This window comes from Amycolatopsis sp. NPDC049252 (assembly GCF_043197175.1).
Lineage (GTDB): Bacteria > Actinomycetota > Actinomycetes > Mycobacteriales > Pseudonocardiaceae > Amycolatopsis.
Genome location: NZ_JBICSQ010000031.1, coordinates 1 through 55797, shown reverse-complemented (window position 1 = coordinate 55797; position 55797 = coordinate 1). Strand labels below are relative to the sequence as shown.

Here is a 55797-nt window from a genome sequence, read left to right as displayed (position 1 = left end):
CGTCCCAGTGCCGCATCGGAAACGCCGACACCGACATCAGGAACCCGCACAGCAGGCCGTACGGGTAGATCGCGCGAGACCCATCACCCGGCAGGGATTCCCTAGTCCGCAAGTCGCAGGCACGAAGTGCCCCGTTACGGAGTCGCCCCGTCGGCAGCGTTCATCGCCGACGCAGGCGCGAACGTCTGACCAGCAACGCCGCGGCGACCACGGTCACCACCGGGGCCGCGCCGGCGACCACCAGCGCCGTGATCACCGGGAGCCCCGCCGACGGTGCCGGGCTCCCGGGCGGCACCGGCGGCGGAGTGAACCGCAGGTGAGAGTCCATGTGGTGCCACCGCGTCACCTCCAGGTAGATGATCCGCCAGCTCCCGGCCCACAACACCACGGCCGCGGCCAGCCCCGCCCACCGCAGGCGTCCGGTGTTCACCGGCCACCACGGGCAAGGATCGCCGTGCGCAACTCCCCCGGCGAAACCCCGAGCGCGGCGAGGATCGGCGGCACCAGCCCGCCGTCGGCCGCGAGCACCGCGGCGCCCACGTGGTGCTCGGCGACCTGCCTCGCCCCACCACGCTCCGCGTCCTCGACCGCGGTGTCCAGGCACAACCGGGCCCGGCCGGTGACCGGCAAGTGCCCCGGCAGGCGAACCGGCCGGCGGCGCCGGGTCCGCGGCCGGAGCGCCGGCGCGGGCTCGAAGTTGGCCTCGACGGCGTCCCGCACGGCCTGCAGGTCGATGCCGATCGCGGCGAGCGCTTCGGCGTCGAGACCGTCGAAGACCTTGCGCGGCCCGTACAGCAGCCGCTCCGTCTGCGCCCCGACGCGATCGGCCGTCACACCGTGTTCCCGCACCACCTCACCCACCGGCGTCGGCGAATGCGCGATCGCGTACAGCAGGTGCTCACAGCCGATCCCGGGGTGCCCCAGCGCGCGGGCGCGGTCCTGCGCGGTGCGCACCAGCGCGCGGGCACCGTCGTCGAAATGCGGATTCCTCATGCCTGCCCCCGAGTCCGGCGGCCGTGCTTGCGGTGGACCGTCTGCTTCGTGACCCCCAGCCGGCCCGCGATCTCCTGCCAGGACCACCCCGCGTGACGGGCCCGGTCCACCTGCAAAGTCTCCAATTCCTCCGTCAGCGCCCGCAACGCCGCCACGGCGCGCAGGCCGACATCGGGGTCGGTGCTCGCCGCGCTCTCCGCGATCTGCATTCTCGTATCCATGGCGTCAGCATAAGCTGACACGCTGCCCGGCGTCAACATAAGCTGACGCGCAGCGGTCAGGCGGCAGGCTCGGCCGTGGGGAAGCTCAGGCGTCCGTCGCGGACTTCGGTGATCCGGTCGACCGCGGTGAGGTGGCTGCGGTCGTGGGTGACCAGCACGGTGGCGGTCGCCTGCCGGTGGGTGAGCCGGGTGATCAGGTCGATGATCGCGGCGCCCCGGTCGTGGTCCAGCGCGCTGGTGGGCTCGTCGACCAGCAGGACACCCGGGGTGTTCATCAACGCGCGAGCGACGTTGACGCGCTGGCGCTGGCCACCGGAGAGCTGGTGGGGACGCCGCCCCGCCAGGTCGCCCAGCCCGACGGCGGCCAGCAGGTCCGCGGCCCGTGCGCGGGCCTTCGCCGGTGACCGGCCGTCGAGCCTCGCCAGTACCTCTAGCTGCTCGGCGGCAGTGAGCGAAGGCAGCAGGTTCGGCTGCTGGAAGACGATGCCGACCTTGCGGCGGCGCAGCTCGGCCAGCTCGCTGCGGGACAGCCCGGCGGTGGCGACGCCGTCGACGACGACCGTGCCGGTGTCCGGGATGATCAGCGTGGCCGCGACCGCGAGGAGGCTGGACTTGCCGGAGCCGGACGGCCCGAGCACGGCGGTCACGGTGCCGGCGGGCACGTGCAGGCTGACCCGGTCGAGCGCGGTCAGCCGGGCGTCGCCGTCGGGGTAGGTCAGGGTGACGTCGGACAGGTCGAGGCTCATCGGGCACTCCCCAGGGCGGTCAGCGGGTCGACGGAGGTGATGCGGCGGACGGCGAGGACGGCGCCGAGCGCGCCCAGCGCGATCAGCACGGCCGCGGGGACCAGCACCGTGGCCGGGTCGAGCCGGAACGGAACGGCGGAACCGGCGAGGACGGCGCCCAGGCCCACCGCGAGGCCGGTACCGATCAGCGTGCCGCCGGCCAGGAGGACGACAGCCTGGCCGAGAGCGTCCTTCACGAGCGTGGCCGTGCCGGCGCCGAGGGCCTTGAGGATCGCGACGTCCCCGCTGCGCTGGATGGTCCACACGGTGAAGAACGCTCCGACGACGAGGGCGGAGATGACGAACAGGAAGCCGCGCATCAGCTGCAGCGAACCGTTTTCGGAGGTGTAGGAGCCGATCGCGGACAGCGAGTCGCCGGTCGCCACCGTTCTTGTGCCCGCTGCGCGATCGGCGGCTGCGGTGTCCACAGTGCCCTCATCGGACGACGTGGTCAGCGCGAGGACGGTCGCGTCGCCGGCGGGCGGCGCCAGCGTCCGCCAGGTCCCGAGGCTCGTCCAGATCACCGGCAGGTGGCTGAAGGAGGCGTCACCCCGCACCGCGGCCACGGCCAGCTCGTGACCGCCGAGGGTGACGTGGTCGCCGGGGCGCAGGCCGAGGTCGTCGGCCGCCGGCCCGGACAGCACCACCGAGCGGTCGCCGAGCTTTCCGCTGTCCGGCGCGAGACCGGAGCCGGGCTCGACGCCGAAGGCGGAAACCCCGGCGCTCTTGCCGCCGGCGGTGGCCTTGACCGTCGTAATACCCAGGGGTTCGGCCGCGGCGACGCCCGGGGTGCGAGCCCATTGCCGCTGTTGCCCGGCGGTGACGGCCGAATCGGCGTACGAGAGCTTCTCCCCGCCACCGCCGAACACGATCTTGTCGGCGGGCAGCCCGGTGATCGCCGAAACGTTCTGCCGGCCCAGGCCGGCGGTGAGGCCGGACAGCAAGCCGACCAGCAGGGTGATCAGCACGACCACGGTCCCCATCAAGGCGAAGCGCCCCTTGGCGAACTTCAGGTCCCTCCAGGCGACGAACACAGGAGACTGTCCTTTCACGACGGAAGCGGTGTGCTGCCACCGTCTCCTCCCGGGCCGTTCCGCGGCATCGCGCGCAAGGCGGCAGTTCACGAGCCGAACGGCGCCACGCCGGTTGTACCTTTCGACAGAGGCGGCCCGGCGGCGGCTCGCTTAGGCTGGGCGGACCGTGCACACCACCACTCCGCCGCCGACCCCGACGACCCGGGCCCTCGCCTGGTGCCTGCACCTGCTGATCGTCGGCCTGCTCGCGCTGACCGCCGTCCGGGCGGTGACGGGTGAGCGGGCCTCCGCCGGGGCGACCGTCGCCGCCGCGTCGGCGTGCGCTCTGGTGTACGCGATCGGCCCGCTGCTGCCGGTGATCCGCCGCTCCCGCTGGGCGGCGGCCGGCTGGCTGGCCGCGGTCGGCGCCGCCTGGCTGGTGCTGCTGGTCTTCTCCGCCGACGGGGTCTGGGTCGCCTTTCCGCTGTACTTCCTCCAGCTCCACCTGCTCCCCCGCGCCGCGGGACTCGCCGCCGTGACCGCCACCGCGGTGGCGGCGATCACCGCGTTCGCCGTCCACCAGGGCGGCTTCGCCCCGGCCGCGGTGCTCGGCCCGGCCCTCGGCGCCGCCGTGGCCGTGGCCGTCGTCCGGGGGTACCAGGCCCTGTACCGCGAGAGCGATCGACGTCGTGCGCTGATCGCCGAGCTCACGGCGACCCGCGCCGACCTCGCCGAGGCACAGCACGCGGCCGGCGTACTGGCCGAGCGGGAGCGGCTGGCCCGCGAGATCCACGACACCCTGGCCCAGGGGCTCTCCAGCATCCAGCTGCTGCTGCGCGCCGCCGAACGGGCCCTGCCCGGCGCCCCGGAGAACGCCGCCCGGTACGTCGTCCAGGCTCGCCAGGCCACGGTGGACAACCTCGCCGAAGCGCGCCGGTTCGTCGCCGCGCTCGTCCCGCCCGCGCTGGACGGCACCACCCTCGGCGGCGCGCTGGAACGGCTGTGCGCCACCACTTCCGCGCGGCACCCGATCACGGCGCGCTGCCACCTCGGCGGCGTCGCGGTCCCGCTGCCGACCGCGCACGACGTCGCCCTGTTGCGGGTGGCCCAGTCCGCGCTCGCGAACGCCGTCCAGCACGCGCGCGCCGGCTCCGTCGACGTCACCCTCGGCTACGGCCGCGACGACGTCACCCTCGAAGTCGCCGACGACGGCGCGGGTTTCGACCCCGGTGACGCTCCCGAAAGCGGCGGCTTCGGCTTGGCGGCGATGCGTGCCCGGATGGCCGCGCTCGGCGGCGAGTTCACCGTCGAATCCGGTCCCGGCCACGGCACCACCCTCGTCGCCCGCCTTCCCGTCCCCCACCCCGATTCCCCGGCGCCCCGATGACCGGCCCGCCCATCCGGCTCCTGCTGGCCGACGACCACCCCGTCGTCCGGGCCGGGCTGCGGGCCGTGCTGGAGACCGAGCCCGGCATGGTCGTGGTGGCCGAGGCCGCCACCGCCGAAGCCGCGGTCGCCCGGGCCGCCGCCGGCGACATCGACGTCGTGCTGATGGACCTGCAGTTCGGCACGAGCATGGGCGGCGCCGAAGCCACCGCCGCGATCACCGCCCGGCCGGGCGCGCCGCGGGTCGTGGTCGTCACCACCTACGACTCCGACGCCGACACACTGCCCGCCATCGAAGCCGGCGCCACCGGCTACCTCCTCAAGGACGCCCCGCCGGACGAGCTGGCCGCCGCCGTCCGCACCGCGGCCGCCGGACGCACCACCCTGGCCCCGGCGGTCGCCGAACGGCTGATGACCCGGCTCCGCGTCCCCGGCACCGCGCTGACCCGGCGCGAGACCGAGGTCCTCGCCCTGGTCGCCGACGGCCTGTCCAACCAGGCCGTCGCCGCCCGCCTCCACCTCACCGAAGGCACCGTCAAGTCCCATCTGGCCCGCATCTACACCAAGCTCGCCGTCGACTCGCGCACGGCGGCCGTGGCCACCGCCGTGGCCCTGGGCATCCTCCGCCGCTGAGCCGCGCGAGCCGGCTCCGGTCAATCCACTGGTACGGACCGGCTGCGCGCTCCGGCCGGTCCTCACTCCCCCTTCGCGCGGCGGCGGGGGGCCGCCGAGCGGGGCGGGGTCGAGCGCATGTGGTCGCGCACCGGGGCCAGGAGGCCGGCGAGGGCCTCGACGTTCTCGCGGGAGAGCGGCTCGAAGAGCAGGCCGCCGACCACCTCGATGTGCCCGGGCAGCACGTCGGCGAGGCGGGCGCGCCCGGCGTCGGTGATGGTGACCGTGATGCTCCGCTCGTCGTCCGGCGACGGGGCGCGCACCACCAGGCCCGCTTTCTCGAGCAGGCCCGCCTGGTAGGTCAGGCCGCTGCGGCTGTAGACGACGCCGTCGGCCAGGTCGGTCATGCGGTGGCTGCCCGTCGGCGAGTCCCCGAGCCGGGCCAGCAGCTGGAACTGCACGTAGCTGAGGTCGCCGGCTTCGCGCAGCTGCTGCTCGACCGCGTGCCGGAGCAGGCTGGTCACCTCGATGAGGTCGAAGTAGACGCCGAGCTGCACGGGGTCGAGTGACAGGGGTGCGTCGGGCATGACCGCAGCCTACTGCTTTGAATTCGAAGGGGTTCCGTGAACGCGGCCACCCGCTGGGGCACACTGGCGCCATGTCCCTGTCCGACCTGGGCGCCGCGGTCCGCTGGCTGCGCGAACACACCGAGCCCGCCGCCGCCGGGCTGCCGGCCGGCGGGCTGCGGCCCACCGGGCGGCGGGTCCGCGGCCTGCGCCGCGAGGAGCTCGCCGAGCTGGCCGGGGTGTCCGCGGACTACATCCGGCGGCTGGAGCAGGGACGGCGGCACCCGTCGGCGGGTGTGGTGACCGCCATCGCCCGCGCGTTGCGGGTCGGCCGCGCGGACTACGAGCGGCTCTGCGCGCTCGCCGGGTACGCCGCGGTCGACGGGCAGGTGCCACGGGAAGCCGGGACGGCGGCGATGCGGCTCCTGGAGCGCTTCGACGGCACCCCGGCGTTCCTGACCGACGCGGCGTGGAACGTCGTCGCCGTCAACGGTGCCTGGCTGGCGCTGGGCGGCGGCGGGGCGGTGGCCGGGTCCGCCCGGGACTGGAACGTCGCGTGGCGCACGTTCCGCGACGCGCGCGCGGAGATCGGCCGGACCGAGGAGCACACGGCCGGCTTCCAGGCCGCGCTCGCCGCCCGGCTGCGTGACACGCACCTGCGCTACCCGGCCGACGAGGCGCTCGCCGGGCTCGTCGACGAGCTGCGCAGCACCAGCCGTCCGTTCGACACCCTGTGGCGCACCCCGAAAACGGTGTCCGCCTACGAGAACCGGGCCGTGTTCCGGCATCCGGACGGCGACGACATCACGCTCGACGGCAGCCTGCTCGACGTTCCCGGTGACGGCCTGATGGCGGTGGTCCTCACCGCGGCGCCGGGCTCGGCCGACGCGGCGCGGCTCGCGGAGGTCGTCCGCACGTCGGGCGCGCCGTCCGTGGTGAAGGTGGGCCAAACCGGCCCAGGCTGATCGAGCCCGGTGCCACGACCCTGAGGTCCGTGTGGATCAAGGGAACCCCCGGTGACCGGTGTCACTTGCTTCGAATTCGAAGTAGAGGTAGCTTGGTCAGCAGTTGCTTCGAATTCGAAGCAAGTCGATCTCAGCAAAGGTGAGACTCCGATGAAGGCAGTGCGTTTCCACGAGTACGGCGCCCCCGACGTCCTGCGCTACGAGGACGTGGACCAGCCGGCTCCCGGCGCCGGGCAGGTCCGGATCCGCGTCGCCGCGACGTCGTTCAACTCCGTCGACGGCAACATCCGCGGCGGCTTCATGCAGGGCCCCATCCCGGTGGAGCTGCCCCACACCCCCGGCATCGACGTCGCCGGCACGGTCGACGCGCTCGGCGAGGGCGTGACCGGCGTCCAGGCCGGCGACGAGGTCGTCGGCTTCCTGCCGATGGACGGCGACGGCGCCGCCGCGGAGTACGTCCTCGCGCCGGCCGGGATCCTCACGCCCGCACCGAAGGACGTCCCGCTGGCCGACGCGGCCGCGCTGCCGGTGGTGGGGCTGACCGCGTGGCAGGCGCTGTTCGACCACGGCGCGCTGAAGTCCGGGCAGCGCGTGCTGATCAACGGCGCGGGTGGCGCGGTCGGGGGTTACGCCGTGCAGCTGGCCAAGGGGGCCGGGGCGTACGTCATCGCCACGGCGAGCCCGCGCAGCGGCGACGCGGTCAAGTCGGCCGGCGCCGACGAGGTCGTGGACCACACCACCACCGGCGTGACCGCGGCGGTGACCGAACCGGTCGACGTCGTGCTCAACCTCGCGCCGGTCGACCCGGCGGAGCTGGCCGCGCTCGTCACGCTGGTCCGGCCGGGCGGGGTCGTGGTGAACACGACGGTGTGGATGCCCGCGCCGTCCGACGAGGAACGCGGCATCCGCGGCGTCGACCTGTTCGTCCGCAGCGACGCCGATCAGCTGGCGAAGCTGGTGGCGCTGGTGGACCGCGGTGAGCTGCGCGTGGACGTCGCCGAGCGGGTCCCGCTGCCCGAGCTCCCGGCGCTGCACGCCCGAGCCGCCGAGGGCGCGGTGCACGGCAAGGTGGTCGTCGTCCCGGTCACGGACTGACGCAGCGCCGCGGGTCCGGCGGGCCGTTCCCCCGGCGCGGGACGGCCGCTGTTCCGCCTGGCCCGGAGCCGCGTTCGGCTAGGGTGGCCGCGTGAATCCGCAGTCCGCGGTGGCCCGCGCGCACCTCCGGGGTACCGGTGGGCGGCCCGCGGTGCTGGTCGAGCTGGTCCTGCTGCTGCTCTGGTTCCTGCTCTTCGCGCGGCTCGACGCCGCGGTGGGCAAGGACTTCGCGGCCGCCAACGCGCACGCGCTGGCGCTCCAGGCCGCCGAACACGCGGTGCACCTCGACGTCGAGCGGAGCGCGAACGCCTGGCTGGCCGGGAATCCGGTGCTCGCGCACCTCGCGGTGTACCTGTACCGGCTGTACTACGTGGTGGTCGCCGGCGTGCTGCTGTGGGTGTTCGTCCGGCACCCCGGCGGCTACCGCCGGGTCCGCCGGACGATGGTCGCGATGATGGCACTGGTCCTGCCGGTCTACTGGGCGGTGCCGATGTCACCACCGCGGTTCGCCCTGCCCGGCACCGTCGACGTCGTGGCCCGGTACGACATCCTGGGACAGGCCGGCCGGGAGAGCTGGACGCACCCCAGCCACTGGACGGCCATGCCCAGCATGCACGTGGGCTGGTCGCTGTGGTGCGCGTACGCCGTGTGGTCCGCGCTCCGGGGCACGCGGCCGCGCCTGGCCTTGGTGGCGTGGCTGTTCCCGCTGCTCATGACGGCGGACGTGCTCGCCACCGCGAACCACTACGTTTTCGACGTCGCGGGCAGCGTCACGCTGCTGGCCGTCGCCCTCGGCGCCGCGTCGCTGTGGGGCCGGCTCGCCGGCTCCGGCACGATCGGTCAGGACACCGCGGCCGCCGTGCGGTAGAACTCCGCCGTCGTTACGGTTTCCGGCACGCCGAGCTCGGCGGCGACCGCGGTGATCGCCGCGGCGCCGATGCTGAGGTCGGGCTGACCGCCGGTGGTGAAACACGGTGCGATGAAGGAGTTGTAGTGGGCGCGCGCCTCCTCCGCGGTGTGGCCGCCGAGGAACGCACCGATGTGCCGCACGGTCGTCTCGGGATCCTCGTGGATCACGCGCAGGGCCCGCCGGTGGGCACGGACGACGGCCTGGACCGCCGGGTCGTCCGGCGAGAGGTGCGCCGGGTCGACGGCCACGCCCACGGTGGGGATCCGGAAGTGGTCGCCCACCCAGGCCAGGACGCGCCAGCCGTGTTCGGCGGCGACCGCCTCCGGGGCCATGGTGCTGCCGACGAAGGCCGCGTCGATCGTGCCGTCGCCCAGGTGGCGCAGGTCCATGCCGTAGTCGCCGGGCCGCCGCACGACGCACTGGACGTCCCGGTCGGGATCGAGGCCGGCCCGGCGGAGCACGATGCGCGCGAAGCACCCGGGCGCGGTGTGCGGGGCGTGCACCGCCAGCCGCTTGCCGGCCAGGTCCGCCAGGGACGTGCCGGACCGGGCGAGGAACCAGAACAACGGGCCGTCGGTGTTGACGGTGAGCGCGACCCAGGGGATCCCGTCGGTCAGCCGGGACAGGAGCGCGCGGCCGAGCCCGATGGTGGCGCCGCGGCGCAGCCGCTCGGTGTCCCAGTCGCAGCCGTCGCGCAGCGCGACGTGCACGTTCTCCTGGGCGTAGAAGTCTTCCTGGTCGGCGATGTAGGCGACCAGTTCCTCGTGCAGGCCCCGGCCGACGTAGGCCAGATCGATCGTGTGCATGACGTCCTTCCTCAGTACATCCCTCAGTACATCGCCATGCCGCCGTTGACCGCGGCGGTGGTGCCGGTCATGAAGCCGTTGTCTTCACCGGCGAAGAACGCGATCGCGGTGGCGACGTCGGCCGGGACGGCCAGCCGGCCCAGCGGAGTGGCGGCCACCTGCCGCGCCTTCTGCTCGTCGTCGAGCACCTGCGAGATCCGGGTTTCGGCCACCGGCCCGGGTTCGACGACGTTGACGGTGACGCCCCGCGGTCCCAGCTCCTGCGCGAGGTAGCGGGCGAACTGGGCGAGCGCGGCCTTGGCCGTGCCCAGGGCGATCATGCCCGCGCGCGGCTGCCGGCTCAGGCCGGTGCCGAGGTAGATCAGCCGGCCCCAGCCGCGTTCGGTCATGGCGGGCAGCACGGCCTTGGTGACCACGAACGCGGCGCGCAGCTCGTCGTCGAGCTTGCCGCCCAGCTCGTCCCAGGTCATGTCCTGGAACGGTTTGATCGCGTACGGCGTGAGCGCGTTGTGCACCAGCACGTCCACGCCACCGCCCCAGGTTTCCCGGACGCGCTCGAGCAGCGCGTCGACCGCTGCCGCATCGCGCACGTCGGCCTGGACGGCGATGGCTTCACCGCCCGCCGCCACGATTTCGGCGACGACCTCCTCGGCCGCGCCGGCACTGCGCAGGTAGTTGACCACCACCCGCAGGCCCCGTTCGGCCAGCAGGCGCGCGGTGGCCGCGCCGATCCCGCTGCTGGACCCGGTCACCAGTGCGATCCTTGCCCCGGTCATGACGTGACCTCACTTTCGTCACTTTCGTCGCCGGGGCGGCGGATCGCCCCGTGGAGGACGGTGTCGACGGTCGTGCGCAGCAGCTCGGCCGCGGTGCAGCCGAGTTCGCGCGGGAGCGGCGAGTTCAGCAGCCGCTCCACCGCGCCGCGGGTGATCGCACCGAGCAGCGCGGGCGGCGCGGAGAGCAGCCCCCGGCGGTGCCCGTCTTCGAACAGGGCGTCCAGCCGCTGGTAGACGACGGTGTCGATGCGCTGTTCCACGTGCCGGCGCAGGACGGCGTCACCACGCCCGGTCGCGAGCTGGGCGGCGCCGATCCGCTCGAGTTCGGCTCCCGCGGCGACCAGGAACCGCCGCACCTGCTCACCGAACGGCTGGTCGCGGGCCTCGTCGGCCGCCGCGGCCAGGGTGCGCTCGATCGCCCCGAACTGCCGGTCGAGCACGGCGGTCAGCAGGCTGTGCCGGTCGGGGAAGTGCCGGTAGATCGTCTTCTTGGCCATTCCCAGGTCACGAGCGAGATCGTCCATGTTCACCCGCCCCGGGCCGAGGAACAGCCGGCAGGCGGCGCCGAGGATCAGCTCGGCCCGCCGTTCCTCGGAAACCGGGGAAACTGTTTCCGTTTCCATAGTTTCCACGGTGCCCCGGTGATCGCCCGCTGTCAAGGCGGAAGGCAGGCAAGTGGTGGCGGACACCTTCGCCGCGGCCGACGTCCCCGCCACGCTGCCCGAGCTCCACGACCGGTCACTTCCCGTGGGGATCGGTGCCGTTGAGCGTCGCGACGACCTGGTCGTAGTCGCCGCGGGCCTCGCCGTAGCGCAGGAACTTGACCCGCTCCACCTGGATCTCCTTCACCTCCGGCTGCGTCTCCACGATGCCCAGCACCTCGGCGACGAACTCGCCGAGCGGCATGGCCTGGTCGTTCTCGGCCTGACCGGGCATCAGGTCCGTCTGCACCGACGGCGGGACCAGCTCCACGACCCGCACCGAGGTGTCGGCCAGCTGCAGCCGCAGCGACTCGCTGAGCATGTGGATCGCCGCCTTCGACGCGTTGTAGCTCGGGGTCACCTTCAGCGGGGAGAACGCCAGGCCCGACGAGACGGTCATGATCGTGGCGTCCGGCCGGGTCCGCAGGTGCTCGACGAACGCGGCGATCAGCCGGATCGGGCCGAGCACGTTGGTCGTCACGACGTTTTCGGCCGACTCCAGGAACGTGCCGGGCCGGTGCCAGTCCTCGGCGCGCATGACCCCGGCCATGGTCACGAGCACGTTCAGCTCGGGGTAGCGGGCGAGCACCTCCTTCGCGGCGGCCTGGATGCTCGCGGCGTCCGTGGTGTCGATCCGCACCGTGCCGATGCCGGGGTGCTCGGCGGCGACCTGCTCCAGCAGCTCGGTGCGCCGCCCGCCGACGACCACGGTGTTGCCCCGGTCCTTCAGGGCGACGGCCAGGGCGAGGCCGATGCCGCTGGTCGCGCCGGGGATGAAGACGGTGTTTCCGGTGATGTCCATGCCCCGAGTTTCGCCGGCCCCGGCGGCCACGGGCAGAGACCGCTCATCGGGGGATCGGCGATCCCTGGTTGCGGCCGCGCCGGACGCGATACTGGGTGGATGGATCGAGCGGAACTGGCGGCCTTCCTGCGACGGCGGCGGGAGGAGCTGCGGCCGGAGGACGTCGGGCTCCGGCCGGGCGCGCGCCGCCGGACGGCCGGGCTGCGGCGGGAGGAGGTCGCGTCGCTGGCGGCGATGTCGACGGACTACTACACGCGCCTGGAGCAGCAGCGCGGCCCGCAGCCGAGCGAGCAGATGCTGGCCGCGCTGGCCCGCGCCCTGCGGTTGAGCAACGACGAGCGCGACTACCTGTTCGTCGTGGCCGGCCGCACGGCCCCCTCCCCCGTGGCGACCGCCGCGCACGTGGCCCCGGCGCTGCTGCGGGTGCTGGACCGGCTGTCGGACACCCCCGCGCTCATCATCTCCAACCTGGGCGAGGTCCTCGTGCGCAACCGGCTCGCCGAGGCGCTCTACGGCGGTGACGCCGAGCACACCGGGCTCGCGCGCAGCGAGATCTACCGCTGGTTCACCGACCCCCGGGAGCGCCTGATCTACCCGGAGCACGACCGCGACCGGCAGAGCCGGGCCCTGGTCGCGAACCTGCGCGCCGCGCACGGCGCGATGGGCCCGCGGTCCCGGGCGGGCGAGCTGGTGCGGGCGCTGACCCGCGAGAGCGCGGAGTTCGCGCGGCTGTGGGAGCGGCACGAGGTCGCGAGGCGGTTCGAGGACCACAAGGTGCTCGTGCACCCGCAGCTCGGCGAGATCGAGGTGGACTGCCAGGCGCTGTTCACCGAGGACCAGTCGCAGACCCTGCTGGTGCTCACCGCACCCCCGCGCACGGAGGCGTTCGAGAAGCTGCAGCTGCTGGGTGTGCTGGGCAACGAGCGGTTCGAAGACGCTCGTTAGATTCCCGCGGGGCCTCTCGGGGTACGCATACGGTGGCCGCCGGAACCCGAGGGAGCACCAGATGGAAGAGAACCTGCTTGCCGAGCGGGACGCCGTGCAGCGCGTGGACGAGGTCACCACCGCGCTGGATCGGCTGGCCGGCACCTTCCAGGAGGAGGAGACGCTGGCCGAGGTGCTGCAGCGGGTGTGCCAGCAGGTCGTGCACGCGGTGCCGGACGCCGAGATCGCCAGCATCACCCTGCTGCGCGACGGCTCCCCGTACACCGCGACCGCCACCGGCGAGAGCGCGCACCACATCGACCAGGCCCAGTACACCGCCGGGGAGGGCCCGTGCCTGGAGGCCGCCCGGACGGGCGAGCTCCAGCGGGTCAAGGTGGCCGAGGCGGCCCGGCTGTGGCCCGAGTTCGCCGCGGCCGCGGCCGAGTCCGCGGTGCTCGGCTACCTGTCCGCGCCGTTGTTCATCGACAACGAGTACCACGGTTCGCTCAACCTGTACGACACCGGCGGCAACAGCTTCGGCGCGCTCGACGCGGCCTTGCTGGACCTGTACACCACCGCCGCCGAAGCCGCGCTGCGCAGCTCCCGCCGGCACCAGACCGCCCGCGAGACCATGGCCCAGCTGTCCGCGGCGCTGACCTCACGCGCGGTGATCGACCAGGCGAAGGGCATCCTGATGGCGCTGCACCGTATCCCCGCCGACGACGCCTTCGAGCTGCTGGTCAAGGCGTCGCAGGAGCGGAACGCGAAGCTTCGCGAGGTCGCCCAGGACTTCGTCGCCACCGCCATGGGCGCCGGGGAGTCCACTTAGGACTGAACTCGCCGGTGCCCGGAAACCCGATCACGTGTGAAACTGGACGGCGCCGAGACCCACGACAAAGGAGTCCGCATGGGTAAGCTGTTCAGTCGCCGCACTGTCCTCGTCACCGGCGCGAGCGTCACCGCCGGCCTGACGGTGCCCGGCATCGCCCACGCCGGTGGAACCGGCCAAGTCGGATTCACCCTGGACGCGCAGACGCTCGACGGCGGCGAACAGGTCACCTCGATCACCCTCGCCACCTCCCGGCTCGGGCCGCTCGACCCGGCGAGCCTGACCACCGGCACGTTCGGCGTGCACGTGAAGGCCACCAGCCCGATCGACACCGGCGGCCAGGACATCGGGTACGACCTCGACCGTCCGGTGACGGCCGCGCGGCTCGACCACCACGGGAACGTCGTGCTCGACCTGAGCTACGGCGAAGGGCAGCCCGGCGGCGGCACCCTCGGCTACATCACCAGCAAGGGCCGCAACGTCCGCCTCGACCTCGCCTACACCATCACGCAGCACGAGCCCCTCCGCGCGCGGCACGGCCGGCCGGTCACCCTCTCCCGGTTCACCCAGGGGCCCTTGGTCAACCCCGAAGTCGACGCTTTCGATTACCACACCTCACGTTCCGGGATGAAGTACCGGCTGTACTCCCCCACCCGTCGAAACGGGAAACGGCCCCTGATCGTCTGGCTGCACGGCGGCGGCGAAGGCGCTTCGTTGCCCGACAACTACTACGACAACGAAACGACGTTGCGCGCCAACCGCGGTGCGCTGGGTTTCGCCACCGGGGAGGCGCAAGGGATCTTCGGCGGCGCCTACGTCGTCGCCCCGCAGAGCACGTCCGCCTGGATGGACGACGGCCCCCGGTTCGCGCCGCTCATCAACGAGATCGTCCGGGACGTGCTGCGCACGCGGCCGGTCGATCCCGCGCGCGTCTACGTCGCAGGCTGCAGCAACGGCGGCTACATGAGCGTGAAGATGACCACCGTCTACCCGCGCACGTTCGCCGCGTCGGTGCCGATCTGCGGTGTCGTCGCCGCCCGCGAGCCGGGCGGGCAGCCGCTGGTGCCCGACGCCGAGCTGGCCGCGATCAGCACCCCGACCTGGCTGGTCGCCTCCCGCGACGACGACACGGTCGACCCGCGGGCCAACACCGTCCACGCCCACGAGCTCATCCCCCGCTCGTCGATGACGCTCTACGACCACGTCATCCGGAACGGCCACCAGTTCCCCGGCCACTGGTCCTGGATCTACGTCGCCCGCAACGACCCGAGCATCGGCGGCACCCACGTCTGGCAGTGGATGGCGCGGAAGCGCCGCTGAACCCCGGCCGTCAGTGCCACCGCTTCGGTCAGTCGACGCACCCGGCGGCGGGAGCCCACGCTGCGGAGGGTGTTGCCTTCGACGATGTCGGTGGCAAGGACGACACCGGTCGTCGACGCCGGCGCCCGGCGAGCCGGCGTCGCTCGCGAAATCCGCGCCTGAGTGACGCCTTCGTCGTGTGCGGTCCTGGTGGACAAGGCCTCGCACGCAGCAGCATCGCGGATCACCCGGCAACGAAGGGGCAGCACAAGAGACACGTCCGCGGCAGCGGGAGACCACCCGGTCCCCCGCTGCCGCGTGGATCACCTGGTGAGGAACTCGTCCAGGCGCAGCGCGCGGTTCACGATCCGGACGTCGCCGATCCAGCCGTGGAACACGTTGTCGAGTGCGCCGCCGTATTCGTGGCCGCCGAGGAGCCACGTGAGACCGAGGGAGGCGATGCCCACGGAGTCGGTGAAGGGGTTGTCGGCCACCGGGGAGCTTTCGACGTAGACCTTGGTGTGGTGCCCGTCGTTGACGACCGCGATGTGCCACCACTGGTCTTCGGCCAGGCCGTGGCTCCAGTTGGTGGTCGGGTAGGTCTGGCTGAGCGGGTAGCAGTTGAACTGCACCTCACGACCGTTGTTCGTGGTCATGAGCTGGGCCACCGGCTCCTTCGGGTCGGTGTTCTTGCCGTGCTTGCCCGCGTCGCCCGACGCGCCGCGCCGGACCAGGACGGGCATGTTGCCGTTGGCGCCCCCGTCCCAGTCGCGCGGGATCTTCACGAACGTCTCGATGGTGTAGCCGCGGGTGAACGTCTCGGTGTTCAGCGGCGCGCCCGCGCCCGTGGTCAGGTACGCGCCGTGCAACGGGCTCCGGCCGCCGGCGAACCGGAGGCTGGCGTGGCCCGGCTGGTCGGGGTGGTGGTCGTCGGTCCAGATCAGGGCGTCCGGGGCGGTGCCGGCGACGGACTGCAGCGTGAGGTCGTTGCCGTGGCCCGACAGGTCGCGCACCTTCTGGCCGGCGGTGACGGGGCTGCCGTTCGCGCCGACGTTGTCGAAGCGCCAGTACGCGAGCGTGCCCGGCACGAGCACCTGACGGGCCGGACGCGCCGGGCGGACCGGCACGGGGATGAAGCCGGCGAAGCGCTGCTCGAAGTCGAACGGCATCGAGAACCGGTCGACCGGCGTGGTGAGCCGCGACTCCAGCACCTCCATGCGGTTGCGCTTCGCGGGGTCCTTCTCGAGGATCCACGGCGAGATCGTCTCGACGTCGATCGTGTTGCGCTCGAGGTCGAAGTGGTACAGGCGCAGCATGCCGCCGCCGCTCATGTACCGGTTCTGGTAGTTCGTGATGTGCAGGTGCACGTCGTGGCCGGCGGTGTTCTTCTTCGTCATGCGGCCCGAAGGCCAGTAGTGGCCGTTGAGCGTGAGGAAGATCTGGTCGTTGTCCTTGATCAGCGTGTCCCACACGGTCTGGCCGTAGCCGCTGAACTCGGCGTTGTTCTCGGGGTCGCCGGACTCGTAGGGGTAGACCTCGTCGCCGTAGGTCGACCCGACGATCTCGTGGCAGGTCAGGATCACCGGCAGCTTCGGGTGCTTCTTGATGACGTCGTTGGCCCAGGCGAAGCCCGCGGCCGACGTGCGCCAGTCCATCGCCAGCAGCAGCCACTCGCGTCCGGCGGCGCGGAAGACGTGCGCGGTGTTGTAGCCGCTCGCGTCGGAGCCGAGGAACGACTTCTGCCGGCGGAACCGCTGCGGGCCCATCGTCTGCAGGTACGGCGTGGTGCCGCGGGTGTCGTCGCCGGACACGTCGTGGTTGCCCGCGAGCACGCTGTAGGCGACGCCGGCCGAGTCGGCGATCTTGAACGCCTTGTCCACGGCCTGGAACGACGTGACGTCGGCGTCCTGTGTGAGGTCACCGAGGTGGGCCAGGAAGACGATGTTGTTGTCCGGTTTGCCGCTGTTCTGGATCACGTACCGCAGCGACGCTTCCTGCGGTTCCGGGTTGATGCTGTTCTGGCTGCCCCAGTAGAGGTACTGGGTGTCCGGCATCACGGCGACGGTGAACTGGAGGCTCTCGCCGTCCGGGTTCCACCGGCCGCCGCCTCGGTTCGCGCTGTCCGCGGTCTCGGCCTGGGCCGGTACGGCGCCGAGCGCACCCAGCGCCGTCGCGCCGACGCCGGCCAGCCCCGCGTTGCGCAGGAAGGACCGTCGGTTCGGGCCCGCCTGGTTTTCGCGCATGATGTGCCTCATTCGGTTTTCCGGGAGAATCCTGCAACGGCCCGGACGCTATTCCCGCCTGCTTGAGCCGACACGAACACCAGATGGCCGATTCACGTCGGCTCCCTTACGTCGACGCCTTTCGGGTTGACAATCCTTGTCCTGCTTGACAATTCCTGTCCGGTGCGCGATTCCCGCGCTACTCCGGCGGCAGCTCTCCGGAAAGCGCCCGATACACCGGCCGCAGCAATTCGGTGACGTCCTCACCGCCCGCCGTGATCGCGAACGGCGGCGCCTGGTCCAGGAGCGCGCCGGACGACGAGCCGTGCAACTGCGGCGCGCCGCCCAGGCCCGGAGCCGGGCCGCTGACGAAGAAGGCGTCCATGACTTCGGTCAAGGGCGGGAACTCGGGATCGAGCGGCTCGGCGGAGATCAGCCGGTTCTTCAGCTCCTCCAGCAGCGCTTCGCGGTCCCGGCCGCGCAGCGCGAGGACGGTGAACGGGTCGTCGCCGACCCGCGCCACCAGCGCGGAGAACACGGCGTTCAGGTGCCCGCACGGCACCTCGGCGTCCGGGCAGGTGCAGTCCAGCGACACCTCCCGCGCCGACGACGGGAACAACGGCAGCCGGACCGCCTTGAAGATCTGTTCGACGTCACGGGGCAGTTCGCCCCGGAGCAGCTGGACCGTCAACGACGCTTTCGCGGCGAGCGCCTGGGTGATCACCGCCCAGTCCGCCTTCCCGAACGCCGTCAGCCCGATCCGCACCTGGTACGGGCGGCCGTCCTGCACCTCGGCGTCGACACGCCCGGCACCGACCTCCAACGACACGACGCTCCCCCGGCCGTGCGCGGGCAAGAGAACGCCGACCGCCGTCAGCGCCCGGACGAACCGGGTCGCCCACCACGGGAGCGGCTCAGTCATCGATCGCCTCCTCTCCCAGGGCCAGGACCCCGCGCAGCGCGTCCGCGGACAGTTCGGTGAGCCCGCTTTCGCCCTCGCCGACGACCATGCCCGCGAGCGCGCGTTTCCGGGTGATCAGGGTGTCGATGCGGTCCTCGATGGTGCCCGGGCAGACGAACTTCCGGACCTGGACGGTGCGCCCCTGCCCGATCCGGAACGCCCGGTCGGTGGCCTGGTTCTCCACGGCCGGGTTCCACCAGCGGTCCAGGTGCAGGACCTGGCTGGCGGCGGTCAGCGTGAGCCCGGAGCCGCCCGCCTTGAGCGAGAGCAGGAGGATCCGCGGCCCGTCGCCGGCCTGGAAGCGGTCCACGATCGCGTCTCGCGCCCCTTTGGCCAGGCCGCCGTGCAGGAACGCGACTTCGGCGCCGAGCCGGTCCGTCAGGTGGGGCACGAGCAGGTGGCCGAATTCGGTGTACTGCGTGAAGCACAGCACCCGATCGCCCGACGCCAGGATTTCCGCGAGGAGCTCTTCGAGGCGGGTGACCTTGCCGGAGCGGTGCCCGATCGGCGAGCCGTCGTGCAGCAGGTGCGCGGGGTGGTTGCAGACCTGCTTGAGTTTCGTGATCGCGGCGAGGATGTTGCCACGGCGCTTGATGCCCTGGCTGTTCTCGATCTTCTTCATCATCTCGTCGACGATCGCGCGGTACAGCGTGCCCTGTTCGCGGGTGAGCCGGTACTCCTGCCGGATTTCGATCTTCTCCGGGAGCTCGGGGACGATCGCGGGGTCCGTCTTCACCCGGCGCAGCAGGTACGGCTGCGTGAGCCGGCGCAGGCCGGCGGCCACGGCGGTGTCGCCCCGGCGTTCGATCGGCGCCGCGAACCGCTGCCGGAACTCGAACCGGCTGCCGAGCAGCCCGGGGTTGAGCAGGTCCAGCACCGACCACAGGTCGGCCAGCCGGTTCTCCACCGGGGTGCCGGTCAGCGCGAGCCGGTGCCCGGCGGTGAACCGCCGCACCGCCTTGGCCGTCGCGGTGTCGGCGTTCTTGATGGCGTGCGCTTCGTCGAGCACCAGGCGCCGCCAGGTGACCGTCTCGAGCTCGCCGGCGTCACGGGCGGCGGTGGCGTAGGTCGTGACGACGAGGTCGGCCGCGGCGACCTGCTCGGCGAGCGCGTCCCCGTGCGCGCGGGCGCTGCCGTGGTGGGCGAGGACACGCAGGCCCGGCGCGAAGTTCGCCGCCTCCCGCTGCCACATGCCGACCAGCGACACCGGGCACAGCACCAGCGTCGGCCGGTGATCGTCCTCGGCCCGCTCGAGCGCCTCGAGCGCCAGCGTCTGGACGGTCTTGCCGAGGCCCATGTCGTCGGCCAGGCACGCCCCGAGCCCCAGCGCCGCCATGAAGGCCAGCCAGGCGACACCCCGCTGCTGGTAGGGGCGCAGCGTGGCCCGGAACGACGGCGGCAGCGCGACCGGCCGCAAACCCTGGTGGACCCGCTCGGCCAGGACGTCGCCGACCCAGCCGTCGGCGCTGACGCCGGTGACCGGGAGCGGCGCCTCCCGCGCGAGGTGGACCAGCTCCAGCAGCTCGGCCGCGGTCGGAGGCCGGGTGTGCCGGTGCGGGTCGCGGCGCAGGAACTCGAGCCCGGCGCGGAGCCGGTCGGCGTCGACGCTGATCCACCGGCCCCGCAGCCGCACCAGCGGTGTCTTCGCCGCGACGAGCTTCGCCAGCTCCTCCTCGCCGATTTCGGTGTCGCCCACCGCGATCGACCAGCGGAACGCGGCCAGTTCGTCGCGGCCCACCCGGCTGCGGGTGACGACCTGCTCCGACGGCGTGCTGCGGACCGACAGCCGCAGCCCGAGCCGTCGCCGGCCGTCCCAGGTGGCCGGAAGCTGCACTTCGAACCCGGCCTCGAGCAGCCGGGTCGCACCGGAGGTGAGGAACTGTTCGGCCTCCTCGACGGTCAGGTCGTGCTCGGACGGCTGGGTCCGGCGCAACGCCGGCGCCAGCATCGGTTCCAGCAGCGCGGCCCGGCCCAGCTCGGCGACGAACAACCCCCTCGGGTCGCGGACCAGCCCGTTCGCCTCGCCCGACCAGATCTGCCCGGCCGAGAGCAGCAGGCTCGGATCGGCCGTCGCGCGCAGGAGGAACTGCAGCTGCCACTTGGTGCCGTCGCCGGTCTGGTCGTCGGGATCGGCCGCGGCGGGATCACGCAGCGTGCCGACCTCGGCCAGCCGGAAACACGCCCGGCCGTCGACGACGTCGGTGTCGGCGACCTCGTCCCACTGCGCGACGGCCTCGGCCAGGACACCGAGCTCACCGAGCGGCAGCTCGACGCGGGCGGCGCCGCCCCGCAACGCGGACAGCCACACGCCGACCGCGCCCCGGCCCCCGCGCAGGTCGACGGGCGGATCCGCCCGCGCCAGCCGGTCCCGGGCCGCCGCGTCGACCAGGGTGTGGAGGGCGTCGGTGACGAGCGCGCGCGGCGAGGCCCCGGTGAGCGGCGCGACCTGCTCGGCCCGCCCGACCGGCGGCATGGCCTTGACCAGCGCGTCGAACGCGACGAAGTCCACGCCCTGCAGCACCGGGCGCCACCGCGCCTCCGCCGCGTCGCCCTGGCGGACCAGCGTCGGCAGCACCCGCCCGCGCCGCACGAGGTCCGCGGCCAGGCGGGCCACCGCCCGCAGGTAGGTGACCGAGGCGCCGTACGAGGCCGCGTCGTCGAGGTCGTCCAGCTCGGTCGCGTCCACGATCAACGCCGGCACCGACCACGGCCGCAACGTCGGCGCCGGGCCACGCCGGCTCGGCGGCAGCTCGGCGGCGGAGAGCGGCCGGTTCGCCCGCGACGGCAGCAGCAGCGTCGCCGACGTGGGCTTGCCGGGGTGCAGCGCGGTCAGCTGCGCGCTGGAGACCGCGAACGGATGCGGCAGCGCGATCTGCGCCGAGCGGCTCGACGTGCCGGCCGGGCCCCGGTCGTGCTCCGCCCACAGCAGCAGACCCCGGCCCGGAGACCACAGAGCGTGCACCAAGGGCAAGGTCTGGAGCTCCTTCGTCCGGTCCGGCTTCCCCGCAGATCGTCGCACGGCGGACGTGGCGCTCGCCCGCGGTTCCCGGGAGGGCTCCCGGCCCGGCCTGGCTACGGTCCAGCCGGCCGGCCAGAGCTTCGCCCGGTCCGCGGTGTGGGCGTGGATCGCGCCGGCCCGCGCGGCTCAGCGGCCGGGCAGTTCGAACCGCATGTGCCAGCGGATCCGGCGGTCGGCGCGCGCCTGCGTCGGCCCGACGCGCTCGAACCCCGCCGCCTCGAACAACGTCGTCGTGCCCACGTGCGCGGCGCTCGAGCTGATCCGCGCGCCCTCGGTGTCGACCGGGTAGCCCTCCACCGCCGGCGCGCCGCACTCGCGGGCGTACTCGACGGCGCCGTCCAGCAACGCCCGGGACACGCCTCGCCGCCGGAACGGCGCCCGCACCACGAAACACACGACGCTCCACACCGGACGGTCGTCGAGCGCCGGGATGGTCCGCGACCGCACCAGCCGCTCCATCCGCGAGCGTGGCGAGACCCCGCACCAGCCGACCGGCGTGGCACCCTCGTAGGCCACGACCCCCGGAGCGGGCGAGCCGGCGCACAGCTCCCGGACCCGCGAGGCCCGCCGCTCACCCCGCAAGGCGCTGTACTCGGCCGAGGTGATCCGGTAGGCCAGACACCAGCAGGCACGCGGGTTCCCGCTGGGGTTGAGCAGCGCCGCGACGTCTTCGAACCGCGACGCGGGACGGACCTCCCAAGGCTCCACGACGGTCACCGGTCCCGCCCTTCCGTGGGTTCTGCCACCAGCGCGAGGCTCAGGTCGCGCAGGGCCCGCAGCTGCGCGGCGCTCAGCGTGCGGGTCATGGCGGTGGCCACGTGCCGCGCGTGCGCGCGGCCGAGGCGGACCTGGACCGACCGCCCCTCCGCGGTCAGCACGATCCGGGACGCCCGGCCGTCCCGGGGATCGGCCCGGCGCTCGACCAGCCCGCGCCGCTCCAGCCGGGCCACGAGCCGGGACACCCCGGCCTGCGTGAGCAGGACGTCGTCCATGAGTTCGGTGATCCGCAGGCCCTCGTCGTGCCCGGCCAGCGCGTAGAGCACGCCGTACTCGCTCGGCGCGAAGCCGCCCCACGCGCCGGCCTGCTCGAACTCGCGGGCCAGCGTCGCCTGCGCCCGGAAGAGGGCTTCCCACGCCTCGTTCGCCAACCGGAAGACGCCCGCCATCGACTTGTCCGACCTCCTCCTGCTCCGCGCTCGGCGCCAGGATATGCCCAGGGGAATACATGCGCAGTCATGTTGTTCTACTCGCTGTCAGCGGCCAGCACCAGAAGGGCGGACCCACCATGACCACGCCGGCACCCCTCGTCTTCGGGCTCGACACCTTCGGCGACGTCCCGGAGGACGACGCCGGCCGGCTGCTCTCGCACGGCGACGCGATCCGCCAGGTCGTCACCGAGGCGGTCCTCGCCGACGAACTGGGCGTGGACGTCATCGCCCTGGGCGAGCACCACCGGCCGGAGTACGCCATCTCCACGCCGGAGACCGTCCTGGCCGGCATCGCGACCCGCACCGAACGGATCAAGCTCGCGTCCGGGGTCACGGTGCTGTCGTCGGACGACCCGGTGCGCGTCTTCCAGCGGTTCGCGACCGTCGACGCCCTGTCCCGCGGACGTGCCCAGGTGATCCTCGGCCGGGGTTCCTTCACGGAGTCGTTCCCGCTGTTCGGCTACGACCTCAAGGACTACGAGGTGCTGTTCGAGGAGAAGATCGACCTCTTCGCCCGGCTCCTGGAGGAGAAGCCCGTCACGTGGGAGGGCACCACCCGTGCCGCGCTCGAGAACGCGGACGTGTTCCCCAAGACCGATTCCGGACGGCTCGACACCTGGGTCGGCGTGGGCGGCTCGCCCCAGTCGGTCATCCGCACCGCCCGCTACGGCCTCCCCCTCATGCTCGCCATCATCGGCGGAGCGCCCGCGCGGTTCGCCTCCTACGTCGACCTCTACCGCCGGGCCGCCGCGCAGTTCGGCACGACGCCGCACCCGGTGGGGATGCACTCCCCCGGCTTCGTCGCCGACACCGACGAGGAGGCCGTGGAAACGTTCTGGCCGCGCTACCGCGTCATGCACGACCGCATCGGCGCCCTGCGCGGCTGGCCGCCGATCGGCCGGGGGCAGTACGAGGCCGAGGTCGCCGAGGGGTCGCTGTACATCGGCTCCCCCGGCACCGTGGCGCGCAAGATCGCGGACGCCGTGCGGACTCTCGGCGTCGGCCGCTTCGACCTCATCTACACCGTCGGCAGCCTCCCGGCGTCGGCCCGGCTGCACGCGGTCGAGCTCTACGGCACCGAGGTCATCCCCCGGGTGCGCGCCCTGCTCGCCGAGGAGAAGGTGTCGGCATGAGCCAGGTTCGCGTCGGCATCGTCGGCGCCGGCAAGGTCGGCACCGTGCTCGCCCGGCTGGCCCTCGACGCCGGCTACGAGGTGCTGATCTCCGGATCCGGTGACCCGGCCAAGATCGCGCTCACGGTCGAGGTGCTGACGCCGGGCGCCGTGGCCACCACCACGGCCGACCTGGCCGCGCGATCGTCCGTGGTGATCCTGGCCCTGCCGCTCGGCAAGCACACCGCCCTTCCCGCCGAGGCGCTCGCGGGCAAGCTGGTGATCGACGCGATGAACTACTGGTGGGAGACGGACGGGATCCGCGCCGACCTCCGCAGCTCGACCAGCGAGATCGTGCAGGCGTTCCTGCCCGCGTCCCGGGTCGTCAAGGCGTTCAACCACATGGGTTACCACGACCTGGAAGCCGAAGCGCAGCCAAGCGGCGCCGACGGCCGCAAGGCGATCGCCATCGCCGGCGACGATCCCGCCGACCTCGCGGCCGTCGCGCGGCTGGTCGACTCGTTCGGCTTCGACCCGGTCCTCGCCGGCTCACTCGCCGACGGCGTCCGGCTCGAACCCGGACAAGAACCCTTCGGTGCCCACGTCGGGGCCGACGACCTGCGCATGATGATCGGCCAAGGAGCGGAGACATGAAGGTCCGGATTCCGGCCATCGCGCTAGGATCTGACATCCACGTCAGGGTCACCACCGGGAGGACGTCGTGCGGATCGGCGAACTGGCGGCACGGGCCGGGGTGAGCGTGCGATCCCTGCGCTACTACGAACAACAGGGCCTGCTCACCAGCACCCGCAGCGCCGGCGGGCAACGGCACTACACGGACGGCGAAGTCGAGCGGGTGGCCTTCATCCAGCGGCTGTTCGACGCCGGGCTGTCCAGCCGCACGATCGCCGAACTGCTTCCCTGCGTGGAATCCCCCAGCGAAGGCAACTCGGACGCCGCCTTCGAGCGGATGCAGCAGGAACGCGACCGGCTGACCCGGCACATCGCCGACCTCATCGACACCCGTGAGTCACTCGACGGTCTTCTCGCCGCGAACCGGGCCCACCGCGAAACGCTCCGGGCGGCCGCAGTCCGCCCGTAGTGCTCAGTCCGATTCGACGAGCCCGGCCATCCGGTCGAGAGTGCGGCGCATCGCCCCACGCGCCGCCCAGCGACCCAAGACGATCACCCGCAGCGGCTCCTGGCTCAGGTCCCAGCTCTCCCGGACCAGGGTGCCTCGATCACCGTGCTCGTCATGACGTACTTGCCGCGGAGATCCATTCTCGTGGCGAAACGGTCACCGAGTGCCCTCGGCCGCACCGGCGAGCCGGACCCGTCGATGTCCCTGTGCCGCACGGGATCGGCGGCTGAAGCCGCCCGGCTGGGACACTTCGCCGGTGATGCGGGAGAAACGTCGATGAGCCACCACACGGAGACGGCGATCGTCCTGCTGGCGATCTGCGCTCTCCTGGTGACGACGGTGTTCGTCGGGAGCCGGGGGCGGGAGAAGTCCGGAGGCCTCGGCCAGGTCCCGCCGGCGGCCCCGGAGTACGCGCGCCGGATCACCGCGCTGCGGGACGAGGACTACGACCTCGTCCTGCGGAGCGGGGCCTGGGTCAACGGCGTCAGCGTGACGTGGCCGTTCGCGAGCCTGCTGGTCAGCCGGAACCAGATCGAGCTGCGCGTCCAGGTACTGATGCCGATCCGGATCACCCGCGCCGAGGTTACCGGCCTGCGCCGGGTGCGTGGCCCGTTCAGCCGCGGCTTCGGGTTCCGGACCGCGTCGGGCCGGTGGGACGAGGTGAGCTTCTGGCCCGTGGGCAAAGCCGCGAAACAGCTGGCCGAGCTCGGCTGGCAGTGAAACCGCACGGCCGCTTCCGACCCGTTCACCCGTTTGCCCCCGCGTTGTACGTTGTTCACAAGCCGTCAGCGCCGATGGGAACCCCACGGGCCACGTGGCTAGGAGGCACTGTGCTGGAAGCGCTGGGCATGACTCCCGACGAAGAGCGGGTCTACCGCGTGATCGTCGGCGGCTACCGGACCGCGCCCGGCGAGATCGCGGGCAAGCTCGGGGTGAGCCGCGCCGAGGTGGACCCGATCCTGGAGGTCCTGCTGGTGAAGGGGCTCGTCAACCGGATCGACGAGCACTACACGTCCGCGCCACCGGACGTCTCGCTCGGCCCGCTGCTGGTGCACGGCCAGGAGAAGCTGGAGGCCGCCAGGGCCGCGGTGACCCAGCTCGCCGAGGAGTACCGCGGCAGCGCGCGGCGGCGGGACTCCGCGCAGCTCGTCGAGGTCATCACCGGGGTCGACGCGATCCGGCGGCAGGCCCTCGCCATCCAGCGCGGCGCCCGCGAAGAGTCGCTGTGGTTCTGCCTGGAGGGCAACGTCGCGATGGCGGCGTCGGAGAACGTCGAGGAGGCGCTGGCGCAGGCCCGCGGCGTGCAGTACCGCGTGATCTACGAGACCGGCCTGCTCGAGGAACCCGGCCGGATCGTCAACGTCCTGGAGGGCATCGAGGGTGGCGAGATCGCCCGCTCGATCTCGAAACTGCCGGTGCGCCTGGCCATCTCCGACCGCTCGGTGGCCCTGTGCCCGCTGGTCAGCCACGACAGCACGGGCGAGCCCACCGCCGCACTCGTCCGGGAAAGCAGCCTGCTGTCCGCGCTGGTCGCGTTGTTCGAGGTCTACTGGGAACGCGCGTCGCCGCTGCGGATCGGCGGCACCGCGCCCACGAGCCACCTCGACCCGGAGGAGCGGCGGCTGCTGTCCCTGCTCATCGGCGGCGTCAGCGACAAGTCGATAGCGACCCAGCTCGACGTCAGCTACCGGACCGTCCAGCGGCGCCTGCAGGACCTGATGCGCCGGGTCAACGCCCGCACCCGGATGCAGCTGGCCTGGCAGGCCAGCAAACTCGGCTGGCTGGACGAGCCGAGCCCCGGGCACCTCCTGCCGCGTGACGGCAGAAGGCACCCGGAGCCCTTGAGCGAGACTATTTCGAGCTGAGCCCGTACGCCCGGAGCACCGTCTGGTCGACGACGTCGCCCGCGTTGTCGGTGGCCTGCACCCGCAACGCGACGTAGGAGTTCGTGGCCCCGAGCGACGGGTGGTCGATCGTGGCCGCATAGGACTTCCCCGTGCGCTTCACGTCGACGGCGCGCCAGGTCTTGCCGTCGTCGTAGGACGCCCAGGCCTTCATCGACCGCACGTCCGGCGCGGCCATCCCGTCCTGGAACCGCGCGCTCAGGCCGATCTCGGCCCGTCGGCCGGCCGGGAGCCGGTTGCCGGCGTCGGCGTCCACCGCGTAGTCCAGCTGCAGCAACGGAAGCAGCGCCGGGGCCGCCGACCCTGCCGATCTCGCCGAGCGGAACGTCCACGACGTCTGCGTGCTGGTGCCGAACAGCCACTCCGGCGAATCACGCCGGACCGACAGGTCGAGCCGGTAGGTCGCCGGGTCCGCGCCGGCGGGGAAGGTGCCGAACGCGTAAGGCTGCTCCGACACGAGCTTGCCGTCACGGAACAGTTTCGCCGACGTGGTGGCCGGGGCGGCCTGGTCGTCACCCTCGTTGAACCCGTAGTGCCCGGCCTGGCTGTCCACGAACTCCGGGATCTGGATCCGGAAGTTGTCGCCTTCGCGGGCCGAGTCCATGCCCGGCACACCCCGCGGGATGGCGGGCCGCACGACCGGCGCGAACCAGTCCTCGGTGAGGTTTTCCTGGCCCGTATAGGTGCGCGGCGCCGCGGTCATACCGCCGTCGAGCGGCGACATCTCGTCCCAGACCAGACCGTGCTTGACCCGGTGCTGCCACAGGATGTCCCCCGAACTCACGTACTCCTCCCGGGTCGACGGCGTCGCCACGTACCGCTGGTACTCGTTGACGGCGAAGTCCTGCCACGGCTTCCACGCGAACCGCTGTTCCTTGGCCTCCCCGCCGCTGCCGGTCTGCCGGTAGTGGGTGGTGACGGTCGCCGTGTTCGCCGCGGTGACCCGGTGGACGAGCTTCTCCGGGATCCGGTCGTGCTCGGTCTGCACCACGTCGTAGAGGTACGGGCTGACCGCGATCCCCTGCAGGCTCAGGAAAGCCGGGAAGCGCTTGATCTTGGCGAGGAGCGCGAGGCCGTCGTCCCGGTCGAGCTGGACGGTCGGGATCGGCAGGAACGGCGCCGCGCTGACCGACGGCACCGACGCGGTGCCCCAGCCGTCCGGCACGGTGATGAAGACCATCACCGCACCGGCGTCCGCGGCGGCCCGGGAGACCTCGTCGCGGTTGTAGTCCGCCGGGTCCGGGTCGACGATCGCGGCCTTCCCGCGCACGTTCGCCTTCTTGAAGTCCGCCGGTTTGCCCTGCCCTGCGGAAACCGCCTGCAGCAGCCGCCAGCCGTCCAGTTTGGGCGAGCCGGCGAGGTAGCGGGTCGTGAGCGGGTCACGGCCGCCCAGGACGTTCGCCGTCAACGGCGGCGCGATCCGCGACCAGCGGGAGCCGAACTCGAAGGCCCCGGTCGTCACCTTCGGCGTCGGGGTGACCCAGAGTTCGCGGGTGTAGTCGAACTGCATGGCGTAGTTCGCGATCTTGCGCGGACCGAGCTCCCGGTAGGTGTAGTAGCTCCAGATCCCGGCCTGTTCCGACGGTTTCGGGGTCTCGATCTGGACCTTCACCGCCTTGCGGGCGTCCAGCACGATGGTCGTGTCACCGGTGATCCGGATCTCCGGCTGGACGACCTGGTAGGCGGAGAGCCCGGTTTCGTCGCCGTCCACCTGCGCGGTCAGGTAGTAGACGCCCGCGCCGAGTTCGACCGTCAGGCTGTCGCCGCCCAGCCAGGTGTTGACGTCGAAGCGGTAGTCCTCGCCGTACATCAGCAGCCACGGCGCGACGGTGGGCTTGCCCTGCAGGTCGAGGGCGGTGAGGGTGACCTTGTGCTTCGGCGCGGTCTTGTCCGCGCCGAGCGAGGTGTGCACGACCACGCCGTCCGCCGTCGCCGTGAGCCGCCCGCTGTAGGTGCCCGCCGCCAGTTTCGCCGGGTCGCCGGTGATCGTGACGCTCGCCTGGCCGCCGGCGGACAAGTCCACAGTGGATTTGTCGATCCGGATGCCGTCGGCGGCGGGGACGCCGGCGAGGGACTTGGCGTCGAGGGCGAGCTTCAGCGAGACCGGCGTGGTGCCGGTGTTGGTGTAGGTGACCACTTTGGACACCGGCGCCCGGCCGTCCTCGACCGCGCCGAGGTTGAGCGTGCCGGTGGCGAACACCTTCTGCTTCACCGCGCGGGCCACGTCGACCCGGCCGCCGCCCTGCTCGAACACCGAGAGTCCGTTGGCGGTCAGGGAAGTGCTGGCCAGGGCGTCCTTGAGTCGGCTGCCCGTCCAGTCGGGGTGCTGCTGGGCGAGGATCGCCACCGCGCCGGCGACGTGCGGCGTGGCCATCGAGGTGCCGGAAGCGGCGGTGTAGTGGTCGTCGACGACGTCGCCCATGGCAGTCCCCGCGGCGCGGGCGGCGACGATGCCGACGCCGGGCGCGGTGATGTCGGGCTTGACGGCGTTGTCGCCCAGGCGCGGGCCGCGGCTGGAGAACGGCGCCAGGCTCTCGTCACGGCCGACCGCGCCGACGGTCAGCGCGGCCTCGGCGGTGCCGGGCGAGCCGATCGTGTAGGCGCCGAGTTCGCCGTCGTTGCCGCCGGCCACCACGAAGAGCGTGCCGGTCTGCGCGCTGAGCGCTTCGAGCCCGAGGCTGAGCTCGTCGGTGCCGTCGGTCGGGCCGCCACCGAGGCTCATGTTGACCGCCTTGGCGCCGGAGTGCGCCGCCCACTCCATCCCGGCGAGGACCCAGGACTCGTAGCCGAAGCCGTCGTCGTCGAGCACCTTGCCGACGAGCAGTTTCGCGCCCGGCGCGGCACCCTTGAGCCGGCCGCCCGAAGCGGCGCCGGAGCCCGCGATCGTCGAGGCGACGTGCGTGCCGTGGCCGAAGTGGTCGGTGGTGTCGGGGCTGGTCGTGAAGTTGACCGCCTCGCTCACGCGACCGGCGAGGTCGGGATGGGTGGGGTCGTAACCGGTGTCGAGCACGGCGACCGTGGTGCCGGTGCCGTCGTAGCCCGCGGCCCACGCCTCGGGCGCGCCGATCTGCGGGACGCTGCGGTCGAGGGAGGCGCGGACCTTGCGGTCCAGGGAGATCCGCTCGATCGCGCTGCTCGCCGACGAGGTCCAGAACGCGGTGGCGTTGGCCTTGCTGGCCCGCGCGGAACGACCATTGACGCTGGTCAGCGTCGCGCCGAACTCGGCGGCGGCCGGGGCGGCCTCCTTGGCCCGGAGATCGGCGCCCTTGCGGTAGGTGAGGATCAGCGGGAGCGTCTTCGACTGCTCGTCGGCGTATCCCTCGGCGATCAGCTCGGTGACGTCGAACAGGGTCCGGTCGACCTGCTTCGAGCCCAGCCGGGGTGCGACGTCCTCGGGGAAGACGCTGAGGTGGCCGTCGATCTCCTGCTGGTGGAACCGGATCTTCTCCCGGCCGGGAGCGGGCTGGATGGTGGCGGCCTGCTTGCCGCCAGGCTGCCGTTCGACCTGGACGACGTCCCCGGTGAGCAGGGTGACCGAATGACGTTCGACGGCCGCGGACGACGGTACCGCTTGCGGGCCGGGGGCCGCGTCCGCGGCTCCGGCGGTGCCCGCGGCCAGGGTGGCGGCGCAGGTCAGGACCAGAACACGTGATGTCCAGTGCATCGCACCAGGCTCGCGCCGGTGCCGTCATCCGTCACTAGGGCGGCGGCGTCCGAAACACGACACGTCGCATCTTCGTCAACGGCTGACGGACGGGCCGGGCTGTCAGGAGCGTCGCAGCCCGGTCAGCAGGACGTCGAGGTAGCGGCGGCCGGTGGCGCCGCGCTCGGCGGCGCCGAGCCCGGGCTGGACGTTCACGGCGTAGGCGACCCCGCACATGAGGGACATCAGGTCCCTCTCGGACACCCCGGGATCGACCACGCCCGCCGCGTGCGCACGATCCAGCAATCGGCCGAACAGGCCGGTGAGCCGCCGCTTGAGCTCGGCGGTGCTCGTGAGCGCGTCGACCGGGGCGGCGAACACCGGCAGCAGGGACGCGTCGGTCAGCTGCGCCTCGATCCCCGCGGCCAGGAACCCGCGCAACGCCGGCCACGCGTCGGGATCGGCCAGTGCCTGCTCGGCGTGCTCCGCCAGCGCCTCCAACGCGGGCGCGGCGACCGTTTCCAGCAGCGCCTCCGGCGTGGGGAAGTGCCGGTAGACCGTGGCGACCCCGATGGACGCCGCCCGGGCCACGTCGTTGAGCTGCAGCGGCTTGCCTTCGTCGACGTAGCGGCGGGCGGTTTCGACGATGCGCTCCCAGTTGCGGGCGGCGTCCTTGCGCAGCGGGGTGGAGGTCACGCCCGCAGTATAAACGGATGAGTTATCCACCTGTGCTACGGTGAAACGGATAGCTCATCCGGATCGGGCCGAAAGGGACCCTGATGCCCACCACCACGCATGACAGCGTCGACGTAGCCGGCACGACCCGCACGTTCACCACGGTCGAGCCCGCGGAGGACACCCCGTCCCGCGCGCTCGTCCTGGTTTTCCACGGATCGCGCCAGACCGGCGACAAGCACCGGGCGTTCACCGGCGAGGCCTTCGACCGGCTCGCCGCCGACGGCACCGCCGTCGTCGTCTATCCGGACGGCTACCGGGGAAACTGGAACGACGCACGCCGGGAAAGCCGGTTTCCCGCCCGGCTGGCGGGAATGGACGATCTCGCGTTCACCCGGGCGGTGATCGCCGAGCTCGCCGCCCGGAACCGCATCGACCCGCGGCGCGTGTTCGCGATCGGCTTCTCCAACGGCGGCCAGCTGGTCATGCGGCTCGCCCACGAGACACCGGGGCTCCTCGCCGGTGCGGCCGTGATCGGCGCGACCATGCCCGCGCCGGAGAACTTCCTCGCCACGGACACCCCGCCGGCACCGCTGCCCATGCTCTTCATCCACGGGACGAAGGACCCGATCATCTCCTACGACGGCGGCACGATGAGCTGGTGGCAGCGGCAGGTGTTCAAGGTCGGCGGAACAAGCTGGTCCGCACCCCGGACCGCCCGGTACTTCGCCGAGCGCAACGGCATCACCGCCGACCCGATCACCACGCGCCACCCGTCCCGGCCCGGAGCCGCCACCACGGTCGAGCGCTCGGAGTACCGCGAGGACGGCAAACCGCCCGTGGTGCTGTACACCATCCTCGGTGGCGGTCACACCGTCCCCGGCCCGGCCGGCAACCCCCGGATCCTCGGCAAGACCAGTCACGAGGTCGACGCCGCCGACCTCGTCGGCACCTTCTTCGGACTCCAGGAGGAGCAGACCGTCCGCGAGCCGCGCTAATGCGTGCCAGGCTACGCAGATCACGTCGAGAATGGCCCGGAAGAACAGAAACCACCGAAAAGGCGTGACACCCCAAAGCGACGATAATCGACCTTTTCGACATCTTGAGCATCAGCCGGGCGTTCACATTTCCTGCTCGCGGCAAAAGATCCGGCACGGTCTCGCCGACGTCGAATACCCCCATACGGGGGCTTGGGGTATCGGTCAACTGGGCGAGACGGTACGTTGACGACGGCAACCCAGGACCTCGGTGCCACAGAGAGTCCTTCTTGCGTGGTAAATGCGCTACCACTGCCTCCTCGGTATTCACGCACCGTCGTCTGCGCATTTCGTCATCGCCGTCGCACCGCGCCGGCGGATCATTGCCTAGCTGTTCCAGGAAAAGAAATCGTGATGCGACGCATCCGTACCATTGTCCGGGTCCTGTTCGGGGCCACCGTCGCGACGGGCGGCCTGATCGCACTGGCGCCGGCGGCGCAGGCCATCACCATCCCGGTGGCCTGCAGCGAAAACGCCCTGGTCGCGGCGGTCAACCTGGCCAACTCGACCCCCACCGCGGACACCCTCGTCCTGGCGGGTGGCTGCACCTACGCCATGACCAGCGCCCACGGCGGCGCGGCGAACGCGCTGCCGGTGATCACCACCCCGATCGAGCTGATCGGCCCCGCGACCGTCACCAACGCCTCGCTGCTGGGCCTGGGACTGTTCCGGATCGCCGAGGTCGGCCCGACCGGCAACCTGACCCTCACCACCGGGGTCTCCTTCACCCGGGGCAACGTCCTCGGCAACGGCGGCGGCATCCTCAACGGCGGCGCGGTCACCCTCACCGGGAGCACGCTGACCGGCAACACCGCCTCCGGCAACGGCGGCGGCCTCGCCAACGCCGACACCCCGTCCGGCACCGCGCCCGCCGCGACGTTCACCAACAGCCCGTTGTCGGGCAACACCACCCTCCTCGGCGACGGCGGGGCCATCTACAACGGCCTGCGCGGGACCCTGACGGTCACCGGCGTCTCCGGCAGTCCCCTGTTCGTCACCGGCAACAGCGCGGGCCGGGGCGGCGGCATCTCCGCGGTCGGCTCCACCGCGACCACCCTCACCCAGACCGCGGTGACGAACAACCACGCACTGCTGCTCCTCGGTTCCGCCGGCGGCGTCTACCGCCAGGGCGGCACCATGACCACCACCACTTCACCCATCACCGCCAACACCCCGGACAACTGCGTGGGCAGCGTCCCGGCCGTCCCCAACTGCACCGGCTGACCACCCCACCGGCGCACCCGACGCCCCCGCCGACCTTGACCGGCCGGCGGGGGCCACTCGGCTCGGAACCGTTTCGCCGCAGCGCCACGGTTGTCACGCGGGGCGTGGTGCGGGCTGACGGTGCCCGCTGAAACAGTCGCGAAATGCGTGGTCAGGCTGTCGTCTCCAGTTCGCCGAGCTGTTTCCGCAACGCGGCGCGGATGCTGCTGCGAGCCTCGTCCCCGACGGCGATCCGCAAGGGCGGGTTCGGGGTGTCGGCGGCGAACAGGATGGCGTCGACCACTTCCTGCGGGTCGCCGACGGTGCGCCGACCGCCGACGAGCTGCGCGACCGGCTCAACACGCCGGCGGAGGACGATCGGCTGAGCTGAACGGTGCTGGCGCAACCTCTTCGGCACCTCGCGCAGCACCCTCGACCGGCAAGCCGGCATCCTGCTGGGCGACCGCGTGCCCGCTGTTCGCGCCTCGCCACAGCCGACCTGACGACCAAGCACACCGCGGAAGGCACCGAGACGTCCGACGGACCATGACAGGGGCCTCACCTCTGCGGCGCGGAACCGAAGGACCTCAGCCCTCGGCGGCTTCGGCGTCTTCGTCCGGGGGACGCTTCCACTTGAGCTTCACCTCGAACTGCCCGTCGATGCCCGTTTTCGCGATCACCGCGCCCGCCTCGGCCGAGAGCTTGATGCCGAACTTGATCTCCACCTCGTCCGGTTTGCGGGTCATCGCCTGGAACTGGCCGAGGGCGGCGGACGCCGCGTCCTTCACCGCGCCCAGCGCTCGCTCGAACGACACCTTCGCGTCGACCACGAGGTCTTCGCGGCGGGACACCCTGGCGGTCGACGGCCCTTCGGCGACCTCGACCACCACTTCGCCGCCCTGCTGCAGTTCGAACCGGGCCAGCTCCGTCATGCCTGCTCCTTCACTGTCCACACGGGACGGTCAGCCACTCGCCGGCGGGTACGTTGCGGCGGACGGTGTCCAGGTCCGCCAGCAGCGCGTCCAGCCGCGAAGGGTCGTCCAGGTACTCCAGCACCGCCCGGTAGAACGCCCCGGTCATCGTGGCCGGCATCAGGTCGGAGGCGTCGAAGCACAGCCGCTGCCGCGGCGACGTCAGCGTCGAGGAGACCTGGCGGCTCACCACGTCCTCGTAGACGCCCCCGACGTTCCGGTCGACCGAGAACACGCTGCCGTGGTGGATGCCGGGCCAGATGCGCTGCGCCTGGTCCGAGGCGAGGTACCGCATCAGCTCGCGCGCCTGCGGGGTGTCGTGGAACATCGCGGCGAGGTCGGCGGACACCTCCGACACCGCGGGCCCGGGGAACGGGAAGAACGCGAAGTCGCTCCCCGGCCTGGGCGCACTGCCGTCGGCGCGCTTCATGGCCGCATAGCCGCCCATGACGAACGACGCCTGGTGCTCCAGCACGCACCCGGCCGGCCGGGTGAACAGGCCACGCCCGGCGTCACCGAAGTCGGTCAGCAACGCCGCGGGCGCGCCGCCACGCACCGCGCCCGGCACGGCGACCAGCGCACCCCAGTCCGTCCAGGCCTGGCTCACCTGCGACGAGCTCCACGGCAGCTTGCCCGCCGCCCACTCCCGGTAGACGTCGGGACCGGCCGAGTGCAGCAGGATGTCCTCGATCCAGTCCGTCCCGGGCCAGCCGGAGGTCGGCGGCGCGCCCATGCCCAGGCACCACGGCGTGCGGCCCTCGGCGGTCAGCTGCCGGCCGAGCGCGAGCAGTTCGTCCCACGTGCCGGGCCGGGCGCCGCGGAGGTTGCCGACGTCGTACCAGATCGCGCTCTTCAGGTCGGCCTTGACGGCGATCGCGTACTGCCGCTCGGTGCCGGCCTTCTCCAGGTCCAGCCACTGCTGGCCGAATCCCGGCTGCGGGCCGAGCAGGGCGTCCAACGGCTCGAGCTTCCCCCGCCGGGCGTAGGTGGCCAGCGATCCCGGGTTCGGCAGCACCGCGACGTCGGGGGCGGTGCCCCGCTCGACGTCGGAGGCGAGCACCTGGTCGAGCGCGCGGGTGCCCTGGTAGTCGACCTCGACACCGGTCGCGGCGGTGAACGCCCGCAGCACCGTGCGGAAGTCGTCCTCCTCGGCGCCGGTCCACGACGCCAGCACGGTGACGCGGCCGGCGCCACCGGTCCCGCAGGCGCTCGAACCGAGCAGGAGCACGACGAGCACGAGCAGCGGCAGTTTCGTCCACAGTGGATTTCTCATGCGCGGTACCGGTATTCGTCGATGCGGCGGGACATGCCCCAGGCGATGAGGCCGAGGGCGGCGACCGAGAACGCCGGGGCGAGGTACTCGACCCCGCCGGAGTCGGCCGCGTCGCGCACGCCGGCGGTGACGGCCTCGGTGCCCGCGTCGACCGCGCCTTCGCCGACGGCGGCCGGGGCGAACCGGGGCTGGGCCACGAAGTCCGCGACGGTGCTGCCGCAGCCGGCCGCCTGGTCGCAGTGCCGGGCCAGCAGCGCCGCCAGCCCGGTCTGCCCGGCGGAGTCGGTCGCGGCGATCCCGGTCTGCCGGTCGGCGAGCACCGCGTCGGTCCGGGCCCGGACGTCGTCGAGGCGCAGCTGCAGGCCCAGCACGACGGCGAGCGTGACGCCGACCCCCACGGTCAGCGCGGTCGCGCCCAGCAGCGGCAGGTTGAACCGGCGGCGGAACCGGCGCCACAGGTACCACTGGGTACCCACCAGCACCGCGGCGGCCGCGGCCGGGGCGAGCAGCCACACCGGCAGCAGCCCCGGGCTCATGCCGTCTTCGAGCTGGTCGTCGAGCGCCGCCCGCTGCAGCCCCTGCAGCGTCGTGAGCTGCGCGAGCACGCCGTCCGGGCCGTGGAGCAGCCGCGAGGCGTACCACAGGTCGGCCACGCCCAGCACCTCGCTGCCGGGCTGCCGGAAGTGCGCGTCCGCCTGCCCGACCGCGCCGGAGTAGGCCGCGACCAGCCCCGCCACCACCTGCAGGGTGCCGGTGCCGGGGGCCCCGGCCTGGTTGGCCTCGGCCACCTTGGCCAGGCTCTGGCTCGCGCCGGCGAGGCTGTTCGCGTAGTCCTGCCCCGGACCCGCCAGTTTCGCCTCGCCGGTGCGGAAGGCGTCGATGGCGGCCTGGTCGGCTTCGCTCAGCGCCGCACGGGCCGCGGCCACCTCCAGCACCGCCTCGGTCGTGCGGTCGCGGACCGTCCGGGCGGCGTCGAGGACGTGGAGCACCGCCGTCAGGGACACCGCGAGCATCACCAGCGTCGTGGCGAGCTGCAGCCCGAGCAGGCGGAACAGCCGGGCCCGGGTGCGGGTCGGGCGCAGTGCCGGCGGTGCCTCGGCGGTCACGCCGTCGCCTCGCCCAGCGTGGCCTGGCAGGTCGAGCAGAACCGGGCGCCGGCGGGCGAGAGCTTGTGGCACTTCGGGCAGGTGACCGGCGGCTCGTCCGCCGCCGGCTGCGGCTCCGGCTCGCGGGCCGGCGTGGCCGGCCCGATCCGGGACACCCGGGAGATCAGCACGTTGAGGATCGCGCTGAGCCCGGCGTCGGGGTGCAGGCGGACCTGCCCGGCCCCGGCGTCGACGATGTCGACCACCCGGCGCAGCCGGTCGAGGATCTCTTCGTTGCCTTGCTCGGTGGCGAGCCGGACCGCGGTGCCCCACGCCCGCTCGGCGTCTTCGGCCCGGTTCGCGGCCAGCGCGTCGCCGCCCGCGGTGAGGGCCTCCGCGAGCTGCGCCTGCGCGGTGTACTGCAGCACCATCGGGTGCACGAGGGTCGGCTGCACCGGGTCGTGGGTCCACCGGCCGACCACGGTGGCCGGGCCGGCCGTGCGCGCGCCGGCCACCGGCTCGAAGTCGGCCCAGGCGAGCTGGCGGTCTTCGTCGTAGCGGGGCTCCAGCTTCGGATCCAGGTCGACGCGGACGTGGTAGTCCCGGGACTCCCCGTCGGCGAAGGAACCCAGCGACAGCACCAGCTCTCCGTCGCCGTCCGGGCGGCAGCGGTCGGTGAGGTCGTACTCGTGGGGACGCACCTGCTTGACGAACCGCAGTGAGCTGTAGCCCATCGTGCCGACCCGCAGCCGGACCTCGGGCAGCACCTTCGTGAGCGCCGCGCCGATCAGCTCCCGGAAGTCCCCGGTCAGCTTCCGGTCCTCGACGACGGAGTCGGCGCCGCCCCGCAGCACCTTCACGATCTCGGCCAGCTCGTCCGGCACCCAGCCGTCCCCCACTCCGCGGGCGTCGCAGACGAAGAGCCCTTCACACGAGTCGAGGACGGCGACCAGCGCCTCGTGCGTCTCCGACTGGTTCTTGCCGTCGGTGAGCAGGATCGCGTGGCAGACGGCGCCGGTGTGCCCGGCGAACAGCTCTTTCGCGCGGTCGAGCCACCGGCCCATCGCGGTTCCGCCGTACGCGGCCAGGTGCGCGACCTCCTGCCGCGCCGCGCTCCGGGTCGCCGCCGACGCCGCGACGAGCCGGTTGTCGTGCGGGTACACCATCGTCGCGAGCTCGGTGCCCCGCACGACGGCGAACAGCACCCCGTCGGGCAGGACGTCGATCGCGGCCGCGGCCGCCCGCTTGGCCTCCTCGATCTTCGTGTGCGGGTGGCGCATCGAGCTGGAGCAGTCGACCAGCAGCACCTCCGCGGCGGTGGCCGGCCGCGGGCCGGGACCGCCTCGCGCGCTCACCGTCAGGATCGCGTGCATCGCGGTGTCCCCTTCGGCCAGGAACTTCTGCTGGTGCACCTCGATGCTCAGCTCGGCCCCGCTCATCGCCGCCCGCTCCCCTCGTGTCCGCTCAGATCCAGCTCGCCGGCCTGGTCGTGTTGGCCAGGTCGGTCAGCACGTCGTGCGCGTGCCTGCTGCCCGGGGCCCGCCACGCCAGGCCGCGCAGCGCCTCCGCCAGCCCGGCGCGCAGGCCCTTCCGGGTCGGCCCCGCACCGCAGAGCGGCTCCGCGAGCCTGCCGTGGTGTTCGAGGGCCGCCTGCAGCAGCAGCGCCCGCAGCCGGAGGGCGGCCGCCGCGCCGAGGTCGATCCCGGACAGGCGTTCGCCGGCCTCGCGAAGGTGGGCTTCGGACGGCGCGGTCCCGGCGGCGTCCGGCAGTTCCCCCGCCAGCACCCGGATGCCGGCGATCCGGGCCGCCTCGTCGTGCCGCGAGAACTCCGGGACCTCGTCGAGCACGCGCACCGCGCCCGCCCGGTCGCCGCGCGCCAGCGCCACCCTGGCCAGCCCGAACGCGGCGCTCACCTGCCCCCGGTGGACCCACAGGGCCGCGTAGAACGGTTCCGGGTCCTCGCCGGTGTGTTCCGCGCACAACCCCAGCGCGAGCTTCGGCGTCTCCTCGCCGGGAATGTCACGGTAGACCGCTTCGAAGTCCTCGGCCGCGGTCGCGGCGTCCCCCTCGGCCAGCTCGATCAGGCCGCGGTGCCAGTGGAAGCGCCAGTCGTGCGCGGCCCGGCCGGCGAGGGTGCGCTCGACGCACCCCAGGCGATCGCGGGCACCGTCCACATCGGACAGCTCCAGCAAGGCCCGCAGCCTGCGGAATTCGACCTCGACCGAGGACGCCGCCCGCTCCAGCTTCTTCAGCAGCCGGCCGGCGTCCGGGGCCCGGACCGTGCGCAGGAACGCGAGCTGCTCGTCGTGCGGGTCCTCGCGGGGGACCGGGAGGCCGAGCGCGATGTCCCGCGGCGACGGCCGGGCACCGAGGGAAAGCTCGACGCCGGCCGTCCAGTGCTCCAGGGGCGGCGGCTGCCCGAGCCCGGCGTCCAGCAGCACGGCGGGTTCGGTGAACAACGTCGAGACGACCGGCCGCGACCCGCCGTCGCGCAGCGACAGGATTTCGTTGAGCACGCCGTCGAGCTGGACGAGCATCTCCCCGGCGCTGGCGAAGCGCTGCTCGTACGGTGCCACCGCGCGGGCGAGCACGTGCCGGAAGCTGCGGATGCCGAAGGCGATCGGGCCGTCCTGCGCACCCGGCAGGGCGCCGTCGCCGGCGTCGAACAGCTCCTGCAGAGTCTTGCCGACGGTGTGGACGTCCGAGCGGACGGTCAGCTTGTGCCGGCGCAGCTCGTCGTCCGGGGCCTGGTAGCGCCCGGTGCCGACCATCGGGCTCTCGTGGTCGTCGATCCGCCGGATGCCGCCGAAGTCGATCAGCTTGATCCGCTGCTCGCCGTGGATCACGTTGTCCGGCTTCATGTCGCAGTACAGCAGGCCCTGGTCGTGCAGGTAGGCCAGGGCGGTGAGGATCTCCCGGCCGTAGACCACGACGTGCTCGGTCAGCAGCCGGCCCTCCGCCGGGTCCAGGAGGGCGCGGCCCCGGTTCTTCACCTCGCGCAGCGAAAGGCCGTCGACGAACTCCATCACGATGTAGCGGGCCTCGTCGTGGGTCACGACGTCGAAGATCCGCACGATGTTCGGGTGCTCGAGGGCGACGAGCACCTCGCTCTCGTTCTCCGCGATCCGCACCGCGGCGGTGTTGTTGACGTCGATGAGCCCCTTGAGCGCGACGTGCCGGTGGAGCCGGTCGTCGGTGGCCAGGTAGACGAAGCCGAGCCCACCGTGGGCGACGCAGCCCTGGACGTCGTAGCGGCCCGCCACCCGGTCCGCGGGCTTCAGCCGCGGGGCGAAGGAGAACGGGCTGCCGCAGAACGGGCAGAAGCCCTCCTCGGCCGCCGGCTGCCCGGGCAGCGACCGGCCGACCGGCTTGCCGCAGTCGCGTTTCCCGCAGAACCGCTGCGCTTCCGGCACTCCCGGCCGGCCGAGCACCCGGCTGGTCAGGTCGGGCAGGCGGACCACCGGCAGCGGGACGCCGTCGTCCCCGGTGCCCTGCCCGGTGGTCTGCTGCGGCCGGGTGGCGAGGGTGCTGGTCACCCGGCTGGCGGTGGCCGGCGGCGGGCTCACCGGCGCCGGCCGGCCGGAGCCGGCCGGTTCGCCGGGTTCCGGCGGCCGGAGGCCGCACTGCGAGCAGAACCCGGTCCGGCCGATGGTGCCGGTGCACGCCTCCCTCGGGCACGCCGTCATGGGCGGCTCCCGGTCCGGGCGTGCACCGCGGCGGCGTAGGCCGTCAGGGCCCGCTCGGCCGCGTCCAGGTCGCACGGCGCCACGAACAGCGCCTCCCACGCCTGGCCGTACGCCCGGTCGAGCTCCGGGTCCTCGACCCGGCCGTGGTTGACGGCCATCTCGGCGTAGCCGTCCAGCCGGGCCCGCAGCTCGGCCCGCCGGGCGAGCCGGCGGTCCAGGTCCGCGCGCACCCGGCGGCCGTCCTCGACCGCCTCGCCCACGGCCCGCTCGCGGCCGCCGAGATGGCGGGCGACCCCGTCGAGGTCCCCTTTGGCGTCGGTCGCGCGCAGCAGGTTGACCTCGGCGCGCAGCCGGTTCGCCCGCGGGGCCACCGTCTCGACGCCGGTGAAGCGGCCCGCCACGGTGGCCTGGTACTCCTCGATCGCGGCGAGCTCGTCGACGTCCTTGGCGAGCGCGTCGAGGCGCCCGCCCGGGTCGCCGGTGCCGGGGACGGACCGGCCGATGCTGGAGCGCACGACCGTCACCCCCGGGGACGACTCGCGGCGGAACGCCAGCACCAGGCGGAGGCCGAGCCGGTCCGCCCGGCCGGCCAGCGGCGCGAGCAGCTCGTGCACCAGCCGGTCCGGTTCGGCGGCGTCGTCGATGCCGTCGACGACCAGGGTGCGGCCTCGGACGGTGCGGACGGCGGGGGTGGCGGCGAGAGCCAACCGGTCCTCGATGCGGCCGCTCACCTCGCCGACGGTCTTGCCCGACGCGTCCACGGCGAGGTCGACCGCGCCCGCCGGGGGCGGGTCGCCGGCGTCGGCGGGCAGCCTCGGGGCGCTGAACGAGCGTTCCCGGTCGGCGTGCACCACCCCCAGCCGGAGCGCCTTCGCGATCGCCGACTCCTCGCCGCCGGTGACGACCACCCAGACCGCGCCGGAGCCGGGATCGGCCAGCCAGGTGCGCAACTGCCGCACGAACGGCACGTCCACGGCGCCCTCCGGCCGGGCGAAGCTCTCGTCGACGGCGGGATCGCCGGCGGACCACTCCCGCAGCCGCGGCAGGTGACCGAGCATCGTCTCGACCGGGATCATCCACGCGACCCGGCCACCCGCACCGGTGTACTTGCCGACGATCATGCCGACGACGGCTCCGGTGGCTTCGTCGAGCACGGCCGTACCGCTGAACCCCGGCTCGATCGGCTCGGCCTCGGCGGTCTTGTTCAGCTGCATCCACTCGCAGCCGGGGCCGCCTTCGCCGACGAGCGTGCCGAACGTCCACAGCCCGGCGTCCGCGCCGGCCGGGAACCCGTAGGCGCGCACCAGCTGGTGGTCGCGCAAGGACATCCGGTGCAGCGGCGCGCCGAAGACGCCGGCCGCGGGCGTTTCCAGGCGCAGCAGGGCGATGTCCCCGCGCTCGTCACCGGACGGCGGCACCCAGCCGCCCGCCACCACGGTGGCGTGACCGCTGTCCACGTCGGGGAGGCCGACGAAGTCGACCGGGATCCGTGCGGCGGGCCCACCACCGCGTTCGACGACGTGCGCGCAGGTCAGCAGGTGCCGTTCGTCGAGCATCGTGCCGGCGCCGAGGATGCGGCCCGCGTCGTCGCGCAGGCGAACCCGCCACCGGCGCCGCTCCGCCTCCAGCCCCATTGCGCGGACCCTACGCCGACGATGGCGCCGGGTGGCGCGAGAACGCGGAACTGGGCCGGGCCGGACGAGCGCCCTCACCCGGATGGAGTGCAGCCGGTGCCGCCGCGGGCCGTCACCCGGTGAGGTCTCCCTCCTCCTCGTTGCGCTTCGCGTAGAACGCCACCTTTTCCTCGTCCACCGTCACGCCCAAGCCGGGCCCGGACGGCACCTTCAGCCGGCCCGCCGCGAGTTCGAGCGGCTCCACGATGTCGTCGGCGTGCAGGTAGTACATGCTGTCGATGGCCCGCGACAGCACCGGCGTGCTCGCCACCACCGCCAGGTGCGCGGCCGTCGCGATGCCCAGTTCGCCGCCGCTGTGGAGGTTCATCCCGAGGCCGAACGTCTCGCAGTGGGCGGCCAGCGCCTTCGTCGCCGAGATCCCGCCCCACTTGTAGACGTCACCGTGGATGACGTCCACCGCGCCGAGCCGCACCGCCGGGGCGAACTCCTCGAAGCGGACCACGCACATGTTGGTGCACAACGGGATCCGCACCTTCGCCCGCACCTGGGCCATGCCCTCGATGCCGGCGCACGGGTCCTCGAGGTACTCGAGGTCGAGCTCCTCCAGGGACAATCCGGCGCGGATCGAGTCGGGCACGGACCACGCCGCGTTCGGGTCGACGCGCAGCTCGACGTCCGGGAGCGCGCGCCGCAGCTCGCGCATGATCTCCACGTCGCCGCGGACGTCCTTGGTGCCCTTGAGCTTCACGGCCGTGAAGCCGCCCTCGGCGACCACCTTCGCCGCGTGCTCGCCCAGTCCCTGGGCCAGTTCCCGGCCGGCCGCGCCGGGCGCGTCGGCGCGGGTGATCAGCGCCGTGATCGGGACCTCGTCGCGGACCGGGCCGCCGATCAGGTCGGTCACGGACTGGCCGGTGCTCTTGCCCATCAGGTCCCAGCACGCGACGTCGAGCGCGGCCAGCGCCGCGTACCCGAGGTACCCGTGGAAGAACGGCACCATGTGGTGGCGCCGGTGGAACGCCTCCAGCGCGAACGGGCTCGTGCCCACCAGCTCGGCGCCGAGCTTGCGGGCCAGCTCCGCGACCGGGCGGCCCCACATGGTCTCGCCCCAGCCTTCGACACCGGTGTCGGTGCGCAGCCGCACGACGGTGCGGGTCTCGCCCGTCTTCGTCTCGAACGAGCTGGTGAACGGGTTGGTCAACGGCAGGTTCACGACCCGCACGTCGACGTCGGTGATCTTCATGCCTCCCCTTCGGCGTGGGTTGCGCGGGTGGCCGCGTCGAACGCGCGGATCGCGTCCGCCAGCGCGGTCACCCGGTCTTCGAGCAGGTCCGCGCCGTCGTGGACGGTCGCGGTGGTGGCGTCGTCGGTGCTACCGCCCGCGCGGGCCCATTCGCCGTGGCGCTCCACGGTCAGCCCCGGGTACGGCGGGTGGGCGAACAGCGGTGGTGGCGTGACGTCGGGGCGCGGCTCGCGGGGCCGCACCAGGCCGCAGTGGGCCGCGAGCATCAGCGACGTCTCGAACTTCCCGGCGTGGCCCGGCGAGGAGTCGTCGCCGAGCGAGAAGTAGGAGCACGCCGCGAGCGCGACGTCGGCCCGCAACGCGTACTCCTTGACCGCGAGCCGCATGATCTCGTCGTTGCCACCGTGGCCGTTGACCACGAGCACGCGCCGGAACCCGCTGGTGGCGAGCGAATCCAGGACGTCGGCGAGCACCGCCTGCAGCGTCGAGGCCCGCAGCGAGACCGCGGCGGCGAACAGGTGGTGCGGGCTGTGCCCGAACGGCAGCGCGGGCAGCCGCACGACCGCCGGTCCGCGGTCGAGCCGCCGCAGCGCGCGATCGACGACGGCCTCGGCGAGCATCGTGTCGGTGCCCATCGGCAGGTGGGCGGCGTGCTGCTCCTGCGAACCGATCGGCAGCAGCGCGATCGCCGATCGGGCGGCGTCGCGCACCTCCGGCCAGGTCATCCGCGTCAGTTCCGGCACGTGGTCTCCCCTCCCAGGTCTCGGCGTGGCATCGTGATCGCATGAGCACCGGCGAACGCCCGGCCCTGCGGCTGGTCCCGGCGCCGGCCGCGCCCGAGGCCGACGCCGGCCCCGTGCTGGGCGCCGTCGAGCTGCTGCCCGGCCGGGTCCGGGCCGCGCTGCTCGACCTGTCCGGCACCGTGCTGTGGCGCGCCGAGGCGGCCTACCCGCGCGGCACCGCCGACCGGGCCGACGTCGACGCCGCGCTGGCCGAGGTCGCCGCGTTCCCCGCCTCGCCGGTGGGTGTCGGCGTGGCCGCCGCCGGTCTGGTGGACGCCGACGCGGGCGTGATCATCGAGGTCAACGAGGTGCCGGCGCTGCACGGTTACCCTGTCGCGGCGGTGCTCGCCGGGCTGGTGCGCGCGCCGGTCCACATCGAACACCGGGCGCGCCTGCAGGTGCTGGGCGACCGCTGGTTCGGCCCGGGCCGCGGGCGCACGACCTTCGCGTCGGTGTCGACGGGCGAGGTGCTCGGCGTCGGCCTGCTCTACGACGGCGAGGTGCTGGCCCCGCCGGGCGGCCGCAGCGGCGCGCACATGACGGTGGCCGCGAGCGGCCGCCGCTGCACCTGCGGGGCCCGCGGCTGCTGGAAGACCGTGGCGACCACGCCGTGGCTGCGCGCCGAGGCCGAGCGGCGTGGCCTCGGCGCGCGCACGGTGCGGGAGCTGGCGGGCCACCCGCTGCTGGACGAGTACGCCGGCAACATCGCGCTCGGCCTGGTGAACATCCAGCAGCTGTTCGCGCCCGGCCTGTTCGTCCTGCACGGCGAGGCCGCCGAGGGCGGGGAACGCTTCCGGGCCCGGATCGAGCAGCGGCTGCGCGAGGACTCGTCGTGGGCACGCACCGCGGAGCCGCCGCGGGTCGTGGTGAACGAGGGCCCGGCCGACGACGTCGCGCTGCTCGGCGGTGCGGGCCTGGTCCTGTCGCGACGGTGACGCCGTCACGCCGTCACCCGGCGGCGCGCCCGGCGCGGATCGGGGTTCGGCACCGCGTCGAGCAGGCTCTTCGTGTACTCGTGCGACGGTGACGCGAACAGCTCCTTCGAAGCCGCCAGCTCCACGATCTTCCCGGCTCGCATCACCGCGACCCGGTCGGCGATCCGCTGCACGACCGCGAGGTTGTGCGACACGAAGACGTAGGTCAGCTTCAGCCGGTCCTGCAGCTCACCGAGGAGATCCAGGACCTGCGCCTGCACCGAGACGTCGAGGGCGCTCGTCGGCTCGTCGAGCACCACCAGGCGCGGCTCCAGGGCCAGCGCGCGGGCGATGGAGATCCGCTGCCGCTGGCCGCCGGAGAACTCGTGCGGGTAACGGTCCTGGACCTGCGGCGGCAGCCCGACGGCGTCGAGCAGGCCCGCCACCCGTTCGCGCACCTGCGCCCGGCCGCGACGGCCGCGCAGCGAGGCGTCGTGCGTCACCAGTGGCTCGCTGACGATCTCCGTCACGCGCAGGCGGGGGTTCATGCTCGAGTACGGGTCCTGCAGCACCACCTGCATCTCGCGGCGCACCCTGCGCAGGCTCGGGGCGGGCATCCCCAGCAGGTCCGCGCCGTCGAAGCGCACCGTGCCCGCGGTGGGCTCGATCAGCCGCAGCAGCAGCCGGGTCAACGTCGTCTTCCCGCTGCCCGATTCGCCGACCACGGCCAGGGTCTCCCCCGCGACGACGTCGAGGTCGACACCGTCCACTGCGGACAGTGCGCCGTAGTCCTTGCGCAGCCCGCGGATCTCGACCAGGTTCGTCATACCCGCTCCAGCTTCGGTGTCGCACGCAGCAGCTCGCGTGTGTAGTCCTCGCGCGGCGCCTCGAACAGCGGCACCACGTCCCCGGTTTCGACGACCCGGCCCGACTTCAGCACCACGACCCGGTCGGCGACCTCCGCGACCACGCCGAGGTCGTGAGTGATGAGCAGGACCGCCATGCCGTGCCGCCGCTGCAGGTCGACCAGCAGCTCGAGGATCTGGGCCTGCACGGTGACGTCGAGGGCGGTGGTCGGCTCGTCGGCGATGAGCACCCGCGGCCGGCCGACGAGCGCCATCGCGATCATCGCGCGCTGCCGCAGGCCGCCCGAAAGCTGGTGCGGGTACTGCGAAGCGCGGCGTTCGGGATCGGGGATCCCGGCCTCCCGCAACGCCGCCACGGCGGCCGCCCGCGCGTCGTGCCGCGACGCACCCTGGTGCTTCCGGACGACCTCGGCCACCTGGGCGCCGATGCGCTTGACCGGGTTGAGGCTGGTCATCGGGTCCTGGAAGACCATGGCGACGTCGTTGCCGCGGATCCCGCGCAGGTCCTTTTCGGACAGCCGGAGCACGTCGCGGCCGTCCAGGAGGACCTCGCCGCCGGCGTAGACGCACGGCGGCTCGGGGTTGAGCCGCAGCACGGACAGCGCCGTCGCCGTCTTGCCGCTGCCCGACTCCCCCACCAGGGCGACGGTCTCGCCTTCGGCCACGGACAGGCTCACCCCGTCCGCCGCGGTCACCGTGCCGGTGTCCACCCGGAACTCGATGCTCAGGTCGGTGATCTCCAGCAGGCTCATGAGCGGTACGCCTTCGGGTCCGCGACGTCGCGCAGGACGTCGCCGGTGATGTTGACGGCCAGCGCGGTGAGCATCAGCGCGACGCCGGGGAACACGGCCACCCACCACGACGTGCCGAGGTACAGCTGGCCGTCGGCGAGCATGCCGCCCCAGGTGACCGTCCGCTTGGGGACGCCGAGGCCGAGGTAGCTCAGCGACGCTTCGGCGACGATCGCCGCGGCGACGTGCAGCGTGCCGATGGTCGCCAGCGGCGCCATCACGTTGGGCAGCAGGTGCCGGCGCATGATCGTGAGGTTCGTGACGCCGATGGCGCGCGCCTCCGTCACGAACTCCCTGGTGCGCAGGGAAAGCACCTCGGAGCGGATCACGCGGGCGTAGGAGACCCAGCCGGTGAAGCCGAGCACCAGCACGACGTACCAGAGGCCGGAGCCGAGGAAGCCGACGATGGCGAGCGCGAGCAGGATCGACGGGAACGCCAGCTGGATGTCGGCGATCCGCATCAGGATCCGGTCGAACCAGCCGCCGAGGAACCCGGCGACCAGGCCGATCACGGCGCCGACGACCCCGGCCAGCAGGGCCGCGCACGCGCCGACGAGCAGCGAGACGCGGGCGCCGTAGAAGAGCCGGGAAAGGATGTCGCGGCCCAGCTGGTCGGTGCCGAGCAGGTGCGAGGAGTCGCCGCCCGTGGCCCACGCGGGTGGGTGCAGCCGCACCAGCAGGTCCTGCGCACCCGGGTCGTACGGCGCGATCAGCGGCGCGAGCAGGGCGACGAGCACCATCAGGGTCAGCACGGTCACGGCGGCGACGCCGAGCTTGTTGCGCAGCACGCCGCGCACCACACCCGGGCGAACTATCGGGACAGCTACGGCGGTCACGCGGTCACCCGCACCCTCGGGTCGAGAATCGTGTAGGACAGGTCGACGAGCAGGTTGACCACGACGAACGTGGCCGCGAAGAACAGCACCGCGGCCTGCACCAGCGGGAAGTCGCGGTTCTGGATGGCCTCGACGGTGAGCCGGCCGAGGCCGGGCCAGGAGAACACCTGCTCGGTGAGGATCGCGCCACCGAGCAGGCTGCCGATCTCCAGGCCGACGACCGTGACGACGGGCAGCGCGGCGTTGCGCAGGCCGTGGCCCAGCACGATCCCGCCGGTGCTCAGGCCCTTGGCGCGCGCGGTGCGGATGTAGTCGGAGCCGAGCACGTCGACCAGCGAACTGCGCAGCAGCCGCGCGATCACCGCCACCGAGTACACGGCCAGCGTGATGGCCGGGAGCACGAGGTGCGCGAACCCGCCGTAGCCGGACGCGGGCAGCAGCTGCAGCTGCACGGCGAAGACCAGGATCAGCAGGATCCCGACCCAGAACGCGGGGGTCGACTGTCCGACGAGGACACCGGTCATCACGCCGGTGTCGCCGGCGCGGCCGCGGCGCAGCGCGGCGAACGTGCCCGCCGGCACGGCGATCACCAGCGCCAGGAGGAGGGCGGCCCCGGCCAGTTCCAGCGTCGCGGGGACGCGGGAGAACAGGACTTCGGCGACCGGCTGGTCGTAGACGAGGGACGTGCCCAGGTGCAGCCGCGGCAGGCCGCCGAGGTAGTCGAGGTACTGGGTGAGCAGCGGCCGGTCCAGCCCGAGGGTCGCACGCAGCGTGGCCTCCTGCGCCGCGGTGGCGTCGGGCGGCAGGATCAGCTTCACCGGGTCGCCCGACAGCCGGACCAGGAAGAACGCGGCCGTGGCGACGAAGAACAGCACGACGATCGCGGTCACCACCTTGGTGACGACCACGCGCAGCACCCCGCTGCCCGGGGCGGCCGGGCGGGCCACGGCGACGGCGGGCGCGGTCACGGGGTCACCGTCGCCTTCGCCATGCCCAGCACGCCGACCACGCCCGGTGTCCACTGTGGACGTGTGTTGACCGCGTAGACGTTGTCGATCTGGTAGAGGAACACGAACGGCGCCTCCTGCTTGAGAAGTTGCTGGAGCGAGGTGAAGGCCCGCTGCCGGTCGGCGGGTGCGAGCGACTGCTCTTCGGCGTCGACCAGCCGGTCGGCCTCCGGGTTGCTCCACCGGCTCTGCCGCCGGTCGTGGCGGACGTTGGACTGCACGAGGCTTTCGGCGTCGAGCGTCCAGCCGGTGCTGGCGGCGAGGTAGATCGGGCCGAGCGCGCTGCGGTTGCTCGACGTCAGCCGGCTGGTGTAGGTGCCGGGGTCGACGAGGTCCACGCGCGCCCGCACGCCGGCGCGGGCGAGGAGCCCGGAAATCGCCTCGGCGAGGTTCGAGTCGGCGGTCTGCGCGGTGAGCGAGGTGTCGAACCCGTCCGGGAACCCGGCTTCGGCGAGCAGTTGCTTCGCCAGGCCGACGTCGCGGGTGAACGGCGTGATCGACGGGTCGAAGCCGAACGACTCGCGCGGGAACATGGTCGGCACCTCGCGCGCCTTGCCGTCGAGCACCGCCTTGATCAGCAGCGGCACGTCCACGGCGTGGTTGAGCGCCCGGCGCACGCGGACGTCGCGCAGCGGACCGGACGTGGTGTCGAGCGAGAGGTACGACGTCCGGATGCCCGGGTAGTTGCGAATGGAGACGCCGGTGTAGCCCTTCAGCTGGAGCGCGGCGTCGGGGGTGAGCCCGGCGACGATGTCGACCTCGTCGCTCTGCAGCGAGGCGAGCGCCGAGGACGGGTCGGGCATCGGGAGGAACACCAGCTCGTCGCAGGCCGGTTTCCCGCCCCAGTACCCGGGGTTCGCGCGCAGCCGCAGCTGGTGGTCGCGCTGGAACTCCCCGAAGGTGAACGGCCCGGTGCCGACCGGGTGCTTCGCGAAGCCGGCCGAGCCGACCTGCTTGAGGTAGCCCGGCGGCACGGCGACCCCGCCGAACAGCGAGACCTTGGCCGGGATGATCGGGTCCGGGGCGCTGCAGCGCAGGTCCACTGTGGACTCGTCGAGCACGACGGCCCGCTTCACGTAGCGCAGTTCGACGATCGGCGACTTGGTGGCGGGGTCGAGCAGCCGGTTGATGCTGAACGCGACGGCGTTCGCGTCGCACGGTTCGCCGTTGTGGAACTTCACGCCGGGCCGGAGCTTGAACCGCCAGGTCAGCGGGTCGGGTGAGGTCCACGACAGCGCGAGCCCCGGCGCCAGCCGGTTGTCCGGGCCGCGCGTGGTGAGCGTGTCGAACAGGTTGGTCAGCACGTTCATCGAGATCAGGTCGCCCTGCTTCTGCGGGTCGAGCGTCTTGGGGTCCGACGACTGGGCGACGCGCAGCACGGCGCCGGTGGTGCCCGCGGCGCTGCCGCACGCGGAGAGCAGGCCGGGCAGCGCCAGCGCGGGGAGCGCGAGCCCACCGAGCCGCAGGGCGTCGCGGCGCGACAGCCGGGAACGGGCCACGGTCACCACCTATCTTCCGTCTGATGAAACACCGTTCCGTCACATGGAACGCGATTGCGCTAAGGTAGGCGGCGTGAACAACGCTGTCAACACTTCGCCCGGCAGCTCCCGCGGCGCGGTCGAGAAGGCCCTGGAGGTGCTCGCCGCGCTCTCGGCCGCCGGCGGCCCGCACCGGCTGGCCGACCTCGCGCAGGCCTGTGACCTGCCGAAACCGACCGCGCACCGGATGCTGCAGACGTTCACCGAGGCCGGGTACGCCCTCGGTGCGGGCAGCGGGCGCTACACGGTGGGGCCGCGGCTGCTGGGCCTGTCGGCGGCGGCTTCGACGAGCACGCGCCCGCTGCGGCCGGTACTGGCCGACCTGCAGCGGCGCAGCGGGCACACGGTGCACTACGCGGTGCGCCACGCGGACCGGGCGGTGTACGTCGAGAAGCTGGAGCCGGACCAGGCGTACCGGCTCAACACCCGGCCCGGCGGCGAGGTGCCGCTGTACTGCACCGCGGTGGGCCGCGCGATCCTGGCGCGCCTGCCCGAGGCCGAGGTCGCCGCGGTGCTCGCCGCGCCGCTGGCCGCCCGCACGGCCAAGACCCTGACCGACCCGGCCGCGATCCGGCGGGAGCTGACCACTGTGGACAGTGCGGGCTACGTGGTGGACGACGAGCAGTTCGAAGCGCACGTGCGCTGCCTCGGCGCTCCGGTGCTGGACGCCGAGGGTGCCGTGGCGGGTGCGGTGAGCGTGTCGGGGCTGACGTTCACGCTGCAGCCGTCGAGTTTCGACGTCTTGGGCCCGCTCGTCGCCGAGGCGGCCAACCGGCTCTCGGCGGTGCTCGCCGGCACGACCCTGCGAGCGGTCGATGCTCGCTGAACTCCTCGCGCGGGCCCGGGAAGAGCGGGTGTTCTCCGCGGCCGCGTGGTCGGTCGGCACCGCCGACGGCGTCCTGTCACGGGGCGTCCTGGGCACCCGCTGGTGGGACGGTCCGCCCGCCGGCGAGACGAACCGCTGGGACCTGGCGTCGGTGACCAAACCCGTGGTGGCCATCGTGGTGGCGGCCCTGGCCGAGCGCGGCACGCTGTCCCTCGACGACCCGCTCCCCCGTCACCTGCCGTCCTACGCGGACACCGACAAGGCGCCGATCACGGTGCGGCAGCTGCTCACCCACACGTCGGGCCTGCCGGGCGGCACGCCGCTGTGGCGCACCCACGGCACCCCCGAATCCCTCCTCGAGGCGATCCGGACGACGCCCTTGCCCGTCGCGCCCGGCAGCCGGGTGGAGTACTCGTCGCAGGGCTTCATCCTGCTGGGCCTCATCGCGTCGGCCGCCGCCGGACGGCCGCTGGACGACCTGGTCGCCGAGTACGTGACGACGCCGGCGGGCCTGCGGGACACCGGTTTCGGCCCGGTGCGCGACGCGGTGGCCACCGAAGACTGCGGCTGGCGCGGCCACGTGGTGACCGGGCAGGTGCACGACGAGAACGCGGTGGTGCTGGGCGGGATCTGCGGCCACGCCGGGCTGTTCGCCCCGCTGGCCGACGTCGAACGCCTGGGCCGGGTCCTGGCCGGCGGCGCGGCCCCGTTGCTGAAACCGGCCACGCACGCGGAGATGACCGCCAACCACACGACCGGCCTCCGCCGGGGCCTCGGGTGGCAGGGGCTCGACGTACCCGGCTCCCCGGTGGGCGTCGCGCTCGAGCCGGACTCCTACGGGCACACCGGCTACACCGGCACGAGCCTCTGGGTGGAGCCGGGCCGCCGGCGCTACTACGTGCTGCTGACCAACCGCGTCCACCCGTCCCGCACGTCGAACGCCATCACCGAGGTGCGCCGGCGGTTCCACGACGCCGCGGTCCGGTTGCGGGCCTCCTCGTCGTCCGGGCCGCACTCGCGCGGGTAGCGGTGCGGCGGGCCGACGATCACCCCGGGAACCCCGCCGGCCGGCTGGAGTCCGTCGTTCGTCGAGGGCGCCCTATTTGCCGTCCTCGAGCCGGTCCGACGCGGCGATCTTCCCGGCGATGGACGGGGTCAGCGGAACGTCCAAGCTTCCTTCGACCAGTTCGGTACGCCGGCGGTTGGTGGCCTTCCAGCCGTCGAGGGCCCGGTCCGGGTCGGTGGCGGAGACGGCCAGCAGCAGCGCGTCCACGAGCAGGAGCTGGCTGACCAGGCCACTGGGCAGCACGTGCTCGGTCGAGGGCGTGACGAGCACCGTGTCCACGCGGTCGGCGAAGTGGCTGGCGAGCAGCTCGGTGATCAGCACGATCGGGCAGCCGACGCGCAGGGCCTCGCTGATCGCCACGTCGTGTTCGCGGACGTGGCGCAACGGAGCGACCAGGACCAACACCGAGCTCGGCCGCAGCTGACCGAGCTCGTCGGCGAAGTTGTAGCCCGTCAGGCCCGTCGCACCGGCGATCCGCCCGATGCGGCGCAGGCCCAGCGCCAGCGACTGGGCCACCGGCAGCGCCGAGCCGTAGCCGACGACCAGCGCGTCCGACGCCGCGGCGAGGGTGGCGACCGCGGCGTCGAACATCGCCCCGCCGACGGAGCGGGGAAGGGCGCGCACCAGCTCGGCGGCCTCCTGGCTGATCTTGGCCAGGAGGTTGTCGTCCGACTGGGTCAGGTGCTCGGCGAGCGTCTGTTCCGGGTCGCGGACGGGGTTGAGCACGGCCGCGGCCGCGCGGCGCAGTTCGCCGAGACCGGCGAAGCCCAGCTGCTTGACCGTCCGGATGACCGTCGCGTCGCTGACTTCCGCGTGCTGCGCGATCTCCTGCGCCGAGAAGACCGAGGCCTCGGCGGGGTGGGCGGCGAAGAAGTCCACCACCCGGATCCCGCCCGCGCTGAGCTGCTCCCGGACCTGGGCGATGCGCTTCGTGAGCGTCGGCTCCATCTAGTACCCACTAGACATTCGAGATTTCATGAAGTACACACTACATCACCCCGACGGGCGGAGGTAGTGAAATGCGACGGACTCCCCGGCTGTGCGCCGCGGCGCTGGTCCTGGCGGTGACCCTGACCGGCTGCGGACTCGGCTCGGCCGGCGCCGCCGACCCCACGGCGGTGGCCCGGCCCCACGGCCGCTGCGACCCGGCCGTGCACGCGGCGCTGCCCGCGCCGATCCGCCAGCGCGGCGCGTTCCAGGTCGCGATGGTGCCGGACACGCCACCCATGGCGTACTACGCCGAGGACGACGCGACCATCGTCGGCTTCGACCGCGACATGAGCCAGGCCATCGCCGACGTGTTCTGCGTCGGCACCGACCCGATCCCGACCAACGTCGACGCCGTCGTGCCCGGCCTCGCCGCCGGCCGCTACGACCTGGTGCTCGCCTCGCTCGCCCCCACCGCCGAGCGGCGGAAGAAAGCCGACTTCGTCACCTACTACAACGGCGGGCAGGGTTTCCTCGCCGCCCACGACACGAACTTCCCGGTGAACTCCTACCAAGACCTGTGCGGGCGCGCGATCGGCGTGGTGGTCGGGTCGGTCCAGCAGGGGCAGCTGGACCAGGCGTCGAACACCTGCGCCGACGCCGGGCGGCCCGCCTGGCGCATCAGCTTGTTCCCCAACGGCAACGCGGCGGTGCTCGCCCTGCGGAGCGCCCGCATCGACGTCCTGTACTTCTCGATTTCCCTGACCCAGTACGTCGCCAGCAAGTCGCCGGGGCTGTTCCGGCTGGCCGGCCGGTACAAGCGGGCGATCGTGGCGCTGGGGCTCAAGCGGGATTCGCCGCTGACCGGCGCGGTCCACGAAGCCGTGCGGCGCCTGATGGCCGACGGCACCTACCGCTCGATCCTGGACAAGTGGGGCCTCCAGGAGAACCACCTCGACGACACCGAGATCCTGAAAGGACAGTCATGACGGTTTCCCTCGATCCCGGAACGGAGACGAGGATCCCGGCCCGGATCCTCGTCCGGAAGAAGTACGGCACGTGGGTCGCCGGCGCGATCGCCGTCGTGCTCGTCGCGCTGCTGCTCCTGTCCGCCGCCACGAACCGGAACTTTTCGTGGCCGGCGTTCGGGCACTACGTCTTCAGCCCGTCGATCCTGCTCGGGCTGGGGCACACCGTCGAGCTGGCGGTGATCTCGATGGTGCTGTCGATCGTCCTCGGGGTCGTCCTGGCGATGATGCGCCAGTCGGCGAACAAGGTGCTGACGACGGCGGCGGGCGCCTACATCTGGGTCTTCCGCGCGACTCCGCTGCTCGTGCTGCTGCTCCTGCTCTACAACCTGGCCGCGCTGTACCCGAAGCTCTCCCTCGGTGTCCCGCTCGGCCCGGACCTGGTCACGGTGGACACGAACACCGTCATCACGGTGGCGGGCGCCGCGATCATCGGGCTCACCCTGCACGAGGCCGCCTACTGCGCCGAGATCTTCCGCGCCGGGCTCATCTCGGTGGGTCGCGGGCAGCGCGAAGCGGCCGAGGCACTGGGCATGCCGGGCACGCTGGCCCTGCGCCGCATCGTCCTGCCGCAGGCCATGAGGGCCATCGTCCCGCCGCTGACCAACCAGTTCGTCAACGTCGTCAAGACGACGTCGATCGTCAGCGTCATCGCGATGCCCGAACTCCTCTACAGCGCGCAGATCATCTACGCGCGCACCTACGAAACGATCCCGCTGCTGCTGGTCGTGACGTTCTGGTACCTCGTTCTCACCGCGGTGCTCACCGTCGTCCAGCGCCGCGTCGAGCGGTACTTCAACCGCGGTGAAGCCGTCCTGTCGGCCGCCGCGAACCGGAAGCTTTCCCGGGCGGCCCTGGAGGCGGAACTGTGAGCACCCCTACGGTGGAGATCCGGAGCGTGCACAAGCTGTACGGCGCGCTGCACGTCCTCCACGACGTCGACCTGGTCGTCCGGCCCGGTGAGGTCGTCTGCCTGATCGGGCCCTCGGGGTCCGGGAAGAGCACTTTGCTGCGCTGCATCAACAACCTGGAGAAGATCCAGGCGGGGTCGATCCTGGTGGACGGCGGCCTGGTCGGCTACCGGTGGGCCGGCGACGACCTCCAGGAGGCCACGCCACGGGAGGCGCGCCGGGCCCGTCGCGACATCGGGATGGTGTTCCAGCAGTTCAACCTGTTCTCCCACTTCACGGTGCTGCAGAACCTCATCGAGGCCCCGGTCCGGGTGCTCGGCGTGCCGCGGCGCGAGGCCGTCGAGCGCGCGGACGAACTGCTGGCGAAGGTCGGGCTCTCCGACAAGCGCGACAGCTACCCGGCACAGCTGTCCGGCGGGCAGCAGCAGCGCGTCGCCATCGCCCGCGCGCTGTGCATGCGGCCGAAGCTCATGCTGTTCGACGAGCCCACCAGCGCGCTGGACCCCGAGCTCGTGGGCGAGGTCCTCGACGTCCTGCGCGACCTGGCCCGCGACGACCTGACCATGGTCATCGTCACCCACGAAATGGGGTTCGCCCGCCAGGTCGCGGACACCATCGTCTTCATGGACCAGGGCCGGATCGTCGAACGGGGCCCGGCCGCGCAGGTTCTCGACTCACCTCGTGAAGACCGCACCAGGCGGTTCCTGGAGCGGGTCCGCTGAACAGGGAGGAATCGCACGTGCAATCCGTCGAATACGCCGTTGTCGGTGGCGGCGCCATGGGGGCCGCCACCGCGTGGAACCTCGCCCGCCGCGGCGCGGAAGCCGTTCTCCTGGAGGCGGACGAGCTCGCGTCCGGCGCCTCCGGTGGCCCCGGTCGCCGCGGCGTCCGGGCCGGGGGACGCGACCTGCGGGAACTGCCATTGACGCGGCGGGCCCTCGAGCTGTGGCCGGAGCTGGACACGGCCCTGGGCGCACCGACCGGCTACCGGCGCAACGGCCTGCTCAACCTCTACGACGTCGAGATCGCCGGGCTGTCCGGCTGGCAGAGCCTCCCGGCGCGGGTGCAGGCCCAGCAGTCGGCGGGGATCCCGTGCGCCATCGTCGAGCGCGATCGGCTGGACGAGATGCAGCCGGGTCTCGCCGAAGACATCCGCTACGCGCTGTTCACCCCGGACGACGGCACCGCCGACCACCCCGCGACCACGAGGGCGTTCGCCAAAGCCGCTGTCGGCCTGGGCGCCCGCGTCCTCGAGCACACCGCAGTGACGGGATTGGCCGCCCACCCCGACGGTGCGGTCACGCTGCACCTGGCCGAGGGAGAACACCTGCGTGCCACCCGAGGCGTGATCCTGGCAGCCAACCGGTCGACGCCGCGGCTCCTCGCCGACGCGTTCGGGATCAGCCTTTCCTTGTGGGAGAAGGCCACCCAGATCACCTTTCTGGCTTCCCCGCCCGGATTTTCGCTCAACCACCAGCTCGGCCACACCCGGCGCTCGCTGTCGATCAAGACCACGGACGAGGGCCAGGTGATGCTGTCCGGCGGCCGCCCCGGCGGCTGGGACCCGGCGACCGCCGTCGGCACCCCCGACCCCGACGTCCTGCGCAC

General features: G+C 72.8%; 54 protein-coding genes. 22 read left to right on the top strand and 32 right to left on the bottom strand.

Translation table 11 applies throughout. From position 1 onward, the window contains the following. Positions 1 to 160 precede the first annotated feature (160 nt). From ACGFMK_RS27780 to ACGFMK_RS27760, 5 genes are read right to left on the bottom strand one after another with little or no spacing between them, the layout of a single operon-like run. Positions 161 to 430 carry a hypothetical protein gene (locus ACGFMK_RS27780; protein WP_392769044.1) on the bottom strand — a complete coding sequence of 90 codons (270 nt, stop codon included), beginning with the start codon at positions 428 to 430 and terminating at the stop codon, positions 161 to 163. Next, positions 427 to 993 (bottom strand): Clp protease N-terminal domain-containing protein, encoded by a 567-nt coding sequence (locus ACGFMK_RS27775; RefSeq protein WP_392769041.1) that lies wholly within the window; start codon positions 991 to 993, stop codon positions 427 to 429. Before ACGFMK_RS27775 ends, ACGFMK_RS27780 begins: the two co-directional genes overlap by 4 nt. Then, positions 990 to 1214, bottom strand: a complete 225-nt coding sequence (locus ACGFMK_RS27770) for a helix-turn-helix domain-containing protein (RefSeq protein ID WP_392769038.1) — start codon at positions 1212 to 1214, stop codon at positions 990 to 992. The genes ACGFMK_RS27775 and ACGFMK_RS27770 overlap by 4 nt, the downstream gene beginning before the upstream one ends. 56 nt (positions 1215 to 1270) lie before the next feature. Beyond that, complete coding sequence (locus ACGFMK_RS27765; protein ID WP_392769035.1) at positions 1271 to 1960, bottom strand: ABC transporter ATP-binding protein; 690 nt, start codon at positions 1958 to 1960, stop codon at positions 1271 to 1273. Beyond that, a complete protein-coding gene (locus ACGFMK_RS27760) occupies positions 1957 to 3033 on the bottom strand; it encodes an ABC transporter permease (RefSeq protein ID WP_392769032.1) in 1077 nt (358 codons plus the stop codon). Before ACGFMK_RS27760 ends, ACGFMK_RS27765 begins: the two co-directional genes overlap by 4 nt. 166 nt (positions 3034 to 3199) lie before the next feature. On the opposite strand from ACGFMK_RS27760, the gene ACGFMK_RS27755 reads away from it, so the two are divergent. Continuing rightward, positions 3200 to 4399, top strand: coding sequence for a sensor histidine kinase (locus tag ACGFMK_RS27755; RefSeq protein ID WP_392769029.1), 1200 nt, complete (start codon positions 3200 to 3202; stop codon positions 4397 to 4399). Further along, the gene (locus ACGFMK_RS27750) at positions 4396 to 5031 is read left to right on the top strand and encodes a response regulator (protein ID WP_392769026.1); all 636 of its coding nucleotides are present in this window, start codon (positions 4396 to 4398) and stop codon (positions 5029 to 5031) included. Before ACGFMK_RS27755 ends, ACGFMK_RS27750 begins: the two co-directional genes overlap by 4 nt. A 62-nt stretch (positions 5032 to 5093) precedes the next feature. Here ACGFMK_RS27750 and ACGFMK_RS27745 read toward each other — a convergent pair whose 3' ends face one another. Further along, positions 5094 to 5597, bottom strand: coding sequence for a MarR family winged helix-turn-helix transcriptional regulator (locus ACGFMK_RS27745; RefSeq protein WP_392769023.1), 504 nt, complete (start codon positions 5595 to 5597; stop codon positions 5094 to 5096). A gap of 71 nt (positions 5598 to 5668) precedes the next feature. On the opposite strand from ACGFMK_RS27745, the gene ACGFMK_RS27740 reads away from it, so the two are divergent. The 3 genes from ACGFMK_RS27740 (at position 5669) to ACGFMK_RS27730 (ending at position 8504) form a co-directional block, all read left to right on the top strand. Continuing rightward, positions 5669 to 6541: a helix-turn-helix domain-containing protein gene (locus tag ACGFMK_RS27740; RefSeq protein WP_392769020.1), complete on the top strand. Its 873-nt coding sequence runs from the start codon at positions 5669 to 5671 to the stop codon at positions 6539 to 6541. Positions 6542 to 6691: 150 nt separating this feature from the next. Next, a complete protein-coding gene (locus ACGFMK_RS27735) occupies positions 6692 to 7636 on the top strand; it encodes an NADP-dependent oxidoreductase (RefSeq protein ID WP_392769018.1) in 945 nt (314 codons plus the stop codon). 91 nt (positions 7637 to 7727) lie between these two features. Beyond that, positions 7728 to 8504, top strand: a complete 777-nt coding sequence (locus tag ACGFMK_RS27730; protein ID WP_392769015.1) for a phosphatase PAP2 family protein — start codon at positions 7728 to 7730, stop codon at positions 8502 to 8504. On the opposite strand, the gene ACGFMK_RS27725 is transcribed toward ACGFMK_RS27730, so the two are convergent. From ACGFMK_RS27725 to ACGFMK_RS27710, 4 genes are all read right to left on the bottom strand, one after another. Next, entirely contained in the window at positions 8477 to 9352 is an 876-nt protein-coding gene (locus tag ACGFMK_RS27725) for an ABC transporter substrate-binding protein (protein ID WP_392769012.1), read from the bottom strand. The genes ACGFMK_RS27730 and ACGFMK_RS27725 overlap by 28 nt on opposite strands. A 23-nt stretch (positions 9353 to 9375) precedes the next feature. Then, entirely contained in the window at positions 9376 to 10104 is a 729-nt protein-coding gene (locus ACGFMK_RS27720; RefSeq protein ID WP_392769010.1) for an SDR family NAD(P)-dependent oxidoreductase, read from the bottom strand. A gap of 20 nt (positions 10105 to 10124) precedes the next feature. Next, positions 10125 to 10751, bottom strand: coding sequence for a TetR/AcrR family transcriptional regulator (locus ACGFMK_RS27715; protein ID WP_392769007.1), 627 nt, complete (start codon positions 10749 to 10751; stop codon positions 10125 to 10127). 115 nt (positions 10752 to 10866) lie between these two features. Then, complete coding sequence (locus ACGFMK_RS27710) at positions 10867 to 11631, bottom strand: SDR family oxidoreductase (RefSeq protein ID WP_392769005.1); 765 nt, start codon at positions 11629 to 11631, stop codon at positions 10867 to 10869. Between the two features lie 99 nt (positions 11632 to 11730). Between ACGFMK_RS27710 and ACGFMK_RS27705 the strand changes: the two genes are divergently transcribed. From ACGFMK_RS27705 to ACGFMK_RS27695, 3 genes are all read left to right on the top strand, one after another. Beyond that, positions 11731 to 12576, top strand: a complete 846-nt coding sequence (locus ACGFMK_RS27705; protein ID WP_392769002.1) for a helix-turn-helix transcriptional regulator — start codon at positions 11731 to 11733, stop codon at positions 12574 to 12576. 61 nt (positions 12577 to 12637) lie between these two features. Beyond that, positions 12638 to 13384, top strand: coding sequence for an ANTAR domain-containing protein (locus tag ACGFMK_RS27700; RefSeq protein ID WP_392768999.1), 747 nt, complete (start codon positions 12638 to 12640; stop codon positions 13382 to 13384). 78 nt (positions 13385 to 13462) lie between these two features. Then, complete coding sequence (locus tag ACGFMK_RS27695; protein WP_392768996.1) at positions 13463 to 14704, top strand: prolyl oligopeptidase family serine peptidase; 1242 nt, start codon at positions 13463 to 13465, stop codon at positions 14702 to 14704. Between the two features lie 302 nt (positions 14705 to 15006). Here the strand turns inward: ACGFMK_RS27695 and ACGFMK_RS27690 are convergent, their stop codons facing one another. The 5 genes from ACGFMK_RS27690 to ACGFMK_RS27670 form a co-directional block, all read right to left on the bottom strand. After that, positions 15007 to 16926, bottom strand: a complete 1920-nt coding sequence (locus ACGFMK_RS27690; RefSeq protein WP_392768994.1) for a LamG-like jellyroll fold domain-containing protein — start codon at positions 16924 to 16926, stop codon at positions 15007 to 15009. A gap of 178 nt (positions 16927 to 17104) precedes the next feature. After that, on the bottom strand, positions 17105 to 17827 hold the full coding sequence (locus ACGFMK_RS27685) for a hypothetical protein (protein WP_392768991.1): 723 nt from the start codon (positions 17825 to 17827) through the stop codon (positions 17105 to 17107). Then, on the bottom strand, positions 17820 to 20837 hold the full coding sequence (locus tag ACGFMK_RS27680; protein WP_392768988.1) for a DEAD/DEAH box helicase: 3018 nt from the start codon (positions 20835 to 20837) through the stop codon (positions 17820 to 17822). Before ACGFMK_RS27680 ends, ACGFMK_RS27685 begins: the two co-directional genes overlap by 8 nt. Positions 20838 to 21011: 174 nt before the next feature. Next, positions 21012 to 21602: a GNAT family N-acetyltransferase gene (locus ACGFMK_RS27675; RefSeq protein ID WP_392768985.1), complete on the bottom strand. Its 591-nt coding sequence runs from the start codon at positions 21600 to 21602 to the stop codon at positions 21012 to 21014. Further along, positions 21599 to 22051, bottom strand: a complete 453-nt coding sequence (locus tag ACGFMK_RS27670; RefSeq protein WP_392768982.1) for a MarR family winged helix-turn-helix transcriptional regulator — start codon at positions 22049 to 22051, stop codon at positions 21599 to 21601. The genes ACGFMK_RS27675 and ACGFMK_RS27670 overlap by 4 nt, the downstream gene beginning before the upstream one ends. Positions 22052 to 22170: 119 nt before the next feature. On the opposite strand from ACGFMK_RS27670, the gene ACGFMK_RS27665 reads away from it, so the two are divergent. The 5 genes from ACGFMK_RS27665 (at position 22171) to ACGFMK_RS27645 (ending at position 26210) form a co-directional block, all read left to right on the top strand. Continuing rightward, the gene (locus ACGFMK_RS27665) at positions 22171 to 23226 is read left to right on the top strand and encodes an LLM class flavin-dependent oxidoreductase (RefSeq protein ID WP_392768980.1); all 1056 of its coding nucleotides are present in this window, start codon (positions 22171 to 22173) and stop codon (positions 23224 to 23226) included. Beyond that, positions 23223 to 23858, top strand: a complete 636-nt coding sequence (locus tag ACGFMK_RS27660) for an NADPH-dependent F420 reductase (protein ID WP_392768977.1) — start codon at positions 23223 to 23225, stop codon at positions 23856 to 23858. Before ACGFMK_RS27665 ends, ACGFMK_RS27660 begins: the two co-directional genes overlap by 4 nt. 67 nt (positions 23859 to 23925) lie before the next feature. Beyond that, a complete protein-coding gene (locus tag ACGFMK_RS27655) occupies positions 23926 to 24306 on the top strand; it encodes a MerR family transcriptional regulator (RefSeq protein ID WP_392768975.1) in 381 nt (126 codons plus the stop codon). Between the two features lie 315 nt (positions 24307 to 24621). Beyond that, positions 24622 to 25065 carry a hypothetical protein gene (locus ACGFMK_RS27650; protein ID WP_392768972.1) on the top strand — a complete coding sequence of 148 codons (444 nt, stop codon included), beginning with the start codon at positions 24622 to 24624 and terminating at the stop codon, positions 25063 to 25065. A gap of 110 nt (positions 25066 to 25175) precedes the next feature. Then, a complete protein-coding gene (locus ACGFMK_RS27645; protein ID WP_392768969.1) occupies positions 25176 to 26210 on the top strand; it encodes a helix-turn-helix domain-containing protein in 1035 nt (344 codons plus the stop codon). On the opposite strand, the gene ACGFMK_RS27640 is transcribed toward ACGFMK_RS27645, so the two are convergent. Together ACGFMK_RS27640 and ACGFMK_RS27635 are read right to left on the bottom strand one after the other, a co-directional pair. After that, positions 26197 to 29913 carry a S8 family serine peptidase gene (locus ACGFMK_RS27640; RefSeq protein WP_392768966.1) on the bottom strand — a complete coding sequence of 1239 codons (3717 nt, stop codon included), beginning with the start codon at positions 29911 to 29913 and terminating at the stop codon, positions 26197 to 26199. The genes ACGFMK_RS27645 and ACGFMK_RS27640 overlap by 14 nt on opposite strands. 102 nt (positions 29914 to 30015) lie before the next feature. Next, complete coding sequence (locus ACGFMK_RS27635) at positions 30016 to 30588, bottom strand: TetR/AcrR family transcriptional regulator (protein ID WP_392768964.1); 573 nt, start codon at positions 30586 to 30588, stop codon at positions 30016 to 30018. An 83-nt stretch (positions 30589 to 30671) separates the two neighbouring features. Between ACGFMK_RS27635 and ACGFMK_RS27630 the strand changes: the two genes are divergently transcribed. Both ACGFMK_RS27630 and ACGFMK_RS27625 read left to right on the top strand, forming a co-directional pair. Further along, positions 30672 to 31565, top strand: coding sequence for an alpha/beta hydrolase family esterase (locus ACGFMK_RS27630; RefSeq protein ID WP_392768961.1), 894 nt, complete (start codon positions 30672 to 30674; stop codon positions 31563 to 31565). Positions 31566 to 31958: 393 nt separating this feature from the next. Then, a complete protein-coding gene (locus tag ACGFMK_RS27625) occupies positions 31959 to 32828 on the top strand; it encodes a hypothetical protein (RefSeq protein ID WP_392768958.1) in 870 nt (289 codons plus the stop codon). A gap of 151 nt (positions 32829 to 32979) precedes the next feature. On the opposite strand, the gene ACGFMK_RS27620 is transcribed toward ACGFMK_RS27625, so the two are convergent. The 9 genes from ACGFMK_RS27620 to ACGFMK_RS27580 all read right to left on the bottom strand — a co-directional run bounded on the left by ACGFMK_RS27620 (position 32980) and on the right by ACGFMK_RS27580 (position 43440). Continuing rightward, positions 32980 to 33237, bottom strand: coding sequence for a hypothetical protein (locus ACGFMK_RS27620; protein WP_392768955.1), 258 nt, complete (start codon positions 33235 to 33237; stop codon positions 32980 to 32982). A gap of 157 nt (positions 33238 to 33394) precedes the next feature. Beyond that, positions 33395 to 33739, bottom strand: coding sequence for a CU044_2847 family protein (locus ACGFMK_RS27615; protein ID WP_392768953.1), 345 nt, complete (start codon positions 33737 to 33739; stop codon positions 33395 to 33397). Between the two features lie 10 nt (positions 33740 to 33749). Beyond that, complete coding sequence (locus ACGFMK_RS27610; RefSeq protein WP_392768950.1) at positions 33750 to 35051, bottom strand: ABC transporter substrate-binding protein; 1302 nt, start codon at positions 35049 to 35051, stop codon at positions 33750 to 33752. Continuing rightward, positions 35048 to 36157 (bottom strand): hypothetical protein, encoded by a 1110-nt coding sequence (locus ACGFMK_RS27605; protein WP_392768948.1) that lies wholly within the window; start codon positions 36155 to 36157, stop codon positions 35048 to 35050. Before ACGFMK_RS27605 ends, ACGFMK_RS27610 begins: the two co-directional genes overlap by 4 nt. Beyond that, entirely contained in the window at positions 36154 to 37575 is a 1422-nt protein-coding gene (locus ACGFMK_RS27600; protein WP_392768946.1) for a VWA domain-containing protein, read from the bottom strand. Before ACGFMK_RS27600 ends, ACGFMK_RS27605 begins: the two co-directional genes overlap by 4 nt. A 25-nt stretch (positions 37576 to 37600) precedes the next feature. Beyond that, on the bottom strand, positions 37601 to 39823 hold the full coding sequence (locus tag ACGFMK_RS27595) for a tetratricopeptide repeat protein (RefSeq protein WP_392768944.1): 2223 nt from the start codon (positions 39821 to 39823) through the stop codon (positions 37601 to 37603). Beyond that, positions 39820 to 41457 (bottom strand): trypsin-like peptidase domain-containing protein, encoded by a 1638-nt coding sequence (locus tag ACGFMK_RS27590; protein ID WP_392768942.1) that lies wholly within the window; start codon positions 41455 to 41457, stop codon positions 39820 to 39822. Before ACGFMK_RS27590 ends, ACGFMK_RS27595 begins: the two co-directional genes overlap by 4 nt. Positions 41458 to 41569: 112 nt before the next feature. After that, a complete protein-coding gene (locus ACGFMK_RS27585) occupies positions 41570 to 42697 on the bottom strand; it encodes a mandelate racemase/muconate lactonizing enzyme family protein (RefSeq protein ID WP_392768939.1) in 1128 nt (375 codons plus the stop codon). Then, a complete protein-coding gene (locus tag ACGFMK_RS27580; RefSeq protein ID WP_392768936.1) occupies positions 42694 to 43440 on the bottom strand; it encodes a creatininase family protein in 747 nt (248 codons plus the stop codon). The genes ACGFMK_RS27585 and ACGFMK_RS27580 overlap by 4 nt, the downstream gene beginning before the upstream one ends. Positions 43441 to 43481: 41 nt before the next feature. On the opposite strand from ACGFMK_RS27580, the gene ACGFMK_RS27575 reads away from it, so the two are divergent. Continuing rightward, positions 43482 to 44414, top strand: coding sequence for an ROK family protein (locus tag ACGFMK_RS27575; RefSeq protein WP_392768933.1), 933 nt, complete (start codon positions 43482 to 43484; stop codon positions 44412 to 44414). A 5-nt stretch (positions 44415 to 44419) separates the two neighbouring features. Here the strand turns inward: ACGFMK_RS27575 and ACGFMK_RS27570 are convergent, their stop codons facing one another. From ACGFMK_RS27570 to ACGFMK_RS27550, 5 genes are read right to left on the bottom strand one after another with little or no spacing between them, the layout of a single operon-like run. Further along, positions 44420 to 45220: an ATP-binding cassette domain-containing protein gene (locus tag ACGFMK_RS27570; protein WP_392768931.1), complete on the bottom strand. Its 801-nt coding sequence runs from the start codon at positions 45218 to 45220 to the stop codon at positions 44420 to 44422. Next, positions 45217 to 46011 (bottom strand): ATP-binding cassette domain-containing protein, encoded by a 795-nt coding sequence (locus tag ACGFMK_RS27565; RefSeq protein WP_392768928.1) that lies wholly within the window; start codon positions 46009 to 46011, stop codon positions 45217 to 45219. The genes ACGFMK_RS27570 and ACGFMK_RS27565 overlap by 4 nt, the downstream gene beginning before the upstream one ends. Continuing rightward, the gene (locus tag ACGFMK_RS27560; RefSeq protein ID WP_392768925.1) at positions 46008 to 46886 is read right to left on the bottom strand and encodes an ABC transporter permease; all 879 of its coding nucleotides are present in this window, start codon (positions 46884 to 46886) and stop codon (positions 46008 to 46010) included. Before ACGFMK_RS27560 ends, ACGFMK_RS27565 begins: the two co-directional genes overlap by 4 nt. Further along, complete coding sequence (locus ACGFMK_RS27555; protein ID WP_392768922.1) at positions 46883 to 47854, bottom strand: ABC transporter permease; 972 nt, start codon at positions 47852 to 47854, stop codon at positions 46883 to 46885. The genes ACGFMK_RS27560 and ACGFMK_RS27555 overlap by 4 nt, the downstream gene beginning before the upstream one ends. Then, on the bottom strand, positions 47851 to 49392 hold the full coding sequence (locus ACGFMK_RS27550; RefSeq protein WP_392768920.1) for an ABC transporter substrate-binding protein: 1542 nt from the start codon (positions 49390 to 49392) through the stop codon (positions 47851 to 47853). Before ACGFMK_RS27550 ends, ACGFMK_RS27555 begins: the two co-directional genes overlap by 4 nt. Positions 49393 to 49465: 73 nt before the next feature. Between ACGFMK_RS27550 and ACGFMK_RS27545 the strand changes: the two genes are divergently transcribed. Further along, entirely contained in the window at positions 49466 to 50257 is a 792-nt protein-coding gene (locus ACGFMK_RS27545) for an IclR family transcriptional regulator (RefSeq protein WP_392768918.1), read from the top strand. Continuing rightward, a complete protein-coding gene (locus tag ACGFMK_RS27540) occupies positions 50247 to 51284 on the top strand; it encodes a serine hydrolase domain-containing protein (RefSeq protein WP_392768915.1) in 1038 nt (345 codons plus the stop codon). Before ACGFMK_RS27545 ends, ACGFMK_RS27540 begins: the two co-directional genes overlap by 11 nt. Positions 51285 to 51356: 72 nt before the next feature. Here ACGFMK_RS27540 and ACGFMK_RS27535 read toward each other — a convergent pair whose 3' ends face one another. Continuing rightward, positions 51357 to 52271, bottom strand: a complete 915-nt coding sequence (locus ACGFMK_RS27535; RefSeq protein ID WP_392768913.1) for a MurR/RpiR family transcriptional regulator — start codon at positions 52269 to 52271, stop codon at positions 51357 to 51359. 71 nt (positions 52272 to 52342) lie between these two features. Between ACGFMK_RS27535 and ACGFMK_RS27530 the strand changes: the two genes are divergently transcribed. From ACGFMK_RS27530 to ACGFMK_RS27515, 4 genes are all read left to right on the top strand, one after another. Beyond that, positions 52343 to 53239 carry an ABC transporter substrate-binding protein gene (locus ACGFMK_RS27530; RefSeq protein WP_392768911.1) on the top strand — a complete coding sequence of 299 codons (897 nt, stop codon included), beginning with the start codon at positions 52343 to 52345 and terminating at the stop codon, positions 53237 to 53239. Next, positions 53236 to 54150, top strand: coding sequence for an amino acid ABC transporter permease (locus tag ACGFMK_RS27525; protein ID WP_392768909.1), 915 nt, complete (start codon positions 53236 to 53238; stop codon positions 54148 to 54150). The genes ACGFMK_RS27530 and ACGFMK_RS27525 overlap by 4 nt, the downstream gene beginning before the upstream one ends. Next, positions 54147 to 54911 carry an amino acid ABC transporter ATP-binding protein gene (locus ACGFMK_RS27520; protein WP_392768907.1) on the top strand — a complete coding sequence of 255 codons (765 nt, stop codon included), beginning with the start codon at positions 54147 to 54149 and terminating at the stop codon, positions 54909 to 54911. The genes ACGFMK_RS27525 and ACGFMK_RS27520 overlap by 4 nt, the downstream gene beginning before the upstream one ends. 17 nt (positions 54912 to 54928) lie before the next feature. After that, positions 54929 to 55797 (top strand): NAD(P)/FAD-dependent oxidoreductase (locus tag ACGFMK_RS27515; RefSeq protein WP_392768904.1); only part of this gene is annotated, 869 nt, incomplete at its 3' end.

Coding starts and splice junctions, on each gene's coding strand:
- ACGFMK_RS27630 (WP_392768961.1), top strand. CDS start 30,672: ATGCCCACCACCACGCATGACAGCGTCGACGTAGCCGGCACGACCCGC.
- ACGFMK_RS27565 (WP_392768928.1), bottom strand. CDS start 46,011: ATGAGCCTGCTGGAGATCACCGACCTGAGCATCGAGTTCCGGGTGGAC.
- ACGFMK_RS27740 (WP_392769020.1), top strand. CDS start 5,669: ATGTCCCTGTCCGACCTGGGCGCCGCGGTCCGCTGGCTGCGCGAACAC.
- ACGFMK_RS27750 (WP_392769026.1), top strand. CDS start 4,396: ATGACCGGCCCGCCCATCCGGCTCCTGCTGGCCGACGACCACCCCGTC.
- ACGFMK_RS27610 (WP_392768950.1), bottom strand. CDS start 35,051: ATGAGAAATCCACTGTGGACGAAACTGCCGCTGCTCGTGCTCGTCGTG.
- ACGFMK_RS27690 (WP_392768994.1), bottom strand. CDS start 16,926: ATGCGCGAAAACCAGGCGGGCCCGAACCGACGGTCCTTCCTGCGCAAC.
- ACGFMK_RS27685 (WP_392768991.1), bottom strand. CDS start 17,827: ATGACTGAGCCGCTCCCGTGGTGGGCGACCCGGTTCGTCCGGGCGCTG.
- ACGFMK_RS27535 (WP_392768913.1), bottom strand. CDS start 52,271: ATGGAGCCGACGCTCACGAAGCGCATCGCCCAGGTCCGGGAGCAGCTC.
- ACGFMK_RS27540 (WP_392768915.1), top strand. CDS start 50,247: ATGCTCGCTGAACTCCTCGCGCGGGCCCGGGAAGAGCGGGTGTTCTCC.
- ACGFMK_RS27525 (WP_392768909.1), top strand. CDS start 53,236: ATGACGGTTTCCCTCGATCCCGGAACGGAGACGAGGATCCCGGCCCGG.
- ACGFMK_RS27595 (WP_392768944.1), bottom strand. CDS start 39,823: ATGACGGCGTGCCCGAGGGAGGCGTGCACCGGCACCATCGGCCGGACC.
- ACGFMK_RS27660 (WP_392768977.1), top strand. CDS start 23,223: ATGAGCCAGGTTCGCGTCGGCATCGTCGGCGCCGGCAAGGTCGGCACC.
- ACGFMK_RS27615 (WP_392768953.1), bottom strand. CDS start 33,739: ATGACGGAGCTGGCCCGGTTCGAACTGCAGCAGGGCGGCGAAGTGGTG.
- ACGFMK_RS27745 (WP_392769023.1), bottom strand. CDS start 5,597: ATGCCCGACGCACCCCTGTCACTCGACCCCGTGCAGCTCGGCGTCTAC.
- ACGFMK_RS27625 (WP_392768958.1), top strand. CDS start 31,959: ATGCGACGCATCCGTACCATTGTCCGGGTCCTGTTCGGGGCCACCGTC.
- ACGFMK_RS27530 (WP_392768911.1), top strand. CDS start 52,343: ATGCGACGGACTCCCCGGCTGTGCGCCGCGGCGCTGGTCCTGGCGGTG.
- ACGFMK_RS27575 (WP_392768933.1), top strand. CDS start 43,482: ATGAGCACCGGCGAACGCCCGGCCCTGCGGCTGGTCCCGGCGCCGGCC.
- ACGFMK_RS27695 (WP_392768996.1), top strand. CDS start 13,463: ATGGGTAAGCTGTTCAGTCGCCGCACTGTCCTCGTCACCGGCGCGAGC.
- ACGFMK_RS27765 (WP_392769035.1), bottom strand. CDS start 1,960: ATGAGCCTCGACCTGTCCGACGTCACCCTGACCTACCCCGACGGCGAC.
- ACGFMK_RS27670 (WP_392768982.1), bottom strand. CDS start 22,051: ATGGCGGGCGTCTTCCGGTTGGCGAACGAGGCGTGGGAAGCCCTCTTC.
- ACGFMK_RS27710 (WP_392769005.1), bottom strand. CDS start 11,631: ATGGACATCACCGGAAACACCGTCTTCATCCCCGGCGCGACCAGCGGC.
- ACGFMK_RS27770 (WP_392769038.1), bottom strand. CDS start 1,214: ATGGATACGAGAATGCAGATCGCGGAGAGCGCGGCGAGCACCGACCCC.
- ACGFMK_RS27600 (WP_392768946.1), bottom strand. CDS start 37,575: ATGAGCGGGGCCGAGCTGAGCATCGAGGTGCACCAGCAGAAGTTCCTG.
- ACGFMK_RS27590 (WP_392768942.1), bottom strand. CDS start 41,457: ATGGGGCTGGAGGCGGAGCGGCGCCGGTGGCGGGTTCGCCTGCGCGAC.
- ACGFMK_RS27585 (WP_392768939.1), bottom strand. CDS start 42,697: ATGAAGATCACCGACGTCGACGTGCGGGTCGTGAACCTGCCGTTGACC.
- ACGFMK_RS27640 (WP_392768966.1), bottom strand. CDS start 29,913: ATGCACTGGACATCACGTGTTCTGGTCCTGACCTGCGCCGCCACCCTG.
- ACGFMK_RS27700 (WP_392768999.1), top strand. CDS start 12,638: ATGGAAGAGAACCTGCTTGCCGAGCGGGACGCCGTGCAGCGCGTGGAC.
- ACGFMK_RS27650 (WP_392768972.1), top strand. CDS start 24,622: ATGAGCCACCACACGGAGACGGCGATCGTCCTGCTGGCGATCTGCGCT.
- ACGFMK_RS27705 (WP_392769002.1), top strand. CDS start 11,731: ATGGATCGAGCGGAACTGGCGGCCTTCCTGCGACGGCGGCGGGAGGAG.
- ACGFMK_RS27665 (WP_392768980.1), top strand. CDS start 22,171: ATGACCACGCCGGCACCCCTCGTCTTCGGGCTCGACACCTTCGGCGAC.
- ACGFMK_RS27725 (WP_392769012.1), bottom strand. CDS start 9,352: ATGCACACGATCGATCTGGCCTACGTCGGCCGGGGCCTGCACGAGGAA.
- ACGFMK_RS27735 (WP_392769018.1), top strand. CDS start 6,692: ATGAAGGCAGTGCGTTTCCACGAGTACGGCGCCCCCGACGTCCTGCGC.
- ACGFMK_RS27570 (WP_392768931.1), bottom strand. CDS start 45,220: ATGACGAACCTGGTCGAGATCCGCGGGCTGCGCAAGGACTACGGCGCA.
- ACGFMK_RS27775 (WP_392769041.1), bottom strand. CDS start 993: ATGAGGAATCCGCATTTCGACGACGGTGCCCGCGCGCTGGTGCGCACC.
- ACGFMK_RS27715 (WP_392769007.1), bottom strand. CDS start 10,751: ATGGAAACGGAAACAGTTTCCCCGGTTTCCGAGGAACGGCGGGCCGAG.